General features: G+C 71.8%; 59 protein-coding genes and 2 pseudogenes (2 of these 61 only partly in view). 31 read left to right on the forward strand and 30 right to left on the reverse strand.

The genetic code is table 11. The annotated features are described in order from the left end of the window. The 5 genes from ABZ858_RS28465 to hemL all read right to left on the reverse strand — a co-directional run. A protein-coding gene (locus ABZ858_RS28465; protein ID WP_361384583.1) for a cytochrome c biogenesis protein CcdA crosses the window boundary here: on the reverse strand, positions 1-239 show its start. It extends 523 nt beyond the left edge of the window; the window shows 239 of its 762 coding nt (coding positions 1-239); the start codon lies at positions 237-239; its stop codon lies beyond the left edge, outside the window. Between the two features lie 6 nt (positions 240-245). Beyond that, positions 246-923: a TlpA disulfide reductase family protein gene (locus tag ABZ858_RS28470; RefSeq protein WP_361384586.1), complete on the reverse strand. Its 678-nt coding sequence runs from the start codon at positions 921-923 to the stop codon at positions 246-248. 66 nt (positions 924-989) lie between these two features. Beyond that, positions 990-2,300, reverse strand: a complete 1,311-nt coding sequence (locus tag ABZ858_RS28475) for a hypothetical protein (RefSeq protein ID WP_361384589.1) — start codon at positions 2,298-2,300, stop codon at positions 990-992. 189 nt (positions 2,301-2,489) lie between these two features. After that, positions 2,490-3,215, reverse strand: coding sequence for a histidine phosphatase family protein (locus ABZ858_RS28480; protein ID WP_361384592.1), 726 nt, complete (start codon positions 3,213-3,215; stop codon positions 2,490-2,492). Beyond that, the gene (hemL, locus tag ABZ858_RS28485; protein ID WP_361384595.1) at positions 3,212-4,528 is read right to left on the reverse strand and encodes a glutamate-1-semialdehyde 2,1-aminomutase; all 1,317 of its coding nucleotides are present in this window, start codon (positions 4,526-4,528) and stop codon (positions 3,212-3,214) included. The genes ABZ858_RS28480 and hemL overlap by 4 nt, the downstream gene beginning before the upstream one ends. Before the next feature lie 446 nt (positions 4,529-4,974). Here hemL and ABZ858_RS28490 point away from each other — a divergent pair, with 446 nt between their 5' ends. Further along, entirely contained in the window at positions 4,975-5,634 is a 660-nt protein-coding gene (locus ABZ858_RS28490) for a hypothetical protein (protein ID WP_361384598.1), read from the forward strand. 47 nt (positions 5,635-5,681) lie between these two features. Here the strand turns inward: ABZ858_RS28490 and ABZ858_RS28495 are convergent, their stop codons facing one another. Then, positions 5,682-6,602 (reverse strand): tyrosine-type recombinase/integrase, encoded by a 921-nt coding sequence (locus ABZ858_RS28495; protein WP_361384601.1) that lies wholly within the window; start codon positions 6,600-6,602, stop codon positions 5,682-5,684. A 78-nt stretch (positions 6,603-6,680) separates the two neighbouring features. Further along, positions 6,681-6,728 (reverse strand): annotated as a pseudogene (locus ABZ858_RS28500) (hypothetical protein); the annotation flags it as partial. A gap of 146 nt (positions 6,729-6,874) precedes the next feature. Here ABZ858_RS28500 and mobC point away from each other — a divergent pair. Together mobC and ABZ858_RS28510 are read left to right on the forward strand one after the other, a co-directional pair. Next, positions 6,875-7,153: a plasmid mobilization relaxosome protein MobC gene (gene mobC, locus ABZ858_RS28505; protein ID WP_361384604.1), complete on the forward strand. Its 279-nt coding sequence runs from the start codon at positions 6,875-6,877 to the stop codon at positions 7,151-7,153. 161 nt (positions 7,154-7,314) lie between these two features. Beyond that, positions 7,315-7,725, forward strand: a pseudogene (locus tag ABZ858_RS28510) (mobilization protein); the annotation flags it as partial. Here the strand turns inward: ABZ858_RS28510 and ABZ858_RS28515 are convergent. From ABZ858_RS28515 to ABZ858_RS28530, 4 genes are read right to left on the reverse strand one after another with little or no spacing between them, the layout of a single operon-like run. Then, positions 7,726-8,253 carry a flavoprotein gene (locus ABZ858_RS28515; protein WP_361384608.1) on the reverse strand — a complete coding sequence of 176 codons (528 nt, stop codon included), beginning with the start codon at positions 8,251-8,253 and terminating at the stop codon, positions 7,726-7,728. Continuing rightward, the gene (locus tag ABZ858_RS28520) at positions 8,250-9,068 is read right to left on the reverse strand and encodes a WbqC family protein (RefSeq protein WP_361384611.1); all 819 of its coding nucleotides are present in this window, start codon (positions 9,066-9,068) and stop codon (positions 8,250-8,252) included. Before ABZ858_RS28520 ends, ABZ858_RS28515 begins: the two co-directional genes overlap by 4 nt. After that, positions 9,004-9,693: a YdcF family protein gene (locus ABZ858_RS28525; RefSeq protein WP_361384614.1), complete on the reverse strand. Its 690-nt coding sequence runs from the start codon at positions 9,691-9,693 to the stop codon at positions 9,004-9,006. Before ABZ858_RS28525 ends, ABZ858_RS28520 begins: the two co-directional genes overlap by 65 nt. Further along, the gene (locus ABZ858_RS28530; RefSeq protein WP_020120657.1) at positions 9,690-10,733 is read right to left on the reverse strand and encodes a hypothetical protein; all 1,044 of its coding nucleotides are present in this window, start codon (positions 10,731-10,733) and stop codon (positions 9,690-9,692) included. The genes ABZ858_RS28525 and ABZ858_RS28530 overlap by 4 nt, the downstream gene beginning before the upstream one ends. A gap of 119 nt (positions 10,734-10,852) precedes the next feature. Between ABZ858_RS28530 and ABZ858_RS28535 the strand changes: the two genes are divergently transcribed. The 9 genes from ABZ858_RS28535 (at position 10,853) to ABZ858_RS28575 (ending at position 15,731) form a co-directional block, all read left to right on the forward strand. Continuing rightward, positions 10,853-11,269, forward strand: a complete 417-nt coding sequence (locus tag ABZ858_RS28535) for a hypothetical protein (RefSeq protein ID WP_361384618.1) — start codon at positions 10,853-10,855, stop codon at positions 11,267-11,269. Continuing rightward, entirely contained in the window at positions 11,269-11,682 is a 414-nt protein-coding gene (locus tag ABZ858_RS28540) for a hypothetical protein (RefSeq protein ID WP_361384621.1), read from the forward strand. The genes ABZ858_RS28535 and ABZ858_RS28540 overlap by 1 nt, the downstream gene beginning before the upstream one ends. Continuing rightward, the gene (locus ABZ858_RS28545) at positions 11,679-11,915 is read left to right on the forward strand and encodes a hypothetical protein (protein ID WP_361384624.1); all 237 of its coding nucleotides are present in this window, start codon (positions 11,679-11,681) and stop codon (positions 11,913-11,915) included. Before ABZ858_RS28540 ends, ABZ858_RS28545 begins: the two co-directional genes overlap by 4 nt. Continuing rightward, positions 11,912-12,052 (forward strand): hypothetical protein, encoded by a 141-nt coding sequence (locus ABZ858_RS28550; RefSeq protein WP_361384627.1) that lies wholly within the window; start codon positions 11,912-11,914, stop codon positions 12,050-12,052. Before ABZ858_RS28545 ends, ABZ858_RS28550 begins: the two co-directional genes overlap by 4 nt. A 103-nt stretch (positions 12,053-12,155) precedes the next feature. After that, positions 12,156-13,316 (forward strand): radical SAM protein, encoded by a 1,161-nt coding sequence (locus ABZ858_RS28555; protein WP_361384630.1) that lies wholly within the window; start codon positions 12,156-12,158, stop codon positions 13,314-13,316. Then, positions 13,313-13,525, forward strand: coding sequence for a hypothetical protein (locus ABZ858_RS28560; protein ID WP_360715304.1), 213 nt, complete (start codon positions 13,313-13,315; stop codon positions 13,523-13,525). The genes ABZ858_RS28555 and ABZ858_RS28560 overlap by 4 nt, the downstream gene beginning before the upstream one ends. 119 nt (positions 13,526-13,644) lie before the next feature. Continuing rightward, complete coding sequence (locus ABZ858_RS28565; protein ID WP_361384799.1) at positions 13,645-14,448, forward strand: aminoglycoside phosphotransferase; 804 nt, start codon at positions 13,645-13,647, stop codon at positions 14,446-14,448. Positions 14,449-14,761: 313 nt separating this feature from the next. Next, positions 14,762-14,950: a hypothetical protein gene (locus ABZ858_RS28570; protein WP_360715300.1), complete on the forward strand. Its 189-nt coding sequence runs from the start codon at positions 14,762-14,764 to the stop codon at positions 14,948-14,950. Then, the gene (locus ABZ858_RS28575) at positions 14,943-15,731 is read left to right on the forward strand and encodes a sigma-70 family RNA polymerase sigma factor (protein ID WP_361384633.1); all 789 of its coding nucleotides are present in this window, start codon (positions 14,943-14,945) and stop codon (positions 15,729-15,731) included. The genes ABZ858_RS28570 and ABZ858_RS28575 overlap by 8 nt, the downstream gene beginning before the upstream one ends. Before the next feature lie 707 nt (positions 15,732-16,438). On the opposite strand, the gene ABZ858_RS28580 is transcribed toward ABZ858_RS28575, so the two are convergent. Continuing rightward, positions 16,439-17,113, reverse strand: a complete 675-nt coding sequence (locus ABZ858_RS28580) for an NAD(P)H-binding protein (RefSeq protein WP_361384802.1) — start codon at positions 17,111-17,113, stop codon at positions 16,439-16,441. Between the two features lie 93 nt (positions 17,114-17,206). After that, positions 17,207-18,223: an EamA family transporter gene (locus ABZ858_RS28585; RefSeq protein ID WP_361384636.1), complete on the reverse strand. Its 1,017-nt coding sequence runs from the start codon at positions 18,221-18,223 to the stop codon at positions 17,207-17,209. 78 nt (positions 18,224-18,301) lie between these two features. Between ABZ858_RS28585 and ABZ858_RS28590 the strand changes: the two genes are divergently transcribed. The 3 genes from ABZ858_RS28590 to ABZ858_RS28600 all read left to right on the forward strand — a co-directional run bounded on the left by ABZ858_RS28590 (position 18,302) and on the right by ABZ858_RS28600 (position 21,978). After that, positions 18,302-19,204 carry a LysR family transcriptional regulator gene (locus ABZ858_RS28590; RefSeq protein WP_361384805.1) on the forward strand — a complete coding sequence of 301 codons (903 nt, stop codon included), beginning with the start codon at positions 18,302-18,304 and terminating at the stop codon, positions 19,202-19,204. A gap of 272 nt (positions 19,205-19,476) precedes the next feature. Further along, a complete protein-coding gene (locus tag ABZ858_RS28595) occupies positions 19,477-20,019 on the forward strand; it encodes a hypothetical protein (protein WP_361384639.1) in 543 nt (180 codons plus the stop codon). A 138-nt stretch (positions 20,020-20,157) separates the two neighbouring features. Further along, complete coding sequence (locus ABZ858_RS28600; protein WP_361384642.1) at positions 20,158-21,978, forward strand: phosphatidylglycerol lysyltransferase domain-containing protein; 1,821 nt, start codon at positions 20,158-20,160, stop codon at positions 21,976-21,978. 448 nt (positions 21,979-22,426) lie between these two features. Here the strand turns inward: ABZ858_RS28600 and ABZ858_RS28605 are convergent, their stop codons facing one another. The 4 genes from ABZ858_RS28605 to ABZ858_RS28620 all read right to left on the reverse strand — a co-directional run bounded on the left by ABZ858_RS28605 (position 22,427) and on the right by ABZ858_RS28620 (position 26,833). Further along, entirely contained in the window at positions 22,427-23,908 is a 1,482-nt protein-coding gene (locus ABZ858_RS28605; protein WP_361384645.1) for a HAMP domain-containing sensor histidine kinase, read from the reverse strand. Beyond that, a complete protein-coding gene (locus tag ABZ858_RS28610) occupies positions 23,909-24,667 on the reverse strand; it encodes a response regulator transcription factor (RefSeq protein WP_361384808.1) in 759 nt (252 codons plus the stop codon). A gap of 442 nt (positions 24,668-25,109) precedes the next feature. Beyond that, positions 25,110-25,727, reverse strand: a complete 618-nt coding sequence (locus tag ABZ858_RS28615; protein WP_361384648.1) for a CE1759 family FMN reductase — start codon at positions 25,725-25,727, stop codon at positions 25,110-25,112. Beyond that, the gene (locus tag ABZ858_RS28620) at positions 25,724-26,833 is read right to left on the reverse strand and encodes an LLM class flavin-dependent oxidoreductase (protein WP_361384651.1); all 1,110 of its coding nucleotides are present in this window, start codon (positions 26,831-26,833) and stop codon (positions 25,724-25,726) included. Before ABZ858_RS28620 ends, ABZ858_RS28615 begins: the two co-directional genes overlap by 4 nt. 172 nt (positions 26,834-27,005) lie before the next feature. Here ABZ858_RS28620 and ABZ858_RS28625 point away from each other — a divergent pair, with 172 nt between their 5' ends. From ABZ858_RS28625 to ABZ858_RS28640, 4 genes are all read left to right on the forward strand, one after another. Then, a complete protein-coding gene (locus ABZ858_RS28625; RefSeq protein WP_361384654.1) occupies positions 27,006-27,347 on the forward strand; it encodes a YnfA family protein in 342 nt (113 codons plus the stop codon). Between the two features lie 169 nt (positions 27,348-27,516). After that, positions 27,517-28,293 carry an SDR family NAD(P)-dependent oxidoreductase gene (locus tag ABZ858_RS28630; RefSeq protein WP_361384657.1) on the forward strand — a complete coding sequence of 259 codons (777 nt, stop codon included), beginning with the start codon at positions 27,517-27,519 and terminating at the stop codon, positions 28,291-28,293. Positions 28,294-28,298: 5 nt separating this feature from the next. Next, positions 28,299-28,520, forward strand: a complete 222-nt coding sequence (locus ABZ858_RS28635) for a hypothetical protein (protein WP_361384660.1) — start codon at positions 28,299-28,301, stop codon at positions 28,518-28,520. 64 nt (positions 28,521-28,584) lie between these two features. After that, positions 28,585-29,853 (forward strand): tyrosine-protein phosphatase, encoded by a 1,269-nt coding sequence (locus tag ABZ858_RS28640; RefSeq protein ID WP_361384663.1) that lies wholly within the window; start codon positions 28,585-28,587, stop codon positions 29,851-29,853. A 25-nt stretch (positions 29,854-29,878) separates the two neighbouring features. Here the strand turns inward: ABZ858_RS28640 and ABZ858_RS28645 are convergent, their stop codons facing one another. Further along, entirely contained in the window at positions 29,879-31,072 is a 1,194-nt protein-coding gene (locus ABZ858_RS28645) for an RtcB family protein (RefSeq protein WP_361384666.1), read from the reverse strand. 213 nt (positions 31,073-31,285) lie between these two features. Here ABZ858_RS28645 and ABZ858_RS28650 point away from each other — a divergent pair, with 213 nt between their 5' ends. From ABZ858_RS28650 to ABZ858_RS28660, 3 genes are all read left to right on the forward strand, one after another. Beyond that, positions 31,286-32,194 (forward strand): DUF3558 domain-containing protein, encoded by a 909-nt coding sequence (locus ABZ858_RS28650; RefSeq protein ID WP_361384669.1) that lies wholly within the window; start codon positions 31,286-31,288, stop codon positions 32,192-32,194. A 118-nt stretch (positions 32,195-32,312) separates the two neighbouring features. Further along, entirely contained in the window at positions 32,313-33,266 is a 954-nt protein-coding gene (locus tag ABZ858_RS28655) for a DUF3558 domain-containing protein (RefSeq protein WP_361384673.1), read from the forward strand. 126 nt (positions 33,267-33,392) lie between these two features. After that, positions 33,393-34,649, forward strand: a complete 1,257-nt coding sequence (locus ABZ858_RS28660; protein WP_361384676.1) for a DUF2637 domain-containing protein — start codon at positions 33,393-33,395, stop codon at positions 34,647-34,649. A 98-nt stretch (positions 34,650-34,747) separates the two neighbouring features. Here the strand turns inward: ABZ858_RS28660 and lysS are convergent, their stop codons facing one another. Further along, positions 34,748-36,529 (reverse strand): lysine--tRNA ligase, encoded by a 1,782-nt coding sequence (lysS, locus tag ABZ858_RS28665; RefSeq protein WP_361384679.1) that lies wholly within the window; start codon positions 36,527-36,529, stop codon positions 34,748-34,750. A 246-nt stretch (positions 36,530-36,775) separates the two neighbouring features. Here lysS and argS point away from each other — a divergent pair, with 246 nt between their 5' ends. Then, positions 36,776-38,539, forward strand: a complete 1,764-nt coding sequence (gene argS / locus ABZ858_RS28670) for an arginine--tRNA ligase (protein WP_361384682.1) — start codon at positions 36,776-36,778, stop codon at positions 38,537-38,539. Positions 38,540-38,881: 342 nt separating this feature from the next. Here argS and ABZ858_RS28675 read toward each other — a convergent pair whose 3' ends face one another. From ABZ858_RS28675 to tgmA, 5 genes are all read right to left on the reverse strand, one after another. After that, on the reverse strand, positions 38,882-39,262 hold the full coding sequence (locus tag ABZ858_RS28675; protein WP_361384685.1) for a hypothetical protein: 381 nt from the start codon (positions 39,260-39,262) through the stop codon (positions 38,882-38,884). Positions 39,263-39,344: 82 nt separating this feature from the next. Then, positions 39,345-39,782 (reverse strand): ATP-binding protein, encoded by a 438-nt coding sequence (locus ABZ858_RS28680; protein WP_361384688.1) that lies wholly within the window; start codon positions 39,780-39,782, stop codon positions 39,345-39,347. Between the two features lie 72 nt (positions 39,783-39,854). Further along, positions 39,855-40,976: an ATP-grasp peptide maturase system methyltransferase gene (gene tgmC / locus ABZ858_RS28685; RefSeq protein WP_361384691.1), complete on the reverse strand. Its 1,122-nt coding sequence runs from the start codon at positions 40,974-40,976 to the stop codon at positions 39,855-39,857. Beyond that, entirely contained in the window at positions 40,969-41,937 is a 969-nt protein-coding gene (tgmB, locus tag ABZ858_RS28690) for an ATP-grasp ribosomal peptide maturase (protein WP_361384694.1), read from the reverse strand. The genes tgmC and tgmB overlap by 8 nt, the downstream gene beginning before the upstream one ends. Before the next feature lie 11 nt (positions 41,938-41,948). Next, positions 41,949-42,221, reverse strand: a complete 273-nt coding sequence (gene tgmA / locus ABZ858_RS28695; protein ID WP_361384697.1) for a putative ATP-grasp-modified RiPP — start codon at positions 42,219-42,221, stop codon at positions 41,949-41,951. Positions 42,222-42,354: 133 nt separating this feature from the next. Between tgmA and ABZ858_RS28700 the strand changes: the two genes are divergently transcribed. The 3 genes from ABZ858_RS28700 to ABZ858_RS28710 are packed head-to-tail and all read left to right on the forward strand — an operon-like array spanning position 42,355 to position 44,214. Then, a complete protein-coding gene (locus ABZ858_RS28700; protein WP_361384700.1) occupies positions 42,355-43,170 on the forward strand; it encodes a helix-turn-helix transcriptional regulator in 816 nt (271 codons plus the stop codon). Beyond that, the gene (locus ABZ858_RS28705; protein ID WP_361384703.1) at positions 43,167-43,406 is read left to right on the forward strand and encodes a DUF397 domain-containing protein; all 240 of its coding nucleotides are present in this window, start codon (positions 43,167-43,169) and stop codon (positions 43,404-43,406) included. The genes ABZ858_RS28700 and ABZ858_RS28705 overlap by 4 nt, the downstream gene beginning before the upstream one ends. A gap of 34 nt (positions 43,407-43,440) precedes the next feature. After that, a complete protein-coding gene (locus ABZ858_RS28710; RefSeq protein ID WP_361384705.1) occupies positions 43,441-44,214 on the forward strand; it encodes a DUF4253 domain-containing protein in 774 nt (257 codons plus the stop codon). Between the two features lie 12 nt (positions 44,215-44,226). Here the strand turns inward: ABZ858_RS28710 and ABZ858_RS28715 are convergent, their stop codons facing one another. Both ABZ858_RS28715 and ABZ858_RS28720 read right to left on the reverse strand, forming a co-directional pair. After that, entirely contained in the window at positions 44,227-45,129 is a 903-nt protein-coding gene (locus ABZ858_RS28715) for an SAM-dependent methyltransferase (protein WP_361384708.1), read from the reverse strand. Positions 45,130-45,288: 159 nt separating this feature from the next. Continuing rightward, the gene (locus ABZ858_RS28720; protein ID WP_361384711.1) at positions 45,289-46,572 is read right to left on the reverse strand and encodes a helix-turn-helix domain-containing protein; all 1,284 of its coding nucleotides are present in this window, start codon (positions 46,570-46,572) and stop codon (positions 45,289-45,291) included. A gap of 290 nt (positions 46,573-46,862) precedes the next feature. Here ABZ858_RS28720 and ABZ858_RS28725 point away from each other — a divergent pair, with 290 nt between their 5' ends. Continuing rightward, positions 46,863-47,567 (forward strand): DUF4232 domain-containing protein, encoded by a 705-nt coding sequence (locus ABZ858_RS28725; RefSeq protein ID WP_361384714.1) that lies wholly within the window; start codon positions 46,863-46,865, stop codon positions 47,565-47,567. 183 nt (positions 47,568-47,750) lie between these two features. Further along, a complete protein-coding gene (locus ABZ858_RS28730) occupies positions 47,751-48,041 on the forward strand; it encodes a hypothetical protein (protein WP_361384717.1) in 291 nt (96 codons plus the stop codon). Here ABZ858_RS28730 and hemB read toward each other — a convergent pair. Both hemB and ABZ858_RS28740 read right to left on the reverse strand, forming a co-directional pair. Continuing rightward, positions 48,005-48,997, reverse strand: a complete 993-nt coding sequence (gene hemB, locus ABZ858_RS28735) for a porphobilinogen synthase (RefSeq protein WP_361384720.1) — start codon at positions 48,995-48,997, stop codon at positions 48,005-48,007. The two genes, ABZ858_RS28730 and hemB, sit on opposite strands and share 37 nt — an antisense overlap. Before the next feature lie 78 nt (positions 48,998-49,075). Beyond that, on the reverse strand, positions 49,076-49,690 hold the full coding sequence (locus tag ABZ858_RS28740; RefSeq protein ID WP_361384724.1) for a TetR family transcriptional regulator: 615 nt from the start codon (positions 49,688-49,690) through the stop codon (positions 49,076-49,078). Between the two features lie 106 nt (positions 49,691-49,796). On the opposite strand from ABZ858_RS28740, the gene ABZ858_RS28745 reads away from it, so the two are divergent. After that, positions 49,797-50,255 (forward strand): nuclear transport factor 2 family protein, encoded by a 459-nt coding sequence (locus ABZ858_RS28745; protein WP_361384727.1) that lies wholly within the window; start codon positions 49,797-49,799, stop codon positions 50,253-50,255. Between the two features lie 40 nt (positions 50,256-50,295). Beyond that, the gene (locus ABZ858_RS28750; RefSeq protein WP_361384730.1) at positions 50,296-51,225 is read left to right on the forward strand and encodes an ergot alkaloid biosynthesis protein; all 930 of its coding nucleotides are present in this window, start codon (positions 50,296-50,298) and stop codon (positions 51,223-51,225) included. Positions 51,226-51,232: 7 nt separating this feature from the next. On the opposite strand, the gene ABZ858_RS28755 is transcribed toward ABZ858_RS28750, so the two are convergent. Then, positions 51,233-52,219 carry a YafY family protein gene (locus tag ABZ858_RS28755; protein WP_361384733.1) on the reverse strand — a complete coding sequence of 329 codons (987 nt, stop codon included), beginning with the start codon at positions 52,217-52,219 and terminating at the stop codon, positions 51,233-51,235. Between the two features lie 83 nt (positions 52,220-52,302). Between ABZ858_RS28755 and ABZ858_RS28760 the strand changes: the two genes are divergently transcribed. Continuing rightward, positions 52,303-52,710: a VOC family protein gene (locus ABZ858_RS28760; RefSeq protein WP_361384736.1), complete on the forward strand. Its 408-nt coding sequence runs from the start codon at positions 52,303-52,305 to the stop codon at positions 52,708-52,710. Between the two features lie 83 nt (positions 52,711-52,793). Here the strand turns inward: ABZ858_RS28760 and ABZ858_RS28765 are convergent, their stop codons facing one another. Continuing rightward, a protein-coding gene (locus ABZ858_RS28765) for a uroporphyrinogen-III synthase (RefSeq protein ID WP_361384739.1) crosses the window boundary here: on the reverse strand, positions 52,794-54,029 show its 3' portion. The gene runs 471 nt beyond the window's last position; the window shows 1,236 of its 1,707 coding nt (coding positions 472-1,707); the start codon falls outside the window, past its right edge; the stop codon is at positions 52,794-52,796.

Genomic DNA, 54,029 nt, shown 5'->3' on the forward strand with positions numbered 1-54,029 from the left:
AACACCACGGTGAAGCCGAGCACGAAGAGCGAGGCGCCCACGGTCATCCGTCCGCGCCGGGCCTCGGCCAGGTCGGTGCCGGTGACGCCGGTCACGTACGACAGGTAGCCGGGGACCAGCGGCAGGACACAGGGCGAGAAGAAGGAGACGAGCCCGCCGAGCACGGCGACGGGCAGCGCGAGCAGCAGGGCTCCGCTGAACACCGTCTGGTTGGGATCAGTGGCTGCGGCCAGTAGCACGGCGGCTCACTTCTCCGCGAGGACCGGGTCGAGCATCTTGCGCAGCCGTTCCTCGCTGAGCGGCTGGAGGGCGCGCGCCGCGATGTCGCCGTCCCGGTCGATGACGAGGGTGCTCGGGATGGCCTGCGGGTTGAGGGTGCCCTTCTTGAAGCGGAGCATCAGCTTGCCGGTGGGGTCGAACAGGCTCGGGTACGGCGTCCCGTAGTTCTTCTCGAACGCCCGGGGGCCGTCGGCCTGGGGGTCGCGGGTGTTGAGGCCGACGAACTGCACGCCCTGGGCGGCGGTGTCCTTGGCCACCTTGGCGAAGTTCGGCGCCTCGGCACGGCAGGGCGAGCACCAGGAGCCCCAGACGTTGAGGACGACGACCTTGCCCTTGTAGGAGGCGGTGTCGAGCTGCTTGCCGTCGACGGTCGGCCCGGACAGGTCGGGCGCGGGCCCGCGCTCGCCCTTCTTCACCGTCGCGATGCCGTCGGAGCTGGTGATGAAGTTGGTGTTGTTGCCGCCGCCGGAGGTGCCGCCGGAGCCGCACGCGGACAGGGTGAGCGCCGCCACCGCGGTCGCGGCGGCGAGCAGGGCGGCGCGCCCGCTGACCCGCGGCGGGTGCGGACGCGTGCGCGTGCGGTGCGGACGGGACGTACGGTTCGCCCGGTTCGAGCACTGGGGGGCGCGGCTGGCGGCACTCATGTGAAAAGTTTCGCATGCCTGTTCCGCGGATCTTGCCCGCCCCCCTCTCGGGCGGAAACCCGCATTTCAGGCGGCGTTCGGGGTCCCGTTCGAGGCTCCGTTCGCGCCCTGCGTGCCGGTGCCCGAGGTGTCCTTCATGAACTCCTTCCAGCCGCCGGCCGGCCGCTGGCCGACGTCCAGGTGCCGCAGCTTGGCGAGCACCTCCGGCTTCTGCGCGTCGATCCAGTCGACGAACTGCCGGAAGGAGACCATGCGCACGTCCGCGCCCTTCTCCTTCTCGGCGGCGATGTGCTTGAAGGCCTCTTCGACGGAGTCCATGTAGATCCCGCCGTTCCACTGCTCGAAGTGGTTGCCGATGAAGAACGGTGCCCGGTTTGTCTCGTATGCCCGCTGGAAGCCCTGGATGTACGCCTGGGCCGACTGCTTGCGCCAGCCCGGGTAGTTGGCCGGCGGGGCCTTGGTGGAGTTCTTCGACTGGTTGGCGAGCATGTTGTAGTCCATCGAGAGGACCTCGAACTTGCGGCCGGGGAACGGCACCTGCTGCAGCGGGAGGTCCCAGATGCCCAGCTTCTTCGACGGCCAGACCTGCCGGCCGCCCGGCGAGGAGGCGTCGTAGCGCCAGCCCAGCTCGTGCGCGGTGGGCAGCAGGTTGTTCTGGCCGAGCAGGCAGGGGGTGCGGCCGCCGACCAGTTCCTTGTCGTAGTCGAAGGGCAGCGCGGGCAGGTCGTTCCAGCCGGTGTTGGTCTTCCACTGCTTGACGAACGCCTTGGCCTGGTCGATCTCGCTGCGCCACTGCTTGGGCGTCCAGTGCTCGACCGTGCCGTGGCCGGAGCAGAAGTGGCCGTTGAAGTGGGTGCCGATCTCGTGGCCCTCCAGCCACGCGCGGCGCACGTTGGTGAGGGTGGCCTTGATGTGCTCGTCGGTGAGGTAGCCGATGTCGGAGGCGCCGCGCGCGTTGTTCGGCGGCTCGTACATCCGCTTCTTGCTCTCGGGCAGCAGGTAGAGCCCGGAGAGGAAGAAGGTCATGCTCGCCTCGTGCTGCTTGGCCAGGTCGAGGAAGCGCGGGAACAGTCCGTTGCCGACCTCGCCGGCGCCGTCCCAGGAGAAGATCACGAACTGCGGCGGGGTCTGGCCCGGCTCCAGCGGCACCGGCTTGGCCGGCTGGTGCGGCTGCGCGCCGGTGAACGACGTCGAGCCGTCACCGATGGGCCGCGCGGCCTGCTGCGTGCCGTCCTTGCCCTTGCCCTGCGCGCCCGTGCCCGAGCCGCCGGCGTCGTCGTCCGAGCCGCCCTTCTGACTCCCGCAGGCCGCCAGTCCGACGGCGGCCGCGGTGCCCGCGCCGAGGCCGAGTATTCCCCTTCGCGAGAAGGTGCTCATGAGTTCCCCGATCCGTCACGTCCTCTAGTGGTCACCCACTAAGAGGCCGTGACGGACGGTGAGGTTGCCCGGTGCGATATGAAATTCACAACATATGCAAAGAAACCGTTCGCGTGTGACCGACCTGTGACCGGCCGGCGCCGGGCGGCACGCCCCGGACGAGCCCGACGCTACGCCCCGAGCCCGACGCTACGCCCCGAACGCCTTGCCCTGCTGCCCGTTGCCCTTGCCCCTGCCCTTGACCGGCTTGGCGCCCGCCAGCAGATGGGCCGGGACCAGATCGCGGGCCGGCTCGCTGTACCCGACGGAGACGATCCGGTCGCCCCGGTAGGTGAACGTCGTCAGCGAGGCGAGCGTGCACTGCCGCTTGCGCGGGTCGTGCCACAGCCGCCGCCGCTCCACGTAGGAGCGCACGGTCCAGATCGGCAGCTGGTGGCTGACGAGCACGGCCTCGTGCCCGCGCGCCTGGTCCTTCGCCGCGTTCAGCGCGCCCATCATGCGCACCACCTGATCGATGTACGGCTCGCCCCAGGACGGCCGGAACGGGTTGACCACGTGCTTCCAGTTCGCCGGCCGGCGCAGCGCGCCGTCGCCGACGCCGAAGGTCTTGCCCTGGAAGATGTTGGCGGCCTCGATCAGCCGCTCGTCGGTGGCGAGGTCGAGCCCGTGCGCCTTGGCGATCGGCGTCGCCGTCTCCTGCGCCCGCTCCAGCGGCGAGGCGACGACGTACGTCACATCGCGCGGCGCCAGGTGCTCGGCGACCCGCTCGGCCATCCGGCGCCCGAGCTCGGACAGGTGGTAGCCGGGCAGCCGCCCGTAGAGCACCCCGGTCGGGTTCTCCACCTCCCCGTGCCGCATGAGATGGACGACGGTGACGTCCATCTCACCCTTCTTGTTCTTCCCGGTCCCGCTCATGCCGTCGCCTCCGCCGCCGCGCGGGCCGCCGCCGGGAGGGCGTCGGCGATCCGCTGCAGGGCCTGCTCGTCGTGGGTGGTGGACACGAACCAGGACTCGAAGGACGAGGGCGGCAGGTACACGCCGTTCGCCAGCATCGCGTGGAAGAAGGCGGTGTAGCGGTACGACTCCTGCGCGCGGGCGTCGTCGTAGTCGCGCACCGGCCGGTCGGTGAAGAACACCGAGAACATGTTGGAGGCGTTCTGGAGGGTGTGCGTGACGCCCTCCTTGGTGAGCGCCTCGGAGACCATCGCCTGCAGCTGCCGCGAGACCGCGTTCACCGTGGCGTACGCGGCCTCGTCGAGCAGCCGCAGCTGGGCGAGGCCGGCCGCGGTGGCGACCGGGTTGCCGGAGAGGGTGCCGGCCTGGTAGACGGGGCCGGCCGGGGCGAGGTGCGCCATGACGTCGGCCCGCCCGCCGAACGCGGCGGCCGGGAACCCGCCGCCCATCACCTTCCCGAAGGTCATCAGGTCGGGCACCACCCCGTCCACGCCGAACCACCCGGCGCGGCTGGTGCGGAACCCGGTCATGACCTCGTCGGAGACGTACAGCGCGCCGTTTTGCGCGCACACGTCCTTCAGCCCCTGGTTGAACCCGGGCAGCGGCGGTACGACGCCCATGTTGCCGGGCGAGGCCTCGGTGATCACGCAGGCGATCTCGCCCGGGTGGGCGGCGAAGGCGGCGCGCACCGCGTCGAGGTCGTTGTACGGCAGCACGATCGTGTCGCCGGCCTGGGCGCCGGTGACGCCCGGGGTGTCGGGCAGCGCGAAGGTGGCGAGGCCCGATCCGGCGGCGGCGAGCAGCGAGTCCACGTGCCCGTGGTAGCAGCCGGCGAACTTGACCACCTTGGTGCGCTGCGTGAACCCGCGGGCGAGCCGGATCGCGGACATGGTGGCCTCGGTCCCGCTGGACACCAGCCGCACCTGCTCCAGCGGCCCGACCCGGCCGGTCATCTCCTCCGCGAGGGCGACCTCGCCCTCGCCGGGCGTACCGAAGGACGTGCCGCGCGCGACGGCCTCCTGCACGGCGGCGATCACCTCGGGGTGGCTGTGGCCGAGGATCATCGGTCCCCAGGAGCACACGAGGTCGACGTACTCGCGCCCGTCGGCGTCCGTCAGGTACGGGCCGCTGCCGGACACCATGAACCGGGGCGTACCGCCCACGGCACGGAAGGCACGCACCGGCGAGTTCACGCCACCGGGCGTGACGGCCGCCGCACGGTCGAACAGCGCCTGCGAGGCGGGGGCTTCGTATGGGTATGGCAGTTCGCTCATGACCTGCGACTTCTCCGATTTCTCGGGTCTTATCGGGGACTTTCGGACATCCGGCGGGCAGTGACCTGTTCAGGGTAGGCCAGCGGGGGCGGGGGGCCGGGAGGCCGGGAGGGGAGCAGGGCGGCCCGGGGCGGGCCGCAAAGGGACCGGAGGCGGACCGGAGGCGGACCGGAAGGAGAGAGAGGGGGACCGGACGCGGACCGGAGGCGGGTCGGGCCGGAAGCACCGGATTCGCGAATAACCCCCCGCCCATCTGAGAAACTGGAGCCCTCGTACGTATGGACAGGGCGAAAGGTCGTGTCAGGGCCGTACGAAGGGCCGAGAGGATCCCGCGGGCAGATGTTTCGGCGCACGTTTCGGCGTGCGGCCGTGGGGGAGGTCACTGACACGATGATCGGGTTGCGCGGCGGGGGCCACGCGTCCTAGAAAAGCAGTCGGGTGGAGATATGCATCGCGGTGGCGGACTGGGCGAGGGGACTGACGACCTGGGTCCTCGACGTGCCCGGCGGGGAAGGCACCGACGCGACGCGGAGGAAGCCGCCGAGGCACGTCAGGCACAGGGTGCGCAGAACGCGCCGGGCGAGACCGAGCGTCCCGACCGGCGGCACGACGACCGGCCGGGCCGCCGGACCGATCGCCTCCGGGCGGAGAGCAGGAATGGTGGTCGGGTGGGGGTGACGTACAAGTACTTCGGCGCGCCGGACGGCGCGACCGCGGCCCGCGTCCCGATCTCGATGCGCCCCGAGGAACTCGGCGGCGACGAACTCGGCATGAACGGCATGTTCACCAAGATCAAGCCGGAGACCATGGCCGCGATGGTCCTCACCGGCATCGAGGGCGTCCCGCTGCACCGGGTCCCGCCCCTGGAACTGGTCGTCCTCCACCCCGACTACGCCGTCGTCAAACTCCCCATGACCGTCGTCGACCCCCTCCGCGGCATCGGCGAGGAAGCGGTCGGCGCGGCCGCCTTCATCTGGTCCACGGTCCCGGACCGCGGCGGCCCCCGGGACGCGTTCAACGTGTACCAACTGCTGCACGAGTGGCAGGACTTCAGCCATCGGTTGCATGAGGCGGGGCACCAGCCGTATTGCCTGGTGTGGCCCTGACCTGGTGTTTCAGTGGTTTTTGGGCGGGGTTTCGGACCCCGCCCTCGTCATGTGCGGAGAGAGGCCGTCAGGCGGCCAGGGCACATTGAGGGCACATGGGTTTCGCTGGGGCACTGATGTGCCCTGGGTGCCGGGCGGGTCGTCCTCGTCTTCTGCCTCGGCTTCTCCCTCGGCTTCTGTGAAGGCGTCGTCGATCGCCTTGCGGGTGCGGGTCTCGCTGGACGGCAGCAGATGCGTGTACGTCCGCAGCGTGAAACCCGGGTCCGAGTGCCCGAGATACTCGGAGAGCGCCTTGATGCTCTCCCCGCGTCCAGGAGCACGGAGGCGTACGCGTGCCGGAGGGCGTGCATGCCGTCTTCCGGAGCCGCCTGGAGGTAGCGCGCCCCGCGCTCGCGGGGAGGGATCACGCCGGCGGCGGCCAGGGCGCGCTTCCAGTCGCCCATGGTGAAGACGCTGCGGTTGTAGGCTCGCCCCTTCTCGTCTACGAAGACGAGGCGGAAGGTCTTCGGCTCGCCGTCCGGCTTGGTCCAGGGCAGGGTGACCTCGACCGGCGGGAACTCCTTCATGTGGGCATTGAGGGCGGCGGCGAGCTGAGCCGACAGCGACACTGACCGGATCCTGTTGCCCTTGGGCAGGGCGAAGACCGGCTTCCTACCGACCAGCCGCACCTGGCGGTTGACGTGGATCCAGCCGCCCTTGAAGTCGATGTCCTCGACGGCGAAGCCGAACACCTCACCCTGGCGTAGGCCGCAGCCGAAGGCGAGCTTGCCGCCGGCCTGAAAGCGCTTCGGGAGTTCGGCGATGACCGCGCGGACGCGCTCCAGCGACCAAGGGATGATCTTCTTCTTGGTCACGGTCGGGAGCTTGACCGACTTCGCCTTGCAGGGGTTCTTGGGCAGCAGCCCGTCCTCCGCGGCCGCGCCGAGGATGCTGGAGAGGATGTCGAAGATGCCCTCGATCGTCGACACCTCCAGGCCGCCGTCCTGGAGCGTGCGGATCCACCCCTGAATGATCGAGGGCTGGTTGAGGGACCGCAGCTCACGTCGGCCGAGTTGCTCGACGATGTGGTTGCGGACGGTCGCCTCGTAGCGGAGCGCGGTCGTCGGGCCGACGGAGTTCGCGTCAAGCCACTTCTGCGCGTAGGCGCCGAGCGTTTGCTTCGTCTCGGCCGGGACGACGTAGGAACCGCGCCAACGACGACGAGTTCGCCCTCGTCCAGAAGGCCGCCGCCCTGAGCCGCATGCAGCCCGGCGGCTATGTCGCCGAGTGCGCGCTCGCCGCCGCCCGCGCCGACGACCCCACCGCCGCCGTCGCCGACTACCGCGCCATGGTCAAGGCGCTGATGGTCTCCAACCGGCAGCTCGGCGGCATCGGCAACAACCTCAACCAGCTCACCTGGCACCTCAACAAGGACGGCGCCTGGCCCCACCCCGACACCGTCCAACGACTCCTGGACCGCGTCGAGGCGTCCATCGTCGAGGTGGACACCGCGGTCGCCCAGATCACCGAGGGGCGGTGAGCCCTTGATCCCGAAGATCATCCTCGGCAAAGGGCCCCACGCCACGCGCCGCACGATCGGCTACCTCTTCGGCAAGGGCCGGGCCAACGAGCACATCGACCCGCACCTAGTGGCCTCCTGGAACGACTTCGCCCCCGACCCCGGCCGCAGCCCCCACCACGACCCTCGTCCATCTGCAGGCCGCGTACGCGCAGGTCGCCGAGCCGGTCCTGGTCGGCCTCGCCAGCCGGGCACCCAGCCCGCAGACCAAGCGCCGCTACGCCCACCACCTCCGGGAGGCAGTACCGCAACACGCCGAGCGCATCCTGGCCGATCCCGCCTGGGATGCACTCGCCACCGTGCTCGCCGAGGCAGAAGCAGCAGGACACAACGCAGCCACCGTCCTCGACCAGGCCCTCGGCCAGCGCACCCTGGACGACGCCCACAGTCCCGCCCGCGCCCTGACCTGGCGCATCCGCCGCCTCGGCGAACGCCACGCACCCAGTCCACGAGCCGAGGCAGCCCGGGCTACTCCCGTCCAGCCTGCGGCAACAGCTCCTCCCCCACAGCCCCAGTCGGCACGGCGACGCTGATTACGGCCGCGCGGACACCTTGGGAGTGAGCAGTTCCAGCGCCTCCTCCCAGCGGTAGCGGTCGGCCCCGCCGCCGGCCTTCGGCCGATGCGGCACATACGAACCGACCAGGACGCCCATCTCCCGCAACCGCTCCAGGCTCTGCCGGTACGCGGGATGGGCGGCCTGGGCCGAGTTCACGTACGGCAGGACGGCCGTGGGGATGCCCAGGGCAAGGGTGTCGGATATCCCTGCCGCCCACTTGTTGACCGTATTGAAGGTGGCCGGCGCCACCGCGATGGCGTCGGCGGGCGGCAGCGGACGAGGATCCCCGGGGGAACGCCAGGCCGAGCGGATGGGGTAGCCGGTCTGGGCCTCTACCGCCTCCGTATCGACGAAGCCCAGGCCCTGCGGAGTGGCCACTATGCCCACGTCCCAGTTCGCCTCCTGAGCAGCCGTGATCAGCTTGCCGACGCTGTCGGCGACTCCGGCCGCGCACACGACGACGTAAAGGAACGGCTTCTTTTCCGGTGCTTGCGGCTCGGTCACGTGAAGACCCCCAGAGGCAGCTCGTGTCGATGGGCCGCCAGCATGGCAGCCAGGGCTTCCGGGCCGATCTGGCTCAGCGCCCAGAGGCTGCTGATCTCTCGGGACCGCCGCCAGAGTGGGCCTTCCGTATCCACAGGGGTGTGGAAAGCCAGCACAGGGATGCCTTGGACATCGAACGGAGCCAGGTCGAGGTAGCGCCAGCCGCCCGTGCCGCAGAGATAGTGGGTGCTGCCGGTGGCCGCGGCTAGGTCGGCAAGTCGCTCCGAGCGGTCTCCTCGGGTCGGAATCGCGCCGCTGTCCAGTACCTCGCCGCTCCAGCCCAACGCGGTCAGCAGGGCGACCGTCGATGCCCTGGCAACGTCGGAGACACGGTCGGTCGCCTCGAACTCATCGAGAACCGCCTCCAGGACTTCACGCACCGCGGGCCAGTGGTGGCTGCGGCCGTAGTACTGCCGGATCAAAAGACTCACGGTGCGACGGGAGCGGCCGGGGTCGGCGAGCCGCGCCTGACTGATCAGCGTCGGGCGCCCGTCGGGCAGATGCGTAGGAAGTGTGAGCCACTGCTGATGTGCGGGCTCGTCCAGTGCAGCAAGGCGGGCCCGGTGCTGATAGTCGCGCCGGGCAAACTGGACGTCGCCGAGAACGATCCACCGGTCGGCGGCGTACAGCTTGGCCAACGTGGACAGCCGCGGAAACAGGTTCGGCTGGTGGATCGCGCACACCCCGCCCGGCGGCCCGACGCGCGGTGACTCAGGTACTGATGAGGCGGCTGTCGAATCCGCCGTGTAGAAGGCGCTCGTAAGCGACATGTACATCCCCCGGTACGTCCTGCTCGACGGCGAACCCGAGCTTCGGGTACTCGATCACCCGTTGCAGGTCACCGACGAGCATGTCGACAACGAGCTTCTCGTCGCCGATCGACTTGATGTAGTCGTCCAGCTCCAGCGGCTCGGACGCACACACGACCTCGACCTCCGGCCACAACTTGCGGCACGTCGCGTACGAGCGACGCTCCATGTACGGCTTGGAGATCAGCAGCAGCGACTCGACCCCGATACCGGCTCCGGCCAGCAGCTCACGGGAGAAGGTGATGTTCTGGCCGGTGTTCGCCGCCTTCGCCTCGACCAGGATCGCCTCGTCCGGCACACCCAGACTCAGAGCGTGCTCGCGGTAATGGACCGCTTCGCCGCGCGGGAAGCGGGCCCGGGTGGTGGGGCTGTTGCCGCCACTGAAGACCACGACCGGGAAGAGGCCGGCGCGGTAGAGGTCGGCGGCCGCCGTGGCGACACCGAGGTCGTGGCTGCCCAGGCCGATCGCCGCCGAGCAGGGCCGCTGCTCGTGGCCCATCTGGTGGTAGTTCCAGATCAGCGTCGCATCGTGGAACTGCTCGTCGGTGATCTGGCGCTGCTCGTGCTCCGGCACTGGCACTCCCTGGCTCATCCCTGCTGGTCCTTCCGGATGCCCTCGATGCTGCGCAGCTGGTGGCTCAGCCCGTACTGGCGAGCCACCTGTGCCGCCTGATCGAGGACGGACAGCCCATCATTCCGGGTCGCCGCATCCGACAGAAGGATGTGCCCGTACGCGGTGTCCAATCGCACCCGCTGCATCGGGGAGTCGACCGTGCCGGTGGTCCGCGCGATGTCGATGTAATGCAGGGCTTGCTTCAGGTCGCCGGCGCCCCGGTGGGCCAGGGCCAGCTTCTGGTGGGCGACCGACCAGTCCTCCGGCTCGCCCAGATCCTCGAAGGAGCGAGTGGCCTCGACCATGACGCCGGTCGCGTACTCGTTATCGCCCTCCTTGCTCAGCGCCGTACCCACCCACAGCCGCGCCCTGGCACGGTCACGCGGGCTCAGGCGCTGGTCCCCAGCGAGGAGTTCGTAGTGGCGAGCGGAGGATTCCAACTGGCCCGACATCTCCTGGACGACGGCCAGGGACAGCTCGATCTGAGCCACCCGGCGCGGGATGTCGAGTTCGGTGAACATACCGCGAGCGGTCACGTAGGAGTGCCGGGCTGAGAGTGGGCCGAGGATCGCGCCCTGATCGCGCTGGAGGTCGCCAAGGAGCACGAGGGAACGGCCGTACAAATAGAGGCCCTTGTCGTCCAGCTGATGCGGTGCACGGCTGCCCAACCAGCGGTTCAACAAGGTCGAGGCGAACGGGAAGTCCTGGCGGCTGATGCAGACAACAGCGCGCTCGATGTCCTCGGTCCAGGTCTCGTAGTCCGCCGGCCGCGCGCTCTTCCGCTCAGGGAACAGCACTGCCTCGAAGCGGGCTTGGGCGGCGGAATCCGCCCGTGCGAGTGCGGTATCGAGGATGGCCTGGGTGTCCGGTCGGGGCTGCGTCTCCGCGCCGAGGCTCTCCCACTTCGCAACCGTGCGCAGCGCGACACCGAGGTGCTCGGCGAAAGCGCGCGTGCTCATACGCAACGCGGCGCGCAGGGCGCTCGCCTCCCGACCTGTCCACTGCTGCACGCTGACCACGGATGACCTCCCTCCGTCACGTATGGAAGCACTGTCGGTGACGACGTGGGGTGGGAAGTGCAACGGAAGTACAACAGCAGGTCATTTCGAGGCCGTTCACGACGGCCGACGCTGTGGGCATGGACGACGATCTCATCACCGAACGCCGCCCCGTCGCCTTCCCTCAGGTCTTCGGCTACCTACGCCACGTCACCGGCGGGCTGCCCCGCCACGCGGCGCTCGTCGACTGCCTCACCGAGTACTGCGACCGGCACGAACTGGCCCTGTGCGGCGTCTTCACCGAACGCGACTCCACGGTGATCATCCGCTCCCCCGCCTTCGTCGGTCTGCTCGACGTGCTCGAACTCCCCGATGCCTACGGTGCCGTGGTTCCGGCTCTCAGCCACCTCGGCCCGAAGGACCTCGGCACCGAGCGCAAGTGGCAGATAACAGCAATTGGCGCTCGTCTGATCGTGGTCCGCCCCCGCACGCCGACCACGGGATCCCCCTCTTCGCTCGGCGCGAGCCACAGCTTCCGGCCGCAGGGAGACGCGTGATGTCCGTGCGTGACGCGTTGCGAAGCGCGCCCATGGTGAACGACGTGCCGGGGCTGCGGCTGCTGAAGGTCGGCGATGGCTGGGACGTCGTGCGCACCTCCGCCGAGATCGGCCTCCTGGCCCTGGCCCACCTGCGCTGCATCGGTACGTCCGTGGGCCCCGTGCTCTACGACAGGCCCAACGGGCGTCTCTACTACGCCGTCCCGACCGGCTCCGCAGCCAGTTGGGGCGATCTGCCGGTACGGCACCTCTCCACCGACTCCTGGCTCGTGGCCCCCGGCCTGGAGCTGCTCGACGACTGGTTCGGCGGATGGTGCGAACTACCCGACGACGACACCCTCACCGACACGGACGCCCTCCGCGCTGCTCTCCAGCACCCCTACGTCGCCACAACTCTGGAGGCGGTTCGATGACCAGCCGCACGATCATGTGCCACCAGGAGTGGACCCTCCAGCCCGACCGGGAACCCGACGCCGAGCCCACCACGTACGCCATGCAGTACGCGGTCTGTGGCGAGACCTCGCCTCCCGGCACCGACTTCGCCGATCCGCAGAGCTGGGTGTTCACGCACGGTGGCCGCAATCCGTCGCACCATACGTACCGGGAGATCATCACCCGCCCGTGGAGGGCCTGGTGGAAGCCGTGAACGGCCGTGTTGCCGCCCGGGCCGGCCGGGACGCCTGGGACGCCCGCTACACCGGACCACTGCTGATCGTGCTCGTGTCCGCCGCGTGCGGCTTCGTGATCGGCGTGGTCGCCTCGACCGCACGGATCGCGCCATGACCCGCGCTTGGCGAAGGGATCCACTGGCCGAGCTGGCGGCCAGCCTGATCACCGCCCACCACCAGATCCGACCAACCCCTCCTACCCAACCCGTGGAGGTCCCATGACCGAGACGAACACCCGCGCCGAGAGGCTGACGACCAAAACAGCTCCTCGGCTCGTGGCCAGCCCGTTTCTCGCCCAGTACCTCCTTGTCCAGCCCGGCCTGGCGGCAGGCGTGCGCATCCCGGAGGTCCGCTACGAGGAGCTGCGGGCTTCGGGGGCGGAAGGACGATCCGTCCCGGACTGGCTGGCCGACGCGGCGAGGGAGGCGTGGGGGACCGAACTGTCCTCGTCGCCAGTCAGCGACGTCGTCCTCGTCCGCGAGCGGTCCCGGTACGGGTACGGCAAGGCGTCGTGGGAGATCAACCTCGGCTGCGACTACGACTGCGAGTTCTGCTACCTCGGCGAGAAGCGGTTCGAGGGCCTTGACTGGGCAGGCAAGCAGACGCTGCTCCAGACACTGAGGGACGCCGGTGTCCTGTGGTTGCAGATCACAGGCGGTGAGGCGCTGATCGACCGCGAGTTCGGCGCGGCGTACGAGTACGCCCACCAGCTCGGGATGATGGTCCAGGTCTCGTCCAACGGCTCCAGCTTGCGGAAGCAACCGATCCGGGACCTGTTCGCCCGCCACCGGCCGTACCGGCTGACCCTGAGCGTGTACGGCGCGACCACCAAGACGTACGACAAGGTCACGCGGAACCGCGGGGCGTTCAACCGGTTCCTGATGGGCCTGGACGCCGCCCGCGAGGACCGACTGCCAGTCCGGCTGAACGTGATCGTCTCGGACGACAACGCGCATGAGACAGACGCAATGGTGCGCCTCGCGAAGTCGTACGGCTTCCCGCACCAGGTCTTCACGAACATGTCGCCCACGATCGACGGCGAGGCTAACCCGCTGGCGACGCAGGCACTGGGCCACCTCAAGGCCCGGAGCATCTTCACTGGCTGCAACGCCGGCCACACGTTCTTCCACGTCAACCCGCACGGCATCGCGTCAATCTGCAAGGTCGGCCGTGACCCGAGCGTGAACCTCATCACCGAGGGCGTCGAAGCCCTCCCCCGACTCGGCGTGATCGCCGAGTCCCTACAGCTCCGCACCGGTGGATGCTCCGGCTGCACGAAGGTCGGCACGTGCGGCACGTGCCGACCGCTGGCCAGGCTCTACCAGGAGGCGGGGGACCGACGAGAGCTCTACTGCCAGCATGGAGGTTACGGATCATGACTCCGCCCACCGCAACCCTGACCCCGCCCCGCGAACCGGTCATGCTCACCATCGGCCGACGTCCGATGGAAACGCCGACCGGTGCCCCACCGGTGCAGCTGACCGCCCTGTCGATCAAGGACGACGAGTTCCAGATCATCGCCAACCTGGACGAGGCTGCCGAGGGCGCCGAGTGCAGCTGCTCGGCCGGTGACGACCAGCCGTACTAGATCCACCACGGGTGGCGCGCGCCACCCTCTCGTTCCATCCCCTCAGTAGCGCCCCCACCGTACCCTGGCCGGGGCGCTACTCCCCGTATCCGAGCACCCTGAGGAAACCGCGCGTGTCCATGTCCCGCATCGCCTACGAGCAGCTTCCCGCCGGCGTCCGCCAAGCCGTCGCTGACAAGATCGGTGCCGTGCACAGCTCGCTGACTGCGCAGGGCGGAATGAACTCCGGCATCGCCTCCGTCCTGGAGACGAACAGCGGCAGGGTCTTCGTAAAGGGCATCCCGTCCGACCATCCCCAGGTCGCTGCCCAACGCCGCGAGGCAGCCGTCGCCTCGTACTTGCCGGCATCTTGTCCGCGTCTGTACTGGCACCTGGAGTTCGGCGGCTGGAGCTTGCTCGGCTACGAGGTGATCGACGGCCGCCACGCCGACTACACACCAGGCTCGCCCGACCTGCCGCTGGTGGAAGCCGCGCTTGCCGAGCTGCAGGACGTCACAGCACCCCCGGGCATCGGTCTCAAGGACGCCGTTGACCGGTGGGCAGACTACGCACCGCCGGGCTCCCTGCACTACTTCGAGGGCAACACTCTCCTGCACACCGATTTCGCCCCGGACAACGTTCTGATCACCGGTGAACGTGCGCGACTCATCGACTGGGCCTGGCCGACCCGAGGGGCGGCCTGGATCGACCCCTGCGCCCTTCTCCTCCAGCTCATGGACGCCGGGCATTCCGTGGAGGAGGCGCTCGCCTTCGCTAGTCGGTTTCCGTCCTGGCGGGATGCAAAGGCCGAGGCGCTCGCAGCGTTCAGCTCGGCTACGGCGGCACTGTGGCGGGAGATCTCTGAAGTGGACCGGACACCATGGAAGCTGGAGATGGCGGAGCGGGCGGCGGAGCTCGCGTGCGTCCGGGACTGGGCCCTGTAGACGTGAAATAGTCCGCCCATCCGAGGTGTCCGCCTCCCAGGCCCCGAGGACGGCATCGCCCTCACCGGAGCCGTCGAAGGTCACCGTGACGTCCCGTCCCGCGCCCACTTGCCGCCGACGGCCGAAGTCCCCGCCCACATGCCTGCTGCGTCCGAGCCGAGTCCTCAGCTCACGTGTGCTGGCCCCAGCCGTGGCCGAATAGAAAAATTCTGCGACCTTGTCATGAGATCGGGCCTGCCGCACCTCTTCAGACATGTACAGCCTCTGCTCTGGACCACAGGGCGGGAGGCCGCTAACTATGAGGAGGAGTTCCGTGGAGATCGCGGGCGCGTTGTTGTCCATCGTCGTGGTCCTGGCTCCGAGCCTGAAGGGGTGGGTGGACAGCGTGTCCTACCGCAATCGGGTGCAGGCGAGAGCGGCTCTGATTCGGGCCCGGCGTGAGCAAGAGGATGACGACGGCAGCGCAAAGCAGCTCGGCAAGCGAGGGCAGAGCCGTGCCTGAGAAACCCGAGACCCTGGTAAGTGAAGCCCTGGAATCGCTGTATCGGGATCATCGTGGTGAGATGCAGGGGCTTGCGCGCCGGCTCCTGGCCGAGGAGCGGCTACCGGAGTCCGCACTGTCCGCCGAGGACGTAGTGCAGACCGCATTTGCCAAGGTTCTGCGCGCCCCTGAACAGGTCCACGATCCGCGCGCTTATCTCTATGCCGTGATACGCAGCGACGTACGGGCCGCAAGCCGTCAGAGCCGACGGCGCGCGTCCCTGGCCGCAGTGCCCGCCCACCAGGCGCAGTCGGCAGACGGGCACGTCGCAGACTTCAGCGACTTGGTTACCAATCGTGTGGCTGTGTACAGGGCCTTGCACAACCTGCCTGCACAGCAGCGGACCGCTGTGTGGGCGACCAAGGCGTTGGACTACACGCAGGCCGAGACCGCCGAGGCTATGAACAAGAAGCCGGGAACGGTCGCCACTCATGTCGTGCGCGCGGTGGCAGCGCTCCGAATCCATCTGGCTGCCCTGCTGGTGGTGGGCGTCATGGCGCTCTCCCTGGCTGGGAGTCGCCTCCTCAGGAGAATGCAACCCCCGGCAGGCAGCCCTCAAGGCCCTCTGCTGCAGGCTCCGTCAGCCTCGACATGGAACTACGGGACCATAGGTTGTCTCCTCGTCTCCGGCCTGGCCCGCTGGGCGTTCAGGTTGTGGAAACGCCGCCAACAGGCGATCGAAGAGGGCGGGACATTCGCACCGCGCCCCATCACGGACCGGATCCGGGAATCGTTCAGGTAGCGCCAGTACAACCGGGCAGTCACTCGGAAGCCGTAGCGGCGAACGCCGATGCCTGAGGACGACCTTCCCGAGGACGAGGAAGTCGTCCGTACTCGCACGCGCCTCCCGGACAGATAGATGGGACTACACGCTCGTGAGGAACTGAGGGCACATCCAGGGCACATGAGCCCGGGAAACGGCGTTGACCCGGGAGAACTACCGAGAGGAGTTTTCCCAGGTCACCGCAAAGTTTCCCTGCGAAACCCCAGGTCAGCGCCCTCCCGCCTCCAATCGCTGCACGAGTGGCAGGACTTCTCACATCGGCTGCATGAGGCGGGGCATCAGCCTTATTGCCTGGTGTGGCCTTGAGTGGGCGCCAGAGACGTGACGCGGACGCCACCGGCGGCCACCAAGCCCTGATGGATGAGCCGAAGCAGCGGCTCCGATCCCGTGCCCATGAGCCCGTATCCGCACTCCAGCGAACCGAGCGGCGGCGCCCATCGCTCCGGGGGAGCAAGCACCGACAGCCATTCGGGCCACAGCTCACATAGCGGTTCACATGGCGGTTCACATGGCGGTCACCACGCCGGCGGGTCCACAGCGACGGAGGCCACCACGGTGGAGGCTTCGACAGTGGTGGCGGGAGTTTCGATGGAGGGAGCGGCAGCTTCTGGGCACCTCCCCGCCCGACGCCCTTCGCGCCCCGCGCGTCGGCCGGTGACCCTGCGTCAGGGCTTCGCGGGCTGACGTTCGTCGCGGTGGACCATCGTGATGTGGCGGTCCGGGCCCGGGGATTCCAGTTCGTCGAGGATCGCGGTCGCCAGGTCCTCCGTGCTGATCCAGGAGTGGCCGTCCGGGGTGGTGAGCAGGGTGTCGGTGCCGCGGCGGTAGTGGCCGGTGCGGGGGCCCGGTTCCAGGTGGGCCGGGGGGCTCAAGTAGGTCCAGTCGGGGTGCGGATGGGTCTCGCAGGTGCGCAACTGGGCTATGCCCGCGGCAGCCACGGGCCTCAGTCCGGCGGGGACGTGGGCGGGGTCGTCCGCGATCAGCAGGTCCCGGGTGCCCGGGCTGCGCAGGGCGCCCGCGCCGCCGACCACCAGGACGCGGATGCCGAGCCGGGCCGCGGTGTCCAGCACCCTGCGCGTGGTCCCGACCAGGAAATCCTCGTCCACCGGTACCGTCCGCACCGCCACGACGACCGCGTCCGCCGTGTCCGTCAGCGCCTCGCGCAGCGCCTCCTCGTCCTGCGCGTCCACCGCGACCGGACTCACTTCCGGGCGGGCCCCGGACTCGGGCCCGGTCTCGGGTTTCCGGGAGAGGGCCAGCACGCGGTGGCCGCGTGCGGCCGCCTCGGTGACCACCCTGCTGCCCACCATCCCGGTGGCGCCCAGTACGGCGATCCGCATGGTCGTCTTCGGCTCGTTCATCATGTTCTCCTTCGTCCTGGTGCTCTTCTGTGCTCTTCGGGGTGGTGCTCTTCGGGGTGGCCGTTCCTGTGCTCATCCGGCTCCGCCGGCGTCGCCTCCGCGCCGCCTCACGCGCCCGAACACCTGCGCCGGCGTCAGCTGTGCCGCCAGCATCGCGGCCAGGGCCAGGGCGAAGCCGAGGGTCTGCGGGGGGCTCAGCGACTCGCCCAGGGCGATGCCCACAACCGCCGCCACCAGCGGGGACAGCAGCACCAGCGGGGCCGACGCGCCGACCGGCAGCCTGCCGATGCCGCGGAACCACAGGGTGTAGGCGATCAGGCCGCCCATGCTGCCGAGCCACAGGTAGCCGCCGATCGCGCCCGCGTCGATCCGCCGCGGTACGCCCTCGACGGCCAGGGTGAGCGGGAACAGCAGCAGGCCGCCGGCCGTGAGCTGCCAGCCGGCCAGCGTGAGGGGGCCGACGCCCGCCGGACGGCCCCAGCGCTTGGTGAGGACGACACCGCCGGCCATGGTGGCCGTGCCGACGAGTCCGGCGAGCACCCCGGTGGTGTCCAGACCGGCCTGCGGGCCGAGTACGACCAGTCCGACGCCGGCCACGCCGATCACGCTCCACACCGATCGCCAGACGGTCGGCCGGTCGCGCAGGACGGCGACCGCCAGCGCCGCGACCAGCAGCGGCTGCGCGGCCCCGAGGGTGGCGGCGACGCCGCCGGGCAGCCGTTCGGCCGCGAGGAACAGGAGTGGGAAGAAGGCGCCGATGTTGAGGACGCCGAGGACCGCCGCCTTCCACCACCAGTCCCCGCGCGGCAGCCGCCGGGTGATCACCAGCGCGAGCAGGCCCGCGGGCAGCGCCCGCATCAGGCCGGCGAACAGCGGGTGGCCGGGCGGCAGCAGTTCCGTGGTGACGGCGTACGTCGTGCCCCAGGACGCGGGCGCGAGCGCGGTCAGCGCGACGGTGGCGGTACGGCGTGCGGTGACGGTGCGGCGTGCGGTGGGGGAGGTACGCGGCGGGGCCGGGGGGTGATCGGTCAGGGGCTGGGTGTTCTCCCTGTTCTGCGTGGTCTGCATACGGGTCTGCGTGGTCTGCATACGGGGAAGTCTCGGGACATCGCCTCATGAATCCAACGCATGCTTGTCATGGCAGCCATGCACACTGACCATGGTTCGGTGGACCTTCAGCAGATGCGGTACGTCGTCGCCGTCGCCGAGACCCGTAACTTCACGCGCGCGGCCGAGCGCTGTTCCGTGGTGCAGTCGTCGCTCAGTCACCGGATCGCCGGGCTGGAACGGGAGTTGGGGGTCCAGCTGTTCGCCCGGTCCAGCCGCCGGGTGGAGCTGACCAGCGCGGGGGCGGCGTTCGTCGCCGGGGCGCGCGAGTGTCTGGCCGCCGCCGACCGCGCGGCCGCCGACGCCGCCGCCGCGACCGGGGTGGTCCGCGGCCGGCTCGCGGTCGGCGTGATCGTGACCACGGCCGCCGTGGACGTGCCCGAGTTGCTCCAGCGCTACCGCGCCCGGCACCCGGACGTCCATGTCATCCTCCGCTCCGAGCGCAGCGACGAGCTGGTGGCGGCGATCCGGGACGGTGAGCTGGACATCGCCTTCCTCGGGCTGCCGGAGGGCGAGCGGCCGGCCGGGGTGGAGACGCTGGTCCTCGATCACGACGAGCACGTGCTGGTGGTACCGGCCGGGCACCCGCTGGCGGGCGCCCCGCGCGTCACGCTGCGGGAGATCGCCGGGGAGACGTTCGTGGACTTCGTGGGCGGGACACCGGCCCGGGCCCAGTCCGACCAGGCGTTCGCCGCCGCGGGGGTGGGCCGCGAGGTCGCCTACGAGGCGGGCGTCGTCGAGCTGATGACCGGGCTGATCACCCGCGGGCTCGGCATCGCGCTGCTGCCGTCGGCGTTCATCCGCCCGCTGGCGGCCGGCGCCCCCGGGCTGGCCCTGGTCCCGGTGGTCGACGGGCCGCACCGCGTCGAGTATCTGGCGTGGAGCCGGTTCAACCCCAGCCCGGCCACCCGCGCCATGCTCGGCGTCCTCGGCGTCCTCGGGGCCGCGACGAGCGACCGGTAGGCGATGGAAGACCGGTAGGCGCCCGCTGCCAGGCCGCCCACACCGCGGGGACCGGCACCGAGGAGACCGGCACGGCAGGGGCCGCCGGGGCCGTGCCGGCCGAGCTGCTCGGGTCGGTGGGCGAGGGCGTCGCCGTACGGGGGTCGCCGTCGTCAACCCCGCCCGTCCCGTCCGCATCCTCTGAGGCCGCCGCCCGGCCGCCGGTTTCCCTCCGCGAACGACACTACGTACTGTAGGGTCCGGCTCGCCATCCAACCGTCGACGGGGGACTCATGCAGGAAGCGCGTTGTCCGGACTCCGGCACTGCGCCCGCCGAGGAGTCCACGACCGGGCTCCGGGTGGCGTTCGTGGTGCTCGTCGTCAGTCTCACGGTCGCGGCCGTCGGGGTGTACGAGCTGTGTGGTTTCGGACTGCACGCCCTGGCCCAGCGGCCCCACCTGTTCAGCGACGGGTTCGCGACGGCGGGTGTCATCGTCGCCCTGGTGGCGGCCGGCGCGGCGGCGGGCGACCTGGCCTGGCACCTGACGGCCGCCCGCGGACACGCGGCCCGCACCCACGCGGGCGACGGCGACACGGACGCCGACACGGACGGCGGTACGGGCGCCGACACGGACGGTGGCGCGGACGGGGACGCGGGCGCACCCCTTCCCGGCCCGGCGGGCACGTCCGTCGGCGGCCCCACGGACGCACCCGTTCCCGGCCCCGCGACCTCCACCGACAGCCACGGCGAGAGCCGCCCCGATCGCCCCGCCGGCACCCCCCGTACCTCCCGCACCTCCCGCACCACCCGCACCACCCCCGTCCCCGGCGAGTAAGGGACCGTTCTCCCGTTCCTTACCTTTTCCCGGGACAGTGGGAGTGGGGCCGCCGCGCGGCCTCCGCTGCTCAACTGCTTGCCCTTTCCACTCCTTTCACGCCGGTTTCACCGGCCGCTTCGAGGTGAAGCGACACCCATGTCCGCACAACAGTCGGTCCAGATCCCCCCACAGCGCGATGCCCGCGGTTCCGCGCCTCCCTCCCCCGGCCCCCGGCTGCGGGCCGGGGCGGCCGCGGCCACCGTCTGGTACCTGCGGCTGCTCGCGGTGCTCAACATCGTCGCGGTGCTGTCGCTGCCGTTCCGCAAGGAGGTGCACCGGCACAACGGCGGTTCGTTCTTCACCCCGTACCTGGCCACCGCCGGCCTGGTCTCGGCGGCGCTCGCCCTGTTCCTGGCCGTGGTGATGCGGCGCCGCAAACGCGCGGCCTGGGTGTTCAACCTGCTGCTCGCCGGACCGCTGCTCCTCCTCTACGTCCTCGCCCTCACCCAGGACCGGTACCGCGACCACCTGTTCAACTGGTTCTCCACCGCGCTCACCGCCCTGTTCGTGGCCGCGCTGCTGATCGGGCGGCGCGAGTTCAACGCCATCGGCGACCGCTCCAACCTCCGGCTGGCCCTGGCCGTGGGCGCCGGCGGTGTCCTGGTCACCGCGGGCCTGGGCACCTGGCTGGTGGACGCCACCAACAAGGCGCACGGCAGCGCGCCGTTGACCGAGAAGGTCCTCTACACCCTGCTGCGCGGCGTCACCATCGGCCCGCTCGCCGAGCACGTCCCGCACGTGTACGCGCCCCGCTGGGTGGACTTCACCATCAACGCCCTGGCCGCAGTGACCTTCCTGCTGGTCCTGTACGCCTGCTTCCGCGCGCCGCGCGGCCGCGCCCTGCTCACCGAGGACGACGAGACGCGGCTGCGCGCCCTGCTCGACAAGCACGGCGACCGCGACTCCCTCGGCTACTTCGCGCTCCGCTGCGACAAGGCCGCGATCTTCTCCCCCACCGGCAAGGCCGCCGTCACCTACCGGGTGGTGAGCGGTGTCAGCCTCGCCTCCGGCGACCCGATCGGTGACCCGGAGGCCTGGCCCGGCGCCATCGACGCCTGGCTGGCCGAGGCCCGCCGGCACGCGTGGACGCCCGCCGTGATGGGCGCGAGCGAGGAGGCCGGCACGATCTACGCCCGGCACGGCCTGGACGCCCTGGAACTCGGTGACGAGGCCATCGTCGACGTGGCCGACTTCAGCCTCGACGGACGTGCCATGCGGGTCGTGCGGCAGGCGCACAACCGGGTCCGCCGGGCCGGTTACACCGTCGCGATCCGCCGCCACGAGGACATCCCGGACGACGAGATGGCCCTGCTCGTGGAGCGCGCCGACCTGTGGCGCGACGGCGGCACCGAGCGCGGTTTCTCCATGGCGCTCGGCCGGCTGGGCGATCCGTCCGACGGGCGCTGCGTGATGCTGGAGTGCCGGGACACGGACGGCGAGCCGCGCGCGCTGCTCAGCTTCGTGCCGTGGGGCGAGCGCGGCCTGTCCCTGGACCTGATGCGCCGCGACCGCGACTCCGAGAACGGCCTGATGGAGTTCATGGTCGTCGAACTGCTGCTGCGCGCCGGGGAGATCGGGGTACGGCGGGTCTCGCTGAACTTCGCCATGTTCCGCTCGGTCTTCGAACGCGGGGCACGGCTCGGTGCCGGACCCGTGCTGCGGCTGTGGCGTTCCGTGCTCACCTTCTTCTCCCGCTGGTGGCAGATCGAGTCCCTGTACCGCGCCAACGCCAAGTACCGGCCGGTGTGGGAGCCCCGCTTCCTGCTGTTCGCCAAGAGCGCCGACATCCCGCGCATCGGGCTCGCCAGCGCCCGCGCGGAGGGCTTCCTCACCCCGCCCGCGCTGCCGTCGTTCACCCGCCGCAAGCGGAAGCCCACGCAGGACGCCGCCGCGGAGGCAGCCAAGTCGGCGCACTGACCGGGGATTTGCTGTCTCGGCAGCCTCGCCGGCATGACGGGGACCGGGGGGCACGGGGAGGCCGCCGCGAGGGACGGCGACGAGAAGGCGCACGACCCACGCGGCGGCGACGGCGGCGGTGCGAGCGCGGTCGGTCTGCGTGGCAGCGGCAGCGGCGGTGCGAGCGCGGTCGATCCGCGTGGCAGCGGTGCCGAGCCGCCGGCGGCGGACGATCCGCGCCGGATCGGCGGAATGTCCGCTGGTGGAGCGGCTCGGCACCGGCGGCATGGGGCGGGTCCACCTGGGCGTGCGCGAGGGGCGGTACGCCGCCGTCAAGCAGGTACTGCCCCTGCTGGTCGAGGACCAGGAGCCTCGTGGACCATCAAGAGCGCCCCCGGCGGAGGCGTGTCGTCCACTCCCCGCTCGTCAGGAAAGGCATCCCGACGCCGGTCGTAGGCCGGACCGGCGCTCACCCGCCCGTACGTGCGCCGCCCCCCGCCCCCCTGCCGCCCCCGTCCTGAAGCCCCCACTCCCGTTCCCGTTCCGCCCCCACCGTGAACCCGATCACCGCCCCGCCCCCCTCGCGCCGGAAGGCGAACGGCGCGCCCCCGTGGGCGAGGGCCACCTCGCGCACGATGGACAGGCCGAGCCCCGAACCGGGCAGCGAGCGGGCGTCGGGGGCGCGGTAGAAGCGGTCGAAGACGCGGATCAGGTCGCCCGCGGCGACACCGGGCCCGCGGTCGAGGACCTCGACACGCACCGTGCCCGGCCGGGCGGGCCCCAGCACGGCGATCTCGATGGGCGCCGAGCCGCCGCGGTCGAACTTGGCCGCGTTCTCGACCAGATTGGACATGGCCCGCTGAAGCATGCCGGGCCGCCCGTCGGTCGTCGTGTCGCCGCTCGCGCGGACCACGATGTCCCGTCCGGTGCGGCGGCGGGCGAGCCCGGCCACGTCCTCGGCGATGTCGGCCACGTCGACGCGCTGCGGCGGTTCGCTGTCGGACTGGCCTGCCGCGAGGTCGACGAGTTCGTTGACGAGGTCGGTCAGTTCGCGGGCCTCCTGGGTGAGGTCGGCGACCAGTTCCTCGCGGGTGGCGGGCGGCAGTTCGTCGATCCGGCGCAGCAGCGAGATGTTGGTGCGCAGCGAGGTCAGCGGGGTGCGCAGTTCGTGCCCGGCGTCCTGCACCAGGCGGCGCTGGTCCTCCTCGGACTGGGCGAGCCGGCCCAGCATCCGGTCGAAGGCGCGGCCGAGGCGGCCCACCTCGTCGTAACCGGTGACGGGGACCTCGACGCCGAGCCGCCGGGTGCGGGCGACGTCCTCGGCGGCGGAGGTGAGGACCACGAGGCGGCGGGTGATGCGCCGGGCCAGCCACCAGCCGCACAGGCCGGCCGCGACGACCACGGCGCCCATCAGGATCAGGGTGCGCTGCTGGAGCGCGCGCAGCAGGTCCTCGGTGTCGCTGAACTCCTGGGCGACCTGCACGGCGCCGCGGCCGTCGCCGAGCGCGACGGTGGCGATGCGGTACACGTCGTCGGCGACGGGCACGTCCTTGTACTCGATGGTCTTGCCGGCCACGGCGTCGGCGGCGATCGCCCGGTCGTCGCGGCTGACCGGGAGCTGCGGGCTGCCGTGGTCCACGATCTCCCCCTGCCCGCCGAGCACCTGGACGTCGGTGCGGCTGGGGCGGACGACCTCGTGGCCGGGCCGGGAGGAGGAGAAGTCCTCGGGCGTACGGTCGTAACGCCGCACCTCGTCCTGGACGTCCTGCACGACCTGTGTGAACACCGACTGCTCATCGACGCGGACCAGCCGGGCGGCGGAGTTGTACGACAGGATGCCGACGACGATGGTGACGGCGGCCGTCACCACGGCGAAGGTCACCGCGAACGTGGTCCGCAGCGACGACAGCCGCAGACGTGGCCGGGCCGGCAGCCGCGCGAGGCGGCCCACTCAGTCCTCCCGCAGCACGTACCCCACACCGCGCACGGTGTGGATCAGCTGCGGCGCGCCCGGCTCGTCCAGCTTGCGGCGCAGGTAGCCGACGTAGACGGCGAGGTTCTTGGAGCCGGGGCCGAAGTCGTAGCCCCAGATGCGGTCGTAGATGGTGGAGTGGTCGAGCACGATGCCGGCGTTGCGGACCAGCAGTTCCAGGAGTTCGAACTCGGTGCGGGTCAGCTCCAGTTCGCGGGCGCCGCGCCAGACCCGGCGGGCCTGGAGGTCCATGCGGATCCCGGCGGCCTCGACCTGCCGTTCGGGGAGCTGAGTGCCTTTGACGGGCGCCGCCGCCTCCTCGGGCGCGCCGCCGGGGGCCGCGGTGCCGGGGGCGGCGGTGCCGGCCGGGCCGGGGGCGGCGGGGCTGGTGCGGCGCAGCAGAGCGCGCAGCCGGGCGAAGACCTCCTCGACGTCGAACGGCTTGACGACGTAGTCGTCGGCGCCCGCGTCCAGCCCGGCGATCCGGTCGGCGGTCTCCACCAGGGCGGTGAGCATGAGGATCGGGGTGCGGTCGCCCTCGGCGCGCAGCACCCGGCAGACCTGGAGCCCGTCGATGCCGGGCATCATGACGTCCAGGACGAGGACGTCCGGCGGGGTCTTGTGGGCCTGTGCGAGCGCCTCGACGCCGTCGGCGACCGCCGTCACCTCGTAGCCCTCCAGGGTCAGGGCCCGCTCCAGGGCATGGCGGATGGCGCGGTCGTCTTCGGCGAGCAGCACAGTCTGGGGCACGCGACCAGTCTGCCAAGGCCAGAGCGGCGCAAAGCGGGCGGGCGGGCCTACGATCACCCTTTTTACCCGGCTCTCACCGTCCTGGACGCAACCGGCACCGGCCCGCCACCCTCTCGCCGACCATCGGTCACCGGTCACCGGTCACCGGTCACCGGTCACCGGTCACCGGTCGTCGGCGGTCGGACCGATCGCAGGCCACCAGTCACCGGCGGTCGGACCGATCGCAGGCCACCGGTCACCGGCGGTCGGACCGATCGCAGGCCACCGGTCACCGGCGGTCGGACCGATCCCCGGACACCAGCCACCGGCCGTCAGCCCAATCCCCGGACACCAGCCACCGGCCGTCAGCCCAATCCCCGGACACCAGCCACCGGCCGTCAGCCCGATCGATCCTGGCCACCGGTCACCGGTCGCCCCCGCCGCCCGGTGGTCAGCCGCGCAGCCGCGCGAGCTGCTCCTCGAACGGCACCACGGCCGGACCGGCCGCCGTGGGCTCCGCCGCGCGCTCCGCCGGATGCCCGGCAACCGGCGGCCCCGCGGCCGACGCCGCCAGTTCCCCCGCCGCGCGTTCGATCCGCTCCGGGAGCCCCTGCGCGCCCCAGTCCTCGGCGGCGGCGTAGACGCCGGTGGGGACGACCACCGCTCCCAGGAAGGCGAAGAGGGGCCGCAGGGCGTGGTCCAGGACCAGGGAGTGGCGGGCGCTGCCGCCGGTCGCCGCGATCAGCACGGGCGTGCCGCGCAGCGCGTCCGCGTCCCACGCCCCGAGCACGTCGAAGAAGGACTTGAACAGTCCGCTGTACGACGCCGAGAACACCGGGGTGACGGCGATCAGCGCGTCCGCCGCGGCCACCGCGTCCAGCGCGGCGGTGAGGTCGGGGCCGGGGAAGCCGCTGGTGAGGTGGTGCGCGATCGGCACGGCGAGGTCGCGCGCCTCGATCACCCGCACCTCGGCGGCCACGTGCCCGGCAGTCGCGGCGGCCAGCCGGTCGGCGAGCAGCCGGGTGGAGGACGGCACGCTCAGCCCCGCCGAGACGACGACGAGTTTCATACGGTCACCTCCGGGGTGTCCTTGGTGTCCTCGGTGTCCTTCGCGGCCAGCAGGGACGTGTGGGTGGGCGCGTCCGGCACCCCGGCCGGGCGGTCCTTGGCGAACTCCGCGCGCAGCACCGGGACGACCTCCTCGCCGAGCAGGTCGATCTGCTCCAGGACGGTCTTCAGCGGCAGCCCCGCGTGGTCCATCAGGAACAGCTGGCGCTGGTAGTCGCCGGCGTACTCGCGGAAGGACAGCGTCTTCTCGATCACCTGCTGCGGGGAGCCCACGGTCAGCGGCGTCTGGTCGGTGAAGTCCTCCAGGGAGGGCCCGTGCCCGTAGACCGGGGCGTTGTCGAAGTAGGGGCGGAACTCGCGCACCGCGTCCTGGGAGTTCTTCCGCATGAACGCCTGGCCGCCGAGGCCGACGACCGCCTGCTCGGGCGTGCCGTGCCCGTAGTGGGCGTACCGGTCGCGGTACAGGTCGATCATGCGCCGGGTGTGGTCGGCGGGCCAGAAGATGTTGTTGTGGAAGAAGCCGTCGCCGTAGTACGCGGCCTGCTCGGCGATCTCCGGGGAGCGGATGGAGCCGTGCCAGACGAACGGCGGTACGCCGTCCAGCGGGCGGGGCGTGGCGGTGAACCCCTGCAGCGGGCTGCGGAACGTGCCCTGCCAGTCCACCACGTCCTCGCGCCACAGCCGGTGCAGCAGGGCGTAGTTCTCGATGGCGAGGTTGATGCCCTGGCGGATGTCCTGCCCGAACCAGGGGTAGACCGGTCCGGTGTTGCCGCGGCCCGTCATGAGGTCCACCCGGCCGTCGGCCAGGTGCTGGAGCATCGCGAAGTCCTCGGCGATCTTCACCGGGTCGTTGGTGGTGATCAGGGTGGTGGAGGTGGACAGCACCAGCCGCTCGGTGCGCGCGGCTATGTAGCCGAGCATCGTGGTCGGCGACGACGGCACGAACGGCGGGTTGTGGTGCTCACCGGTCGCGAAGACGTCCAGGCCGGCCTCCTCGGCCTTCAGCGCGATGGCGACCATGGCCTTGATGCGCTCACGCTCGGTCGGCGTCCGGCCGGTGGTGGGGTCCGGCGTGACGTCACCGACGCTGAAGATCCCGAACTGCATGGTCACTCACCCTCTAGATTGTTGACGATTCAACTACACCCCTCGAACAGTCCCCGGCCGGGAGGTATTCCGCCCCGCCCGTCCCGGCGGACCCACCCCCCGAATCCCTCCGCACCCCCGCACCCCACCGCACCCGCCGGTCCCCGCCACCCCCGCGTGCCAAGCTTCCCGCATGCCGCTGATCCTCCGTTCCGCCGCCCTGTTCGTCGTCGCCGCGCTCTTCGAGATCGGCGGTGCCTGGCTGGTCTGGCAAGGCGTGCGCGAGCAGCGCGGCTGGCTGTGGGCGGCCGGCGGCGTCCTCGCGCTCGGCGCGTACGGCTTCGTCGCCACCTTCCAGCCCGACGCCCACTTCGGCCGCATCCTGGCCGCGTACGGCGGGATCTTCGTGGCCGGCTCGCTCCTGTGGGGCGTGGTCGCGGACGGCTACCGTCCCGACCGCTGGGACATCGCGGGCGCCCTGGTCTGCCTGGCCGGCATGGCGCTGATCATGTGGGCGCCACGGAACGGCGGCTGACGTTCGCCTAGGCTGGTCGCAGCCGAGCGCCACCGGCCACAGCCGAGCGTTCGACCCCAAGGACCCGAGCACCGCGCACCCGAACACCCGAACACCGCGCACCCAAGCACCCGAGCACCGAGCACCGAGCACCGAGCACCGAGCACCCAAGCATCCGAGGAGCAGCCCCATGGCCACCGCCGCCCCGTCCGCCGCCTCCCGCATCGCCGTCGTCACCGGTGCGAGCAGCGGTATCGGCGCCGCCACGGCCCGCCGGCTCGCCGCCGCGGGCTACCGGGTCGTACTGACCGCCCGCCGCAAGGACCGTATCGAGGCGCTCGCCGAGGAGATCACCGCGGCCGGCCACTCCGCCACCGCCTACCCGCTGGACGTCACCGACCGCGCGGCCGTCGACGAGTTCGCCTCCGCGTTCGAGACCGTCGGCGTCCTCGTCAACAACGCGGGCGGCGCGCTCGGCGCCGACCCGGTCGCCACCGGCGACCCGGCCGACTGGCGCTCGATGTACGAGACGAACGTCATCGGCACCCTCAACCTCACCCAGGCCCTGCTGCCGAAGCTCACCGCGAGCGGCGACGGCACGGTCGTGGTCGTCTCCTCCACGGCCGGCCACAGCACCTACGAGGGCGGCGCCGGCTACGTGGCCGCCAAGCACGGCGCGCACGTCCTCGCCGAGACGCTGCGCCTGGAGATCGTCGGGCAGCCGGTGCGGGTGATCGAGATCGCGCCCGGCATGGTCAGGACGGAAGGGTTCGCGCTGACCCGGTTCGGCGGCGACGAGGAGAAGGCCGCGAAGGTCTACGAGGGCGTGGCCGAGCCGCTGACGGCGGACGACGTGGCGGACACGGTCACCTGGGCGGTGACCCGCCCCGCGCACGTCAACATCGACCTCCTGGTCGTGCGCCCGCGCGCCCAGGCGTCCAACACCAAGGTGCACCGGGAGCGGTGACGCACATGACGAAGGACAGCCCCGGACAACCGGCGCCGCCCCCGCGGGAGGCGCCGGACCGGACGGAGCCGAAGACGGCGACAGCAACGGCTACGGCGGCGGACCGCGCACGCCTCGCCCTGGAGAAGAAGCGCGAGCGCTACGTCTGGTACTACCTCGGCTACTTCCTCTTCGGCATCCACCTCGTCGCCTTCGTCATGATCTTCGCGGTCCGCCACGCGAAGTGACCCGCACCACCACACCGGGTGAACGCCGGACACGTCCCGGCCACCCCGCCTAGGGTCTCGAACCGTGGACAGACACATACCTTTCGACGCCCTGCGCAACGTCCGTGACCTCGGTGGTTACGCCACCGGGGACGGCCGGCGGGTCCGCCCCCGCCTCCTGTTCCGCTCGGACGGCCTCGGCAAGCTCGGCCGGGACGGCGCGGACTGGGACCGCTTCCTCGCCCTCGGCGTCGGCACCGTGATCGACCTGCGCCACGGCTGGGAGGCCGAACGCCAGGGCCGGGTCCCGGAGCACCCGTCCTTCACGTACCACAACCTCAGCATCGAGCACCGCCCCTACGACCAGCCGGCGCTGGGCCCCGAGGTGGAGCCCGGCCCCTACCTGGCCGAGCGGTACATGGAGGTGGCCGAGGACGGCACCAAGGAGATCCGCCGGGCCCTGGAACTCATCCGCGACGCGGCCGCCTCCCACACCCCCCTGGTCTTCCACTGCGCCTCCGGCAAGGACCGCACCGGCCAGCTGGCCGCCCTGGTCCTGGCCCTCCTCGGCGTCCCCGAACCGACGATCGTCGAGGACTTCAGCCTCACCGAGCTGGCCTCCCCCGCCCTCCTGGCCGACTGGCAGGCACGCAACGGCGGCCGCACCCCGAACTGGCCGGGCTACGGCCGCGCCCCCGCCGCGGTGATGCGCCTGTTCCTGGCCGCGCTCACGGAGAAGTACGGCTCGGTCGGGTCCTACGTCCGCGACGCCCTGGAACTGGACCCCGAGGCCCTCGCGGACACCCTCCGCACCCACCTCCTGGAACCCGCCCCCACCGCCCCGCCCGCCCTCACCTACCGCAAGGCGGTCCCGGCCGACGCCCCCGCCCTGGTCCGCCTCCGCGACACCCTCGCCCTCGGCCAGCTCGCCCGCGGCATCGACCAGTGGAAGCCCGGCGAGAAGGACGAGGAGCACTTCCGCACCCGGATGCGCGAGGGCGAGGTCTGGCTGGCGTACGCCGGGGAGCACCTGGCAGGCGCCTGGGAACTGTGGTGGGACGACCCCGCCGCCTGGGGCCCCCGCCCCTGCGACGCCGGCTACATCCACCGCCTGATGGCCGTCCCGCACACGGCCCCGCCCCGCACCGGCCGCGCCCTGCTGGCCGAGGCGGAGTCCCGCATCGCCGCCACCGGCCGCCCCTACGCCCGCCTCGACTGCCTCGCCACCAACCCCCGCCTGCGCGCCTACTACGAGTCCGCCGGCTACACGACGGCCGGCGAACAGCCCACGAAGAGCGACGGCACCGGCAGCCCGTACGCGGTGACCCTCATGGAGAAGCGGCTGCGGGACTGACCCGACAGGCCACCGGGCCGCCGGCTCAGCCCTTCACGCACACCACCTGCTTGAGCTTCGCCACCACCTCGACGAGGTCCCGCTGCTGGTCGATGACCTGGTCGATCGGCTTGTAGGCGCCCGGGATCTCGTCGACCACGCCGGAGTCCTTGCGGCACTCCACGCCCTGCGTCTGCTCCTCCAGGTCCTTGGTGGAGAAGCGGCGCTTGGCGGCGTTGCGGCTCATGCGCCGCCCGGCGCCGTGCGAGGCGGAGTTGAAGGACTTCTCGTTCCCGAGGCCCTTGACGATGTACGAACCGGTGCCCATGGAGCCCGGGATGATCCCGTGGTCGCCGGAGCCCGCCCGGATCGCGCCCTTGCGGGTGACCAGCAGGTCCATGCCGTCGTACCGCTCCTCGGCCACGTAGTTGTGGTGGCAGGAGATCTCCTCGTCGAAGACCGGCTTCGCCTTCTTGAACTCCTTGCGGATCACGTCCTTGAGCAGCGCCATCATCAGCGTGCGGTTGTACCTGGCGTACTCCTGCGCCCAGAACAGGTCGTTGCGGTAGGCCGCCATCTGCGGGGTGTCCGCCACGAAGACGGCGAGGTCCCGGTCGACCAGACCCTGGTTGTGCGGGAGCTTCTGGGCGACGCCGATGTGGTGCTCGGCCAGTTCCTTGCCGATGTTCCTCGAACCGGAGTGGAGCATGAGCCAGACAGAACCGGTGGTATCCGTGCACACCTCGACGAAGTGGTTGCCACTTCCGAGCGTTCCCATCTGCTTCGTGGCACGTTCCTGACGGAATTTGACCGCTTCCGCCACCCCGTCGAACCGCCCCCAGAACCCGTCCCACCCCGCCGTGGCCAGGCCGTGGAAGCGGCCCGGGTCGAGCGGGTCGTCGTGCATGCCGCGGCCCACCGGGATGGCCTGTTCGATCTTGGAGCGCAGGCGGGAGAGGTCGCCGGGGAGGTCGTTGGCCGTCAGGGAGGTCTTCACCGCGGACATGCCGCAGCCGATGTCGACGCCCACCGCCGCCGGGCACACCGCGCCCCGCATCGCGATGACGGAGCCGACCGTCGCGCCCTTGCCGTAGTGGACGTCGGGCATGACGGCCAGGCCCTTGATCCACGGCAGGGTCGCCACGTTCTGGAGCTGGCGCAGGGCCACGTCCTCGACCGTCGCGGGGTCGGTCCACATACGGATGGGGACCTTGGCCCCCGGCATCTCGACGTACGACATATCGTCCTCATTCCCCCGGAAAACCTACAGAAGTCGCAGAATGCGCGAATCGCAATACCGGCGTCAAGGTCGACGAAACAGGACATCGGACCGGCGTCCACGGCAGTGCGTGCGATACACATTGTCTCCAGGGGAGGCACCCGCCCGGCAAGCGAATAACCGGCGGGGACCGTGCACCGCCCCCCTACTGACACCGTCGAGAGGAGCCTGACCGTGCTGCGGAAGGCGTACGTATCCGGTGCGGCGGCGGCCCTCGCGGCGCTGCTGCTGGCCGGCTGCACCAGCGGCTCGTCGGGCGGCGGCCGCACGGACGACGCCAACCCGGACGGCTCGGGCCCCGCGGCCGTGGCGGCGCAGCCGGGCAGGTACCGCACGCTGCCCGAGGCGTGCGGCGCGGTCCGGCACAGCACCCTCGACGCGCTGCTGCCTGGCATCCCGCAGATCACGGACGTGGACCAGCGGGAGAAGGCGTACGAGGGCGAGGCGACGCTCACCTACGACACCGACCGCAAGGTGGGCTGCCGCTGGAAGGTGGACTCCGCGGACGCCACCGACCATCTGCACATCGACTTCGAGCGGGTCGTCTCCTACGACAACTCCGTGAGCGACGACAGCCAGGCCGAGACGGTGTTCGCGTCGAAGCAGGCGGCGGCGGACCTGCCGGCGCCCCCGGCCACCACGCCCGGCACGTCCCCCGGCGCACCCTCCACCAGCCCGTCCGGCACCCCGTCGGGCACCTCCTCCGGCAATCCGGCAGGCACCCCGGCCGGCAACCCCTCCGGCCCGGCCGGCGGCCCCGGCACCGGCTCCGCCCCGCCGCCCTCGGGCACCCCCTCCGGTTCCTCCTCCACCGGCACCTCCCCCGGCACCACCCCCGACGACCTCCAGCCCCGCACGCTCGACGACCTCGGTGACGAGGCGTTCATCGACGACGCGCTCAGCGCCTCCGGCTCGACGGCCAAGCAGCGGACGGTGACTGTGGTGTTCCGCACGTCGAACGTGATCGTGACCATCGAGTACGAGGAGCAGCCGGGCGCGGTCGGCGTGGTCCCGGACAGCAAGGAAATGCAGGACAGGGCAAGGAAACTGGCGGATCAGCTGGACGGTGCGCTGGGCGGTTGACGTCCGGCGTACGGCACTTGGCGCGGCGCCGGGATGCCCCGGAAGCCCGGCCGCGCGGCGCGGGCATTGCGTACGGTGGCCCCTCGGACCCGATCCACCGCAGGGAACCATCAGCGTCATGAGTGAAGGAACCATGCAGCGAGCAGCTCAGCGAGAACAGCGTGACCGGCGTGATCAGCGTGAGGGGCGTGGCCCGTGGGCGAAGCGGCCGGGCCGTGTCCTGGTGTCGGCGGCGGCGGTGCCGGTGATGCTGCTGGCCGCGGCGGCCTGCTCCTCGGGCGGCTCCGGTTCCGGCGGCAGCGCGGAGAAGACCCCGTCGGGCGGCGCCTCGGCGTCGGCGACTGCGAGCGCTTCGCCGACGGTGCGGGCGGCGGCGTACGGGAAGCTGCCGGACGCGTGCAAGGTGCTGTCCGACAAGACGGTGGGCGCGCTGGTGCCGGACGGTGTGAAGTCCGCCAAGGAGGGCACCTCGGGCGATGTGTCCACGCGCGGCAGCTGCTCGTGGAACGGCCTGACGAACAACGGGGTGAAGGGCTCTCAGTACCGCTGGCTGAACGTGTCGTTGCTGCGTTTCGCCTCGGACGCCTCACGCGGCGCGGGGGACGAGCAGGCGCGGGCGTACTACCAGAAGCAGGTGCAGACGGCGCGGACCACGCCGGGTGCGAAGGGCGCCACGGCGGCGCCGGTGTCCGGGACGGGCGACGAGGCGACGGCGGTGCGCTACGACCTGGCGAAGAAGGAGGGCACCTTCAAGCAGCAGACGGTGGTGACGCGGGTGGAGAACGTGGTCGTCACCGTGGACTACAACGGCGCCGGTCTGGCCGGTGACAAGGCCCCGGACGCCGACGACCTGGCGAAGTCGGCGCAGCAGGCCGCGCAGGAGGCGGTGGCCGCGGTGGCGAAGGCGAACGGGGACACCGGCCGTTCCGGCGCCCCGGCCGCGCCCGGCAAGCCCTCCGGCGCCCCGTCGGACAAGTCGTCCGGAAAGCCGTCGGACAAGCCGTCCGGGAAGCCCGCCTCCCCCTCGGCGTCCACGCCGGCGTCCCCCTCCGAGACGGCCGCCGACAGCTGATCCCGGCGGGGGCGGGCGGGGCCGGAGCGGGGCCGAGGCGGGGGCCGAGCAGATCCGGCCAAGCGTTCGCCGCACAGATGTGCCACTCTGTTGCGCGCAACAGGACGCAAGGGGAGGGGAGTACGAGTGGCCGCGCCACTGCAGCTGACTCGGATGCACCGGGTTCTCATCGGCGTGGTCGTGGCCGGCGCCGTGGTCATCGCCGGTATCGGCTTCGCGGGTTCGTACGCGGCCGTCCGCGCGCTGGCCCTGAAGAAGGGCTTCGGGAACTTCGCGTACGTCTTCCCGGTCGGCATCGACGCGGGCATCTGCGTCCTGCTCGCCCTGGACCTGCTGCTGACCTGGATCCGCATCCCCTTCCCGCTGCTGCGCCAGACGGCGTGGCTGCTGACGGCGGCGACGATCGCGTTCAACGGCGCCGCCGCCTGGCCCGACCCGCTGGGCGTGGGCATGCACGCGGTGATCCCGGTGCTGTTCGTGGTCGCGGTGGAGGCGGCCCGGCACGCGGTCGGCCGGATCGCGGACATCACCGCCGACAAGCACATGGAGGGCGTCCGCCTCACCCGCTGGCTGCTCTCCCCCGTGCCGACCTTCCTGCTGTGGCGCCGGATGAAGCTGTGGGAGCTGCGCTCCTACGATCAGGTGATCAAGCTGGAGCAGGAACGTCTCGTCTACCAGGCCCGCCTGCGTTCCCGCTTCGGCCGGGCCTGGCGCCGCAAGGCCCCGGTGGAGTCGCTGATGCCGCTGCGGCTGGCCCGCTACGGCGTCCCGCTCGCCCAGACCGCCCCGGCGGGCCTGGCCGCGGCCGGTATCGAACCGGCGCTGCTGCCGCCCGCGCCGCGCCCCGAGGTGACCGCGGGCGGCGCCGGTCCCGAGCCGGCCGCCGCGTCGCTCCCGGCACAGGCCGCGCCGCCGGAACCGGCCCCGGAGCGGGGACCGGAGCCCGCCGGGCAGGCGTACGTGCCCGATCCCGAGGAGAGCCCCTGGTTCCAGGCGCCCCGGCAGGTCGACTACCACGGCGGTTACGACCCCTCCTACGAGCCGGAGCCGCCGTACGGCCCGGAGCCCCCGTACGAGGAGTGGGACGAGGAGGACCAGCACCGCCCCGCCGAGGACACCGGCGGCTTCCCCATACCTGTCGGCCCGAACCGCACCCGGGAGCTGGGCGACGGCGGCGCCGCCCCGCTGCCCGAGCCGGACGCGGAGGACTACTACCAGGTCTTCCGGCAGTCCATCAACGGCAGCCTGCCCACACCGCGCGAGTTCGCGGCCGGGGTCGAGGCGACGTACGGCATCACGCTGCCCGCCCAGGAGGCCAAGCGCATGGTGACCCACTTCTCGCAGCGCTTCGACGCGGAGCTGGAGGCGGACCACATCGCCTGACCGGCGGACCGTAGGAGCTGGACATACGACGACGGGGCGCCCGGTGCGAAACCGCACCGGGCGCCCCGTCGTCGTACAACCGCCGTCGTACCGGCCGCTCAGTCCCCCAGCAGCGTCCGCACCCGCTCCTGGCCCACCGCGAGCAGCAGGGTGGGCAGGCGCGGGCCGGTGTCGCGGCCGACGAGCAGGTGGTACAGGAGGGCGAAGAACGTCCGCTGGGCGGTCTTGATCTCCGGCGGGAGTTCCTTGGGCGTGGCGTCGGCGGAGAAGCCGGCCTGGACCTTGGGCACGCCGTAGACGAGGTGGGTGAGCCCGTCCAGCGACCAGTGCCCGGCGAGTCCGTCGAGCAGCAGCCGCACGGACTGCCGGGACGGCTCGTCGAGCGACTTGAGCAGGTCGGTGTCCGGCTCGTCGCGGACGATGGTGCGCTGGTCGGCGGGGACGTGGGTGTTGATCCACGCCTCCGCCTTGTCGAACCGGGGGCGGGCCTCGTCGAGCGAGGACAGCGGGTCGGCCGGGTCCAGCTCGCTGAGGATGCGCAGCGCCTGGTCCTGGTGGCCGGCGGTGATGTCCGCGACGGAGGCCAGCGTGCGGTACGGCAGCGGGTGCGCCGTCTTCGGCAGCTCGCCGGAGGCGGTGCCCACGGCCCGCGTGTACGCGGCCACGTCACCGGGCAGCGCGGAGCCTCCCCCAGTGCTTGACGCCTGGGAGGTGCCCCCGGCGACCTTGCCGGCGAGCTTGTCCCACTCGTCGTACAGGCGCTGGATCTCCTGGTCGAAGGCGATCTTGAAGGACTGGTTCGGGCGGCGGCGCGCGTACAGCCAGCGCAGCAGCTGCGGCTCCATGATCTTCAGCGCGTCGCCGGGGGTGGGCACGCCGCCCCGGGAGGAGGACATCTTGGCCATGCCGGAGATGCCGACGAAGGCGTACATCGGGCCGATGGGCTGCTTGCCGTCGAAGATGCCGACGATCTGCCCGCCGACCTGGAAGGACGAGCCGGGCGAGGAGTGGTCCACGCCGGACGGCTCGAAGATCACGCCCTCGTAGGCCCAGCGCATCGGCCAGTCGACCTTCCAGACCAGCTTGCCGCGGTTGAACTCGCTGAGCCGGACCGTCTCCGAGAAGGCGCACGCGGTGCAGGTGTACGTCAGCTCGGTGGAGTCGTCGTCGTAGGAGGTGACGGTGGTGAGGTCCTTCTCGCAGTTGCCGCAGTACGGCTTGTACGGGAAGTACCCGGCGGAGCCGGTGCTGCCGTCGTCCTCGTCGGCGGCGCCCGAGCCCTCGGCGGCCTCCAGCTCGGCCTCGTCCACCGGCTTCTGCTGCTTCTGCTGCTTCTGCGCGGCCGGCTTCGCCTTGGTGCGGTACTGGGCGAGGATCGCGTCGATGTCGCCGCGGTGCCGCATGGCGTGCAGGATCTGCGCGCGGTAGACGCCGGAGGTGTACTGGTGCGTCTGGCTGATGCCGTCGAACTCCACGCCCAGCTCGGCCAGCGCGGCGACCATGGCGGCCTTGAAGTGCTCGGCCCAGTTCGGGTACGCCGAGCCCGCGGGCGCCGGGACGGAGGTCAGCGGCTTGCCGATGTGCTCGGCCCAGGACTCGTCCACACCGGCGATCCCGGCCGGGACCTTGCGGTAGCGGTCGTAGTCGTCCCAGGAGATCAGGTGGCGGACCGGGCGGCCGCGGCGGCGGATCTCGTCGGCGACCAGGTGCGGGGTCATGACCTCGCGCAGGTTGCCCAGGTGGATGGGGCCGGACGGGGAGAGACCGGACGCGACGACGACGGGTTCACCCGGGGCTCGGCGCTCCGATTCCTCGATGACCTCATCCGCGAAACGGGAGACCCAGTCGGCGGTCTCGGTGCTCTGAGCCACGATCGGCACGTCCTCTTTCCTGAGGTTCCTGAAGTTTCCTGAAGTGTTCTGGCGTGTCCTCGCACGGGCGGCGCGGCCGCACGGCTGACCGCCCCATTGTCCCAGGCGGGGCGGCATCCGCGAAAACGCCTTTTCACCGCGTTGGACGGCCCCGGGCGCGCCGGGGTTGGCCCGGCGGCCGGAAAATTCGCTTGGACCCCCGTGGGATACTGGCCGGGACTGTCCATCCCCACGAGGAGAACGGCACCCATTCCTATGGCCTCGGTCACGTCCCTCACCGCTTCCGTCCACCAGCGTCTCGCGAACGCCCTCTCGGCCGCCCTGCCGGAGGCCGCCGCCGCGGACCCGCTGCTGCGACGAAGCGACCGGGCGGACTTCCAGGCCAACGGGATCCTGGCGCTGGCCAAGAAGGCGAAGGCGAATCCGCGGGAGCTGGCGGCGCAGGTCGTCGAGCGGGTCGTCACCGGTGACCTGATCGGGGACATCGAGGTCTCCGGCCCCGGCTTCCTCAACATCACGGTCACCGACCGGGCGATCACGCAGAACCTGGCCGCGCGCGCCACCGACCCGGCCGGTCGGCTCGGCGTGCCGCACGCCGACCACCCGGGCACCACGGTGATCGACTACGCCCAGCCGAACGTGGCCAAGGAGATGCACGTCGGCCACCTGCGCTCGGCGGTGATCGGTGACTCCGTGGTGCAGCTCCTGGGGTTCACCGGCGAGAACGTCGTGCGCCGCCACCACATCGGTGACTGGGGCACCCAGTTCGGCATGCTCATCCAGTACCTGGACGAGCACCCGCACGAGCTGGACCACAAGGCGTCCGAGGTGAGCGGCGAGGAGGCGATGTCCAACCTGGACCGCCTCTACAAGGCGGCCCGCCGCAAGTTCGACTCCGACGAGGAGTTCAAGACGCGCGCCCGGCGCCGGGTGGTGGACCTCCAGGCCGGTGAGCCGCAGACGCTCGCCATGTGGCAGAAGTTCGTCGACGAGTCGAAGATCTACTTCTTCTCCGTCTTCGAGAAGCTGGACATGGAGATCGAGGACGCGGACATCGTCGGTGAGTCCGGGTACAACGACATGCTGGCCGAGACCTGCCGCCTCCTGGAGGAGTCCGGGGTCGCGGTCCGCTCCGAGGGCGCGCTGTGCGTCTTCTTCGACGAGATCAAGGGCCCGGACGGCAACCTCGTCCCGCTGATCGTCCAGAAGTCGGACGGCGGCTACGGGTACGCGGCCACCGACCTGTCCGCGATCCGCGACCGCGTCTTCCAGCTCAAGGCGAACACCCTGCTGTACGTGGTGGACGCCCGCCAGTCCCTGCACTTCAAGATGGTCTTCGAGACCGCGCGCCGGGCGGGCTGGCTCGGTGACGACGTCACCGCCCAGCAGCTCGCCTTCGGCACGGTGCTGGGCAAGGACGGCAAGCCGTTCAAGACCCGTGAGGGGGAGACGGTCAAGCTGGTCGACCTGCTGGAGGAGGCCGTGGAGCGGGCGTCGGCGGTCGTGCGGGAGAAGGCCCAGGACCTCTCGGAGGAGGAGATCGCCGAGCGCGGTACCCAGGTGGGCATCGGCGCGGTCAAGTACGCCGACCTGTCGACCTCCGCGAACCGGGACTACAAGTTCGACCTGGACCAGATGGTCTCGCTCAACGGCGACACCAGCGTGTACCTCCAGTACGCGTACGCCCGGATCCAGTCGATCCTGCGCAAGGCCGGCGAGGTCCGCCCGGCCGCCCATCCCGAGCTGGAGCTGTCGCCGGCCGAGCGCGCGCTCGGTCTGCACGCGGACCGGTTCGCGGAGACGGTCGCGGAGGCCGCCGCCGAGTACGCCCCGCACAAGCTGGCGGCCTACCTCTACCAGCTGGCCTCCCTGTACACGACGTTCTACGACAAGTGCCCGGTGCTGAAGGCCGGGACGCCCGAGCAGGTGGAGAACCGCCTGTTCCTCTGCGACGTCACGGCCCGCACCCTGCACCAGGGCATGGCACTCCTCGGCATCCGCACCCCCGAGCGCCTCTGACCGGTTCTGACCGATCCGGTACGGCACTCCGGAAGCCCTCGGGTTCCCGGAGTGCCGCCGCCGGTCAGGCGTTGGTGGTGGATGGTGCCGTGCAGCGTCACAGAGCGGGCTGACCGCTTCCCGGGCACGTATCGGTCCCGGTGCCGCTCCTCTGGTGGATCGTCGTCGGGGACCCGGACGGCGATCCGACGCCCGCCCCGCAGACAGGGCACGAGCCGCGGACCCGGCCGGGGTCGAAGCGGTTGCCGCGTAAGAGGTTCTCCATCCCTTGCTCCTCACGTCAGTGTGGTGGTGCAGTGGGTGGTGCTCTCCCCGTTCCGCAGCCACGCGGTCAGGGAGGTCTCAGATGAGGCGCACGAACGCCCGCGCGCCGTTGTGGAAGGTCACCGTGAGGCCCGCACTGGGGTCCTTGTACGAGGCGAGCTGAGCGATCTCCGGGCACTCCGCCCGGCCGAGTGCCGCCCCCAGGAACCCGATGGGCCCGCTGTCCGGGCCGGTCCACGTGCCGGGCGCGCCCTGGACGGGCTGTTCCTTGTGCTCGTGCCGCTCGCCTTCCGCGAGTTGCCCGATGATCTGCCACCGGGACTCGCCATCCGAGGTGACGACCGCGACGCCGTACGGGTGCTTGGTGTCGCCGGCCTCCGCGAGGGTCTGCACCCGCGTGACGCCCGGGGCGTTCTTGAAGGTGTCGAGCAGGAACGCCTGGAACGTGGCGGGGCGCATAATGGATCTTTCCTCTCGTGGCGGGCGCGGAGAGGGGCCAGTCTAGAGACGCGCGGAATGCGACATGCCGAGGGTGGTCGCCTCACGGTTCGGTGAACTCCGCCCACACCACCTTGCCGGGATTCCGCTCCCCCACGCCCCACTTGTCGCTCAGCGCCGACACCAGGAACAGCCCCCGGCCGCCCTCGCCGGGTTCGTCGCCCTCGTCCGGGATGCGGGGCGTACCCGTGCCGGTGCCGCTGTCGTGCACCTCCACGCGGACGGTCCGGCCGTCGTACCGGACCCGCAGCAGGAAGCCGCGGCCGGGCGGCACGCCGTGCACCAGCGCGTTGGTCGCCAGCTCGCTGACACACAGCGACACATCCTCGGCCCGCCGCCACCCGCCCAGCCCCCAGTAATGCAGCGACCAGACGGCGAACCGCCTGGCAGCCGGCACGGAACGACGATCGCGACGGTAGAACTGGTCCCGCTGATAGGGGAGTTCATTTGCTTGAATCACAGGACGACTGTCGCTCAGCATCACTGGGGTGGAGCAGTGGGTGAACCCGTACGAAGTTTTCGTACGGGCGGCCTGGAGGCTGCCGGCCCGCGGTCACGTCCAGGTGAGGCGAGGTCCCTCGGGGCCGACGTGCAGCCGCATGCGGTCGGCGGCCGGGCGCCCGGCCGCCTGCCACCGCGTGACACGCTCGGTGATCTCGTCCCACAGACGCGCCTCGCCGCCCTGCCGGACCATCCACCGTCCGCCGTCCTGGAAGGCGACCGCCCACGACTCCGCGGCCACGTCGATCACGACGTGTTCCGTCCGGCCGTCCCGTTCCAGCAGGAGCCGCTGGGCACGCGGCGCGGCGAACTGCGCGACGAACCGGCCTGTCCAGTCGTCGAGCACATCCGCGCCCAGCTCCGCGGGCACCGCGTCGCCCTCACCGAGATTCGGCAACAGGCCGAGCGGGGGCGGAAGATGGGGACGGGCCAGCATGAACGAGACCTGTCCGCCGAGCACCGGGCCACTGGCCGTGCCGTCACCGGCGACCGTGAGCCGTACCAGTTCGGATGCGTGCATCCATCCGCCGACCGTGACCAGGATGTCACCGCCGGGCCGGGTCTGCGCGAGCCAGTCAGCCGGCACGGTGTGCACACCGCACGTGGCGATCACCCGGTCGTACGGGCCACCCTTCTCGTAGCCCGCCAGTCCGTCACCGACCACGCGGCCAGGCCAGTACCCGGCGCCCGCGAGCGCGATCCCGGCGCGGGCGGACACCTCGGCGTCGACCTCGACCGTGGTCACGTTGTCCTCGCCGACGACATGGCACAGCAGCGCCGTGGAGTAACCCGTGCCCGTGCCGATCTCCAGAACGCGCGTTTCGTCGGTCGCCCGCAGTTCTTCGAGCATGCGCACGACCAGACTCGGCAGGGTGGACGACGACGAGGGCGCGGCGGCGATACGCCCCTCGACCTGATCGGGGAAGACGCCTCCGGCCACCTGTGTCACGAGGGTGTCGTCTTCGTGGACGCGCGCGAGCCCTTCCGCGGAGTCTCCGGCCGCGGGCCGGTACCAGCCGCCCTCTTCGTACTCGAACCAGCCGCGCGACAGGAACGCCTCGCGGGGCACGGACAGCACGGCCGCCTCCCACTCCGGGCTGCGCAGAGCACCGGCCTCGGCCAGGCGCCGCGCGAGGTCGGCCCGCAGGTGTTCCGACGGCAGGGGGTCACTCATGCCGACTCGCTCCGTTCTCCAACAGGTCCGCGATCGCGGTGGTGACCGGCAGTCCGGCCGCGTCTTCGAGCCACGCCCATTGGCCGTTGGGATTGCACTCCAGAAACCACCATGCGCCGTCGGCGGTCACGGCGAAGTCGAAGGCGCCGAAGTTCAGTCCGAAGGCGGCGAGGAACCGCACCAGCGCCCCGCGCGTCCCGGCCGGGCAGGCGACCGGCTCATAGGTGAGGCTCTGGTACGCGGCTCTCCAGTCCACGACTCCGGGCGGCGCGGTGATCCGGGCACTGAACACCTGCTCGCCGACGACGACCGCGCGCACGTCCGCCACCTTGGGCACCCGCGCCTGGAACAGGTGCGCACTGTGGCGTACCGCGCCGTCGACCTCGCCCGCCCCGACCGGGGCGGCCCAGATACCGGCGGGCTCGCCCTCCACCTCGTACGCCGCCGCGTGCAACGGCTTGTAGATGGCCGGCTGCGCGGCGCAGAACGCCCTGGCCTCCATCGGCTCGTTCGTGATCAGGGTGGCCGGGACCCTGAACCCGGCCCGGAGCGCCGCCGACAACTGCGCCGGCTTGTACTCCGCCCGCGCGATGGCCTGCGGGTGGCTCACATACAGGCACCCCGGCAGCGCGCCCAGCACGCCGCCCAGGCCGCGCCGGTTCTCCTGCGCGGCGAACCGGGCCGCCTGCTCGCCGCCGTCCGTCGGGTAGGGCGGGTAGGGACTCGGCCGACGGTGGTACAGGGCGCGTACGGCGGACAGGTCGGCCGTACGTTCCCCGACCGTCAGCCGCCCACTCCATCCGCCCACTTCAAGGCGCGCGGCAAGCACCACGGGCGCCGGGAAGTCGCGCCCCGGGTCGAACCGGAGGACGGGCACCCGGCGCCGGTTCAGTTCCGCGATGACCAGATCAGCGGTCGCGTCCTCGGACTCCGTGCAGACCAGCACCGGGCGCCCGTCCATGGCACTACCCCCTAGTCCTGTGTCGCGTCATGGCCGGAGTCGCTGTCCACCTTGCCGTCCTTGCCGACCTGTGTGGGCGGGTAGGTGTTCACGCTCGTACCGTGCTTGCCGAGTTCGGCCGGCGTCATCGCTCCGTCCTCCCCGGCCCATCGGCCGGTCTGCGTGGCCGGGTCGATGCCCACGTACCGCCACGGCGAGGGAGAACCGTTGCGCAAGGGAGCCATACGGCGCAGCCCCCACGGGGCGGGTGCGGTGGTCTCCGTGTCTCCGAGGTTCGTTTGCAAGTCGCCTCCTTGATGAATCACGGGACGACTGTCGCTCAGCGTCACTAGGCTGCGGCAGTGGGTGAACCCGTACGAAGTTTTCGTACGGGTCGGCAAGGGTCACCCCGAGCGGGGGGTGGGGAGTTGGTCCGGCATGAGCGCCAAGAAGAAGAACTTCTCGACGATGAAGATGCTGGGCGCGCAGCTACAGGCAGCGCGTAAGGCTGCTGGGTACACCCAGCAGCGGCTGGCGGATCTGCTGAAGGTCGATGTGGAGACCATCGCCTCCATCGAGCAGGGCAGACGGCCACTGTTGCCGGACCTCGCGGCCAAGTTGGACAAAATCCTCGACACGAAGGGGATGCTGGCGGCAGGGGTGGCACAACTTCCTGACATCGACCAGTTCCCGATGCACGCCGAGCAGTACATGGTGCACGAGCGCGAAGCGGTGTCGCTGTCCTGGTACGACACTCTGCTCGTGCCGGGTCTCCTCCAGACCGAGTCCTACGCGTACGCGGTCTTCAGTAGCCGAGTCCCGGCGTTCGGTGACGACAAGCTCGCCGTCATGACCGCCGGACGGCTCAAGCGGCAAGAGATCATCCATCGTGAGGACCCGCCGACGCTCAGCTTCGTGGTCTGGGAGCCGGCGGTACGGTTCCCCCTGGGGGGTGAAAAGGTCTACCGCGAGCAGCTCCGTCATCTGCGGAAGTGCGCCGAAATGCCGGGTATCTCCTTGCAGTTCCTGCCGTTGGACCGCGCCACCCACGCCGGTACCGCGGGCTCCTTCACCTTGATGGAGACACCCGATCACCAGCATCTGGCCTACTCGGGATCGCACCACGGCAGCCAGTTGGTCGCCGACCCGGAATGGGTCTCAATCCTCACTCGCAAGTATGCGATGCTGCGCTCACAGGCCATGACCCCCGAGAAGTCGAGGGGCCTGCTCGACAGTCTGCTAGGAGAACAATGAACACCACACTCGCGTGGTTCAAGTCGAGCTACAGCGATGACGAGGGCGCTCAGTGCCTCGAAGTCGCTTACGCCTGGAGGAAGTCCAGCTACAGCAGTGACCAGGGCGGCGCATGCCTCGAAGTCGCCACCTGCCCCCACACCATCCACATCCGCGACTCCAAGAACACCGGTGACGCGCCCACCCTCCGTCTCGCCCCGGTGAGTTGGACCGCCTTCACCGGCTCACTCAAGTGATCGATTGTCAGTGGCTGCGCCTACAGTCACTGGCATGGCGACTCTTCCCAACCCGCTGCCCAAGCTGGCAGCCGATCCGAGTGGGCGTGCGCTCGGGCTGCGGCTTCCGCCCGGAAGCCTGATCGACGCGACGGACGACGGCCCGTGGCGCGAACCGTTGCTGTGGTGTGCCGGGCGGCCCGTCGCGCCCGGGAACTGGGCCGCGCTGGGTACGCCCGCCGCCCGGGTGGGCCTGCTGCCGGTGCTGATCGAGCTGGGCGGTGAGCGGGTCGGCCCGGAGGACTGGGAGCTGATGCCCGGGGAGACGACGTACCCGGGCGACCATGACGCCGAGGACGTGCTGGCGGAGTACTGGGAGGACTGCGCGGGCGAGGAGGACGGCCCGTGGCCGGGGCTCGCCGGCGGGCTGCCGCCGGCCGCCGCCCCGGACACCCGCGCCGCGGAGGTGGCGGACTCGCTGGCCGGGGGGCGGCCCTGGCTCAAGGACCCGCACCTCGCGCTGGTGCCCGCCCGGCGCAGCGCGGACATACCCGCCGCGATCGGCTGGTCCGGCCCGCTCAACCACGACAACGACGTGGCGCGACTGTGCGCGGTCCTCCGCTCCTGGGAGGACCGCTTCGGGATACGGGTGGTGGCGCTCGGCTTCGACCACCTCACCGTGTCCGTGGCGGCGCCGCCCGGCACGTACGCCGAGGCCGAGGCGGTGGCGGCGGAGCACCTGGCCTTCTGCCCGGACGCCGCGGACGATCTCGCGGAGTGCGCGCGCGGGCTGGTGGGCGAGCGGACCTGGCACTTCTGGTGGGAGTGAGCGGGCCGCGGCTCACTCCTTGACGCCGAGACCGCCGTAGATGTTGATGTCGGCGTCGGTCACGTCGTCGATGTCCCGGTACCGGATCTGCTCGATGGGGTCGAGCCCGGCGAGGTAGGAGTCCTCGGGCCGGTCCGGGACCGGCGCGGTGTGCTCGGGCCGCCAGTGATGCACGGGGACCACCGAGGGCTCGGCCAGGGTCAGGGCGTTGCCGGTGAAGAACCGCTCGACGTCCGCGTGGGAGCGCAGCACGAAGGTGAAGCCCCGCTCGGTGTAGGTGCGCTGGACGGCGCGGATACTGGCCGGGTTGAGGTCGTCGGTCAGATGGCTGAGGATCAGCCGGCTGCCGGCCGGCAGCGCGCCGACCAGCTCGCGCACCAGCGGGTACGCCTCCTCGTCGGGCACGAAGTGCAGGACGGCGACCAGGCACAGGGCGATCGGCCGGTCGAAGTCGAGGGTTTCGGCGGCCTGTTCGAGGATGAGCGCCGGTTCGCGCAGGTCGGCGTCGATGTAGTCGGTGCGTCCCTCGGGGCTGCTGACCAGCAGCGCCCGGGCGTGGGCGAGGACGACGGGGTCGTTGTCGACGTAGACCACCCGCGAGGCGGAGTGCGCCCGCTGGGCGATCTGGTGCACGTTCTCGGAGGTCGGCAGGCCGGTGCCGATGTCCAGGAACTGCCGGATGCCGTCCTGGACGGCGACGGCGGTCACCGCCCGGCGCAGGAAGTCGCGGTTGTGGCGGACGTCGAGGTAGCCGCGCGGGTTGGCGGCGAGTCCGGCCGCCGCCGCGGCGCGGTCGGCCGGGTAGTGGTCCTTGCCGCCGAGGAACACGTCGTACACCCGCGCCGGGTGCGCCTTGCTGGAGTCGATCCTCCGGCGCAGCTCGTCGGGGTCCTGGCGGAGGGCGTCACCGGGCATGGCAGGGTCTCCTGAACACTCGTACGATCAACCGCAATCTAGCCCGCGCCCGGCGCGCGCGGGCCCCGACCGGTGAAATCGGCGGGCGGCAGCGCGGGCGGACGGTCGGGCGGTCGGGCGGTCGGCCAGGCGGACGGCCGGACGTCACGGGTGGACGCGTCAGGAGTCGTTCATCAGCTCCCAGCCGTGCCCGTTCAGCGGGGAGGCGTAGTACGCCGGCCCGGAGCCGCTGGTGCGGAACGGCTTGCCGTGGTCGTCGACGCGCACCGTGCCGTGCCGGTCGCCGCTGGACCAGTCCAGCTCCAGGTACCAGCGCACGTCGTGCCCGCTGGTGTGCCCGTTGACGTAGAAGACCTCCGGGTCGGACTCGCTCACCTTGTACGGGAAGTTCCGCTGCCCGCCGACCGGCTGGGCCAGCGGATTGCCGAGGTCCAGGGAGACGTCGAACGACTTGGTGTCCACCCCGCCGCCGCAGCCGTCGCCCATCGCGTACTTGTTCCAGGTCAGGTTGGCGCCGCTGCTGACGACCCGCACGTGCAGTCCCCGCAGCACCACGGTCTGCGCGCCGGTGCCCTGCACGGTGAGCACCACCATCTGGTGGTCGGCGGCGACCGCGCCGATCGCCGAGGTCCAGCCGACCGCGTCCTGGAGGGTGGGCGGCGGCGGCACGTTCTGCGGCTTCCGGTCGATCAGGAAGCTCTGGTAGCAGGGCAGGTCCCAGTAGTACGGGGTGGTGGCGACCGCGAGCGGGGGCGCGTCCGAGGCGCCGTCGGAGTGCGCGGTACCGGTCGCGGACGGGGACGACGCGGAGGGGCGGTCGGTGGAGGGGGAGGCGGTCCGGGAGGGGGACGATGACCCGGGCGTGGCGCTGGTGGCCGCCTCGCCCGGGGGCCCGCCGGGCGAGGCGGACACGGCGGCGGTCGCGGCGGCGGCCCGTTCGTCGGCGGTCCGGTCCCGGTGGCCGGGCACCAGACTCACCACGAGCGCGGTGGCCGCCGCGACCGCGACCACCCCGGCACCGGCGAGCAGCGCGACCCGCCGCTTCGGCGCCCGCGGACCGGACTCGTCGGCCGGCTCCTCCTGCCCGGAGTGCTCCGCACGCGCCTTCGTGCGCGCTTCCGGTTCCGGCTCCGCACGCGCTTCCGGTTCCCGCTCCTGCTCCGGTCTCGGCTCGGGTGCCTGCGCCGGAGTCTCCGTCCGCACCCCGCGCAGCGCGTCCGCCCGGACCCAGCGGCGGTGCAGTTCGAGCAGTTCCCCGGGGGTCGCCCGGCAGATGCGGGCCAGCCGCTCGACGGGGGCGTAGTCGGTGGGGACGACGTCGCCGCTGACGTACCGGTGCACGGTCGACGCGCTCATGTGCAGGCGCTTGCCCAGCGCCCCGTAACTGAGCCCGGACCGTTCCTTCAGCTCCCCCAGCAGCTCGGCGAACTCGCCTCCCGCCACCGTTCCTCCCCTTCCCACGTCCCACGAGGGCATCCCAGGAGGGTGCCGTTCCCGCAGGTCAGAGCCCATTTCAGCATTCCGGCATGCCGGGTTTCCGGGCAGTGCCGGCCACTGGAACGCATCGTCGCACAAGCTGTGGATCAGCCGAACACGGCGCTCAGGGCCACCGGGCCGAGCGACCGCCCACGGTCCTCACGACCCAGCACACACGCCCCAGCACGCACGCCCCATCACTCACGCCCCAGCACGCACGCTCCGTCACCCACCACCGCCACCTTCAGGGGGAACCCATGTCCGCACGCACGCTCCGCACCCGTCTCCTCGCGGCCTCCGCGCTCTGCGTCGCCGCCCTGTCGCTCACGGCCTGCGGCGGCGGGAACGACACGAACGGCGCCGCCGCCTCCACTCCCGTGGCCGCCGCGCAGAGCGGCCGGTCCGCCTCCGACGCGCCCTCCGCTCAGGGCGGCAGCGGCACCTCCGCACAGACCTCGGGCTCGGGCGGCGGCGCCCGGAACGGCAGCCACACCGGCGGCACCTCGGGCAAGGGCAAGGCGGCCACCGGCGGTTCGCACAGCGGCGGCGGCGACGGCTCCGACGAGTTCACCAAGTGCAGCGCCAAGCACCTGCGCATCACCGCCGTCTCGGTGCCCCGCCCGATCAACCACCTGCTGCTGCGGGCCACCAACACCGGCTCCCGGCGGTGCATGCTGGAGCCCTACCCGGCGGCCCGCTTCGGCGAGGCGCAGTCGGTGCCGCCGGTGGCCGAGGACACCAAGCCGCAGGCGCTGGTGAGCCTGGAGCCGGGCGAGTCCGGCTACGCAGGCGTCAAGCTGTCCGGCGACGGCGACCACGGCCACACCGTGCGCACCCTGACGGTCCCCCTGGAGGACGGTTCGATCGCCACGGTGAAGCTGCCCGCCGCCGGCGTCCACGTGGACGACAGCCTGACCGTGACGTACTGGCAGAGCACGACGCAGTACGTCGTGGACTTCTGAGAACGTCCCGGAAAGCATCCCGGACGGACGCCGTTCCAGCAGGTCAGAGCACTTTTCGGCGGACCGGCGTCCCACATTCGCGGGCTGCTGTGGCCAAGGGGTCCCCCAGCGGATCAAGCTGGGGACCCCGGCCCGTCCAGCGCCGCCGCACCTCGCTCGTGCTCGTCCCAGGGGGAAATCTCGATGCCCGCACTGCCCGCACTGTCCGCACACTCCACCCGCGCCCGCGCCCGCGTCCGGCTGCTCGCCGCGGCGGTGCTCGTGCTGACCGCGTCGGCCGCCCTCACCGGCTGCAACGACGGTGAGGGCGTACGCGACGAGGGCCCGTCCTCGACGGCCCGGTCGCTCGGACCGCCGTGCGCCGTCCACGCCCACGCGCCGCGGCCGGCACCCAGCGCGACACTGGACGGCGGCAACGGCGGCGAGGGCGGCGGCGCTCAGCGCAGCTTCTGCGCGACCTCGACGGCCCAGTAGGTGAGGATGTTGCGCGCCCCGGCCCGCTTGATGCCGGTCAGGGTCTCCCGGATCGCCCGGTCGCGGTCGATCCAGCCCTTCTCGGCGGCGGCCTCGACCATCGCGTACTCGCCGGAGATCTGGTAGGCGGCGACCGGCACGTCCACGGCGTCGGCGACCTTGGCGAGGACGTCGAGGTAGGGACCGGCCGGCTTGACCATCACCATGTCGGCGCCCTCCTCCAGGTCGAGGGCCAGCTCGCGCAGCGACTCGCGCAGGTTGCCGGGGTCCTGCTGGTAGGTCTTGCGGTCGCCCGTGAGCGAGGAGCCCACCGCCTCGCGGAACGGCCCGTAGAAGGCGGACGAGTACTTCGCGGTGTACGCGAGGATCGCCACGTCCTCCCGGCCGATCTGGTCCAGCGCGTCGCGGATGACGCCGATCTGGCCGTCCATCATCCCGCTCGGCCCCACGATGTGGGCGCCCGCGTCGGCCTGGACCTGCGCCATCTCGGCGTACCGCTCCAGCGTGGCGTCGTTGTCGACGCGGCCCTCGGCGTCCAGCACCCCGCAGTGGCCGTGGTCGGTGAACTCGTCCAGGCACAGGTCGGACATGACGAGCAGTTCGTCGCCGACCTCGGCGCGCACCTCGCGCAGCGCGACCTGGAGGATGCCGTCCGGGTCGGTCCCGGCGGTGCCCAGGGCGTCCTTCTTGGCCTCCTCGGGCACGCCGAACAGCATGATCCCGGAGATCCCGGCCTCGACGGCCTCCGCGGCGGCCTTCTTCAGGCTGTCCCGCGTGTGCTGCACGACCCCGGGCATCGCCGCGATCGGCACCGGCTCCCCGACGCCCTCGCGCACGAACGCGGGCAGGATCAGGTCCGCGGGGTGCAGCCGGGTCTCGGCGACCATGCGCCGCATCGCCGGGGTGGTGCGCAGCCGACGAGGTCGCGTACCGGGGAAGGCTCCGTACATCGTCATGGCTTCTACGCTACGCCCGCCCGGCACACCCTCTTGCCGACGCGGTGTCGAGCCGGCCGCCTCCGCCCCGCTCCTTTCTCAGCCCTCTCCCGGTCCGCCCCCGGCCGCCGGTGAGGCCCCCAGCACCCGGTCGATGAACTCCGCCAGCCGCGCGCGCAGCTCCTCCCGTTCCACACCCCGCGCCCCGGCCAGGTGCTCGACCAGATCCGCCCGGACGGCGGCGAGCAGGGCGTGCGCCGCGAACGCGCCGTCGCCGAAGCCGGGGAGACCGGTCAGCGCGTCGCGCAGCAGGGCGTGCCACCGGTCGTAGTACCCGGCGTCGTACGGGCTGCCGCTGTCCCCCGCCGCCTCCAGGGCCGGCGCCAGGTGGCGGTGGTCCAGCTTGAAGCAGAGCAGCGCGTCCAGCAGGGCGGGGACCCGCTCGCGCGGCGGGGCGGCGGGGCCGAGCGGCGGCGGCCCCTCGGCCACGGCCCGCTCCAGCGGTTCCAGGCGGGCGGCGTACAGCTCGCGGATCAGGCCGGTGCGGTCCCCGAAGGCGCGGAACAGCGTGCCCTTGCCGACCCCGGCCGCCGCCGCGACCTCGGCCATGGTGACGTCCTGCGCACCGGCCCGGCGCACGAAGAGGTCCTCGGCGGCGGCGAGCAGGCAGGCGCGGTTGCGGGCGGCGTCCTTGCGCGGCTTGCGCTCGGTCATGCGGAGGCGACTCCCGTGTTTGCGAAACGGACCCGGGGTCCGTATCTTCGTGGCCATGAAACGGACCGCCGGTCCGCATCGTTATCGTACGGGACGGAGCACCCCCATGCCCGAGACCATCCCCGCCACCCCCGCCATCCCTGCCACCCCCACTTCTCCCCAGGAGCTGTTCCGCCACGGACTGCGGCTGCTGCTGGACAAGGACATCGACGCCTGGGTCGCCCTGTGGGCCGAGGACGGCGTGATGGAGTTCCCCTTCGCCCCCGAGGGCCGGCCCCGCCGCCTGGCGGGCCGGGCGGCCGTGGCGGCGTACATGCGGCCCTACCCCGACCACATCGACCTGCGCGACTTCCCCGAACTGACCGTCCATGAGACCACCGACCCCGGCACGATCGTGGCCGAACTGCGCGGCGTGGGCCGCCTGGTGGCGACCGGCGGCCCCTTCGACATGCGTTACGTCGCCGTGGTGACCGTCCGGGACGGCCTCATCACCGGCTACCGCGACTACTGGAACCCGCTGGCCCTGACGGACCCGGCGGCCGACTTCACCGGGAGCACCCGATGACGGACCCGGGCACCACCGCCACGAACTCCGGGAGCACCCGATGACGGACCCGGGCACCCCCGCCACGAACTCCGGCAGCACCACCGCACACGCCGACGCCACCCCCGTCGGCTGCGGCAGCACCCCCACGGACTCCGGCACCACCCTCGTCATCGGGGCCACCGGCACCACCGGCAGCCGCACCACCGTCCGGCTGCTCGCCGGAGGCCACCGCGCGCGGGCGGCCGGGCGGCGCGCCGCGCCCGTGGCGGGCGCGCCGGGCGTCCGCTTCGACTGGTACGACCCCTCCGGCCACGCCCCCGCCCTGACCGGCACCGACCGCCTCTACCTCGTCCCGCCGGTGGGCGACCCGGACCCGGCCGCCGTCATGCTGCCCTTCCTGGAGCTGGCCCGCGCGCGGGGCGTGCGCCGCGCGGTACTGCTCAGCTCCTCCGCGATCGGGGCGGGCGGCCCGGCGGTGGGCGAGGTCCACCGGGCCCTGCCGGACCTCTTCGGCCAGTGGGCGGTGCTGCGGCCGTCATGGTTCATGCAGAACTTCACCGGCGACCACCCGCACGCGCGGAGCATCCGCGAGGAGGGCGTCATCCGCTCGGCCACCGGGGACGGCCGGGTCGGCTTCGTGGACGCCGAGGACATCGCCGCCGTGGCCGCCCGCGCCCTGACCGCTCCCGAGGCCCCGTGCACGGATCTGGTCCTGACCGGCCCGCAGGCCCTGTCCTACGACGACGTGGCCGCCGTCTGCGCCGAGGCCACCGGCCGTCCGGTCGCCCACCACCGCCTGACACCCGGCCGGATGCGCGACCACCTGATCCGGGCGGCGGGCCTTCCCGCCGGGTTCGCCGCGATCCTGGCCGGCCTGGACGAGGCCATCGCGCGGGGCGCGGAGGACCGCACCACCGACACCGTCGCCCGCCTCACCGGCCGCCCGCCGCACACCCTGCGCGAGGTCGTCCTGCGGGAGCGCGCCTGACCACCGCTCAGCCACCCGGGTCACCCACCCCGCCCACCTCGCCCGAGTTGTCCGCGAGCAGTTCCCGCGCGCGCCGCACCAGCGCCTCGCGCACCGATTCCGGCCCCAGCACCCGCAGCGGCACGGCCAGTCCGAGCAGGTACCCGGCGAGCCCGTCCGCGTCCGGTCCGCCGATGTCCACGACCGTGGCGCCGGGACCGTCCGGGCGGTGCGTGCCGACGCTCGCCGGAATCACCCGCAGCGCCCGGCCGACGGGGAGCGGGAGGCGGACCGTCGCGGTCAGCGGGTAGGGGCCGTTGGCGGTGGCGCGGGCGACGAGCTGGGCCGGATCGGGCGGGTCGGCCTGCTCCCGCACCGGCTGCCCGGTCGGCTGGACGCGTTCCACCCGGTCCGCGCGGAACGTACGCCACTGGTCGCGGGCCACGTCCCGGGCGACGAAGTACCAGCGCCGCCCGGTGTGCACGAGCCGGTAGGGGTCGACGTCCCGGACGGTGGCCCGCCCCTTGCCGTCCCGGTACGCCAGGCGGGCCCGCTCGCCCCGGCGGCACGCGGCGGCCAGCTCAAGCAGCAGCCCGGAGGTGATCTGCGGCTCGCTGGTGCGGGGCGTGTGCACGAACGCGGCGTCCATCTCCTCCAGCCGCCGCGCGATCCGCCCCGGCAGCACCTGGCGCAGCTTCAGCAGCGCCGACAGCGCGGCCTGGTCGCCGCCGAGCGCCCCGCTCAGCGCCGCCTCGCGCAGCCCGACCGCCACGGCCAGTGCCTCCTCGTCGTCCAGGATCAGCGGCGGCACCCGCGACCCGGCCCGCAGCCGGTAACCGCCCCACGGACCCGGCTCGGACTCGACGGCGTACCCGATCTCCCGCAGCCGCGCCACGTCCCGCCGCACGGTCCGGTCGGTGACCCCCAGCCGCTCGGCCAGCTCGGCACAGGTCCATGACGGCCGGGCGGCCAGCACGGAGACCAGCCGCAGCAGCCGGGCGGAGGCACTGATCACACCGGAAGTGTTCCACAGCCGTGGTCCGCGGCCCGCGCCCGACCAGGACCGGAACTGTCCTGGTCCCGTCCTACCGTCTCCCCATGACCACAGGCACCTCGGCGAACCCCGCCGGCACCCCCGCCCCGCCCGCGTTCCGCTACGCGGCCGTCACCTTCGACTGCGCGGACCCCGTCGAACTGGCCCGCTTCTACGGCGACCTGCTCGGCCTGGCCGTCGCCTTCTCCTCCGACGACTTCGTCTTCCTCGCCCGCGAGGGCTCCCCCGGCCTCGGCTTCAACCGCCTCGCCGACTACCGCCGCCCCACCTGGCCCGACCCCGCCCAGGAGAAGCAGGCCCACCTCGAACTCGGCGTCGATGACCTGGACGCCGCCGAGGCCCATCTGCTCACCGCGGGCGCGACCAAGCCCGCCCACCAGCCCTCGCCGGACCGCTGGCGAGTCCTGCTGGACCCGGCCGGGCACCCGTTCTGCATCACGACGCTGGTCTGAGCGTCCGTACCCGGACACGACGGTGGGGCGCCCCCAGACTGGGGGCGCCCCACCGTCGTACACGTACCGCGTGCCGCGGACCGTCAGGTCGTGGACCGGCGCCTGCGCGCCCCGGGCCGCCGCTCGCTCGGCCGGGTGACCGGGTCACCGGCCTCCAGGGCCGCCGCGCGCCGGCGCAGCCCGAAGTCGGCCAGGGCCTCGGCCAGCTTGAGGACCGACGGCTCGGGAGCCATCACGTCCACCCGCAGTCCGTGCTCCTCCGCGGTCTTCGCGGTGGCCGGGCCGATGCAGGCGATCACCGTCACGTTGTGCGGCTTGCCCGCGATGCCGACCAGATTGCGGACCGTCGAGGACGACGTGAACAGCACCGCGTCGAAACCGCCGCCCTTGATCGCCTCCCGGGTCTCGGCCGGCGGCGGCGAGGCGCGGACCGTGCGGTACGCGGTCACGTCGTCGACCTCCCAGCCCAGCTCGATCAGCCCGGCGACCAGGGTCTCCGTGGCGATGTCGGCGCGCGGCAGGAAGACACGGTCGATCGGGTCGAAGACCGGGTCGTAGGGCGGCCAGTCCTCCAGCAGGCCCGCCGCCGACTGCTCCCCGCTGGGCACGAGGTCCGGCTTCACGCCGAAGGCGATCAGCGCCTTGGCGGTCTGCTCGCCCACCGCGGCGACCTTGATGCCCGCGAAGGCACGGGCGTCGAGGCCGTACTCCTCGAACTTCTCGCGGACCGCCTTCACCGCGTTGACCGAGGTGAACGCGATCCACTCGTAGCGGCCGGTCACCAGGCCCTTGACCGCGCGCTCCATCTGCTGCGGGGTGCGCGGCGGCTCCACGGCGATGGTGGGCACCTCGTGCGGCACCGCGCCATAGGAACGGAGCTGGTCGGAGAGCGAGACGGCCTGCTCCTTGGTGCGCGGCACCAGGACCTTCCAGCCGAACAGCGGCTTGGACTCGAACCAGGACAGCTGGTCGCGCTGCGCGGCGGCGCTGCGCTCGCCGACCACCGCTATCACCGGCCGGCCGCCGTCCGGGGACGGCAGCACCTTGGCCTGTTTGAGGGTCTGCGCGACCGTCCCGAGCGTGGCCGTCCAGGTCCGCTGGCGGGTGGTGGTGCCGGCGATGGTCACCGTCATCGGGGTGTCCGGCTTGCGGCCCGCGGACACCAGCTCACCGGCCGCCGCGGCGACCGAGTCCAGCGTGGTGGACACCACGACCGTGCCGTCCGAGGCGCCGACCTCCGTCCAGCAGCGGTCGGAGGCCGTCCGGGCGTCGACGAAGCGCACGTCGGTGCCCTCGGCGTCGCGCAGCGGCACACCGGC

The organism is Streptomyces sp. NPDC047017, assembly GCF_040644175.1.
GTDB lineage: Bacteria > Actinomycetota > Actinomycetes > Streptomycetales > Streptomycetaceae > Streptomyces.

Excerpts from the sequence above, each read along its gene's own strand:
- ABZ858_RS28635 (WP_361384660.1), top strand. The coding sequence starts at position 28,299 with ATGACGAAGGACAGCCCCGGACAACCGGCGCCGCCCCCGCGGGAGGCG.
- ABZ858_RS28655 (WP_361384673.1), top strand. The coding sequence starts at position 32,313 with ATGAGTGAAGGAACCATGCAGCGAGCAGCTCAGCGAGAACAGCGTGAC.
- ABZ858_RS28675 (WP_361384685.1), bottom strand. The coding sequence starts at position 39,262 with ATGCGCCCCGCCACGTTCCAGGCGTTCCTGCTCGACACCTTCAAGAAC.
- hemL (WP_361384595.1), bottom strand. The coding sequence starts at position 4,528 with ATGAGCGAACTGCCATACCCATACGAAGCCCCCGCCTCGCAGGCGCTG.
- ABZ858_RS28545 (WP_361384624.1), top strand. The coding sequence starts at position 11,679 with ATGACCAGCCGCACGATCATGTGCCACCAGGAGTGGACCCTCCAGCCC.
- ABZ858_RS28470 (WP_361384586.1), bottom strand. The coding sequence starts at position 923 with ATGAGTGCCGCCAGCCGCGCCCCCCAGTGCTCGAACCGGGCGAACCGT.
- ABZ858_RS28475 (WP_361384589.1), bottom strand. The coding sequence starts at position 2,300 with ATGAGCACCTTCTCGCGAAGGGGAATACTCGGCCTCGGCGCGGGCACC.
- ABZ858_RS28480 (WP_361384592.1), bottom strand. The coding sequence starts at position 3,215 with ATGAGCGGGACCGGGAAGAACAAGAAGGGTGAGATGGACGTCACCGTC.
- ABZ858_RS28585 (WP_361384636.1), bottom strand. The coding sequence starts at position 18,223 with ATGCAGACCACGCAGACCCGTATGCAGACCACGCAGAACAGGGAGAAC.
- ABZ858_RS28645 (WP_361384666.1), bottom strand. The coding sequence starts at position 31,072 with ATGTCGTACGTCGAGATGCCGGGGGCCAAGGTCCCCATCCGTATGTGG.
- ABZ858_RS28730 (WP_361384717.1), top strand. The coding sequence starts at position 47,751 with ATGCCCGCACTGCCCGCACTGTCCGCACACTCCACCCGCGCCCGCGCC.
- ABZ858_RS28525 (WP_361384614.1), bottom strand. The coding sequence starts at position 9,693 with ATGAGCCAGGGAGTGCCAGTGCCGGAGCACGAGCAGCGCCAGATCACC.
- ABZ858_RS28535 (WP_361384618.1), top strand. The coding sequence starts at position 10,853 with ATGGACGACGATCTCATCACCGAACGCCGCCCCGTCGCCTTCCCTCAG.
- ABZ858_RS28520 (WP_361384611.1), bottom strand. The coding sequence starts at position 9,068 with ATGTACATGTCGCTTACGAGCGCCTTCTACACGGCGGATTCGACAGCC.
- argS (WP_361384682.1), top strand. The coding sequence starts at position 36,776 with ATGGCCTCGGTCACGTCCCTCACCGCTTCCGTCCACCAGCGTCTCGCG.
- ABZ858_RS28600 (WP_361384642.1), top strand. The coding sequence starts at position 20,158 with ATGTCCGCACAACAGTCGGTCCAGATCCCCCCACAGCGCGATGCCCGC.
- ABZ858_RS28725 (WP_361384714.1), top strand. The coding sequence starts at position 46,863 with ATGTCCGCACGCACGCTCCGCACCCGTCTCCTCGCGGCCTCCGCGCTC.
- ABZ858_RS28565 (WP_361384799.1), top strand. The coding sequence starts at position 13,645 with ATGTCCCGCATCGCCTACGAGCAGCTTCCCGCCGGCGTCCGCCAAGCC.
- ABZ858_RS28625 (WP_361384654.1), top strand. The coding sequence starts at position 27,006 with ATGCCGCTGATCCTCCGTTCCGCCGCCCTGTTCGTCGTCGCCGCGCTC.
- ABZ858_RS28560 (WP_360715304.1), top strand. The coding sequence starts at position 13,313 with ATGACTCCGCCCACCGCAACCCTGACCCCGCCCCGCGAACCGGTCATG.
- mobC (WP_361384604.1), top strand. The coding sequence starts at position 6,875 with ATGCAGCCCGGCGGCTATGTCGCCGAGTGCGCGCTCGCCGCCGCCCGC.
- ABZ858_RS28745 (WP_361384727.1), top strand. The coding sequence starts at position 49,797 with ATGCCCGAGACCATCCCCGCCACCCCCGCCATCCCTGCCACCCCCACT.
- ABZ858_RS28700 (WP_361384700.1), top strand. The coding sequence starts at position 42,355 with ATGAGCGCCAAGAAGAAGAACTTCTCGACGATGAAGATGCTGGGCGCG.
- ABZ858_RS28630 (WP_361384657.1), top strand. The coding sequence starts at position 27,517 with ATGGCCACCGCCGCCCCGTCCGCCGCCTCCCGCATCGCCGTCGTCACC.
- ABZ858_RS28615 (WP_361384648.1), bottom strand. The coding sequence starts at position 25,727 with ATGAAACTCGTCGTCGTCTCGGCGGGGCTGAGCGTGCCGTCCTCCACC.
- ABZ858_RS28490 (WP_361384598.1), top strand. The coding sequence starts at position 4,975 with ATGCATCGCGGTGGCGGACTGGGCGAGGGGACTGACGACCTGGGTCCT.
- ABZ858_RS28555 (WP_361384630.1), top strand. The coding sequence starts at position 12,156 with ATGACCGAGACGAACACCCGCGCCGAGAGGCTGACGACCAAAACAGCT.
- tgmC (WP_361384691.1), bottom strand. The coding sequence starts at position 40,976 with ATGAGTGACCCCCTGCCGTCGGAACACCTGCGGGCCGACCTCGCGCGG.
- ABZ858_RS28760 (WP_361384736.1), top strand. The coding sequence starts at position 52,303 with ATGACCACAGGCACCTCGGCGAACCCCGCCGGCACCCCCGCCCCGCCC.
- ABZ858_RS28680 (WP_361384688.1), bottom strand. The coding sequence starts at position 39,782 with ATGCTGAGCGACAGTCGTCCTGTGATTCAAGCAAATGAACTCCCCTAT.
- ABZ858_RS28540 (WP_361384621.1), top strand. The coding sequence starts at position 11,269 with ATGTCCGTGCGTGACGCGTTGCGAAGCGCGCCCATGGTGAACGACGTG.
- hemB (WP_361384720.1), bottom strand. The coding sequence starts at position 48,997 with ATGACGATGTACGGAGCCTTCCCCGGTACGCGACCTCGTCGGCTGCGC.
- ABZ858_RS28620 (WP_361384651.1), bottom strand. The coding sequence starts at position 26,833 with ATGCAGTTCGGGATCTTCAGCGTCGGTGACGTCACGCCGGACCCCACC.
- ABZ858_RS28580 (WP_361384802.1), bottom strand. The coding sequence starts at position 17,113 with ATGCGGATCGCCGTACTGGGCGCCACCGGGATGGTGGGCAGCAGGGTG.
- ABZ858_RS28705 (WP_361384703.1), top strand. The coding sequence starts at position 43,167 with ATGAACACCACACTCGCGTGGTTCAAGTCGAGCTACAGCGATGACGAG.
- ABZ858_RS28595 (WP_361384639.1), top strand. The coding sequence starts at position 19,477 with ATGCAGGAAGCGCGTTGTCCGGACTCCGGCACTGCGCCCGCCGAGGAG.
- ABZ858_RS28715 (WP_361384708.1), bottom strand. The coding sequence starts at position 45,129 with ATGCCCGGTGACGCCCTCCGCCAGGACCCCGACGAGCTGCGCCGGAGG.
- ABZ858_RS28710 (WP_361384705.1), top strand. The coding sequence starts at position 43,441 with ATGGCGACTCTTCCCAACCCGCTGCCCAAGCTGGCAGCCGATCCGAGT.
- tgmB (WP_361384694.1), bottom strand. The coding sequence starts at position 41,937 with ATGGACGGGCGCCCGGTGCTGGTCTGCACGGAGTCCGAGGACGCGACC.
- ABZ858_RS28740 (WP_361384724.1), bottom strand. The coding sequence starts at position 49,690 with ATGACCGAGCGCAAGCCGCGCAAGGACGCCGCCCGCAACCGCGCCTGC.
- ABZ858_RS28750 (WP_361384730.1), top strand. The coding sequence starts at position 50,296 with ATGACGGACCCGGGCACCCCCGCCACGAACTCCGGCAGCACCACCGCA.